This is a genomic window from Vibrio sp. LaRot3 (assembly GCF_027587025.1).
Taxonomy (GTDB): domain Bacteria; phylum Pseudomonadota; class Gammaproteobacteria; order Enterobacterales; family Vibrionaceae; genus Vibrio.
The window spans coordinates 1-57671 of the sequence record NZ_JAPPTI010000013.1 but is presented as its reverse complement, the minus strand read 5'-3'; the positions used below and the strand labels follow the sequence as shown (position 1 = coordinate 57671).

62 protein-coding genes are annotated in these 57671 nt (G+C 43.9%); 35 read left to right on the top strand and 27 right to left on the bottom strand.

The window, feature by feature from the left end; genetic code table 11:
• The first annotated feature begins 51 nt into the window (after positions 1-51).
• A complete protein-coding gene (locus tag OH461_RS17770) occupies positions 52-1893 on the top strand; it encodes a putative bifunctional diguanylate cyclase/phosphodiesterase (protein ID WP_270021894.1) in 1842 nt (613 codons plus the stop codon).
• A 15-nt stretch (positions 1894-1908) separates the two neighbouring features.
• On the opposite strand, the gene OH461_RS17765 is transcribed toward OH461_RS17770, so the two are convergent.
• Both OH461_RS17765 and OH461_RS17760 read right to left on the bottom strand, forming a co-directional pair.
• Positions 1909-2397 (bottom strand): hypothetical protein, encoded by a 489-nt coding sequence (locus OH461_RS17765; protein ID WP_270021893.1) that lies wholly within the window; start codon positions 2395-2397, stop codon positions 1909-1911.
• Positions 2398-2724: 327 nt separating this feature from the next.
• A complete protein-coding gene (locus tag OH461_RS17760; RefSeq protein ID WP_270021892.1) occupies positions 2725-3240 on the bottom strand; it encodes a nicotinate-nicotinamide nucleotide adenylyltransferase in 516 nt (171 codons plus the stop codon).
• Between the two features lie 115 nt (positions 3241-3355).
• Between OH461_RS17760 and nadE the strand changes: the two genes are divergently transcribed.
• Entirely contained in the window at positions 3356-4183 is an 828-nt protein-coding gene (nadE, locus tag OH461_RS17755; protein WP_270021891.1) for an ammonia-dependent NAD(+) synthetase, read from the top strand.
• Positions 4184-4251: 68 nt separating this feature from the next.
• Here nadE and OH461_RS17750 read toward each other — a convergent pair whose 3' ends face one another.
• Positions 4252-5601 (bottom strand): DEAD/DEAH box helicase, encoded by a 1350-nt coding sequence (locus tag OH461_RS17750; RefSeq protein WP_270021890.1) that lies wholly within the window; start codon positions 5599-5601, stop codon positions 4252-4254.
• A gap of 284 nt (positions 5602-5885) precedes the next feature.
• On the opposite strand from OH461_RS17750, the gene OH461_RS17745 reads away from it, so the two are divergent.
• From OH461_RS17745 to OH461_RS17730, 4 genes are all read left to right on the top strand, one after another.
• On the top strand, positions 5886-6134 hold the full coding sequence (locus tag OH461_RS17745; RefSeq protein WP_270021889.1) for an Lpp/OprI family alanine-zipper lipoprotein: 249 nt from the start codon (positions 5886-5888) through the stop codon (positions 6132-6134).
• Positions 6135-6362: 228 nt separating this feature from the next.
• Positions 6363-7313 carry an HlyD family secretion protein gene (locus OH461_RS17740; RefSeq protein ID WP_270021888.1) on the top strand — a complete coding sequence of 317 codons (951 nt, stop codon included), beginning with the start codon at positions 6363-6365 and terminating at the stop codon, positions 7311-7313.
• Positions 7314-7315: 2 nt separating this feature from the next.
• Positions 7316-8242 (top strand): ABC transporter ATP-binding protein, encoded by a 927-nt coding sequence (locus tag OH461_RS17735; RefSeq protein WP_270021887.1) that lies wholly within the window; start codon positions 7316-7318, stop codon positions 8240-8242.
• A complete protein-coding gene (locus OH461_RS17730; protein WP_270021886.1) occupies positions 8239-9339 on the top strand; it encodes an ABC transporter permease in 1101 nt (366 codons plus the stop codon). Before OH461_RS17735 ends, OH461_RS17730 begins: the two co-directional genes overlap by 4 nt.
• Here OH461_RS17730 and OH461_RS17725 read toward each other — a convergent pair.
• Positions 9336-10121 (bottom strand): endonuclease/exonuclease/phosphatase family protein, encoded by a 786-nt coding sequence (locus OH461_RS17725; RefSeq protein WP_333482229.1) that lies wholly within the window; start codon positions 10119-10121, stop codon positions 9336-9338. The genes OH461_RS17730 and OH461_RS17725 overlap by 4 nt on opposite strands.
• 979 nt (positions 10122-11100) lie before the next feature.
• Here OH461_RS17725 and gltS point away from each other — a divergent pair.
• The 6 genes from gltS (at position 11101) to OH461_RS17695 (ending at position 16460) form a co-directional block, all read left to right on the top strand.
• Entirely contained in the window at positions 11101-12336 is a 1236-nt protein-coding gene (gltS, locus tag OH461_RS17720; RefSeq protein WP_270021884.1) for a sodium/glutamate symporter, read from the top strand.
• Positions 12337-12584: 248 nt separating this feature from the next.
• The gene (locus tag OH461_RS17715; protein WP_270021883.1) at positions 12585-13463 is read left to right on the top strand and encodes a LysR family transcriptional regulator; all 879 of its coding nucleotides are present in this window, start codon (positions 12585-12587) and stop codon (positions 13461-13463) included.
• 251 nt (positions 13464-13714) lie between these two features.
• Positions 13715-13924, top strand: a complete 210-nt coding sequence (locus tag OH461_RS17710) for a hypothetical protein (RefSeq protein ID WP_270021882.1) — start codon at positions 13715-13717, stop codon at positions 13922-13924.
• A 57-nt stretch (positions 13925-13981) separates the two neighbouring features.
• On the top strand, positions 13982-14200 hold the full coding sequence (locus OH461_RS17705) for a hypothetical protein (RefSeq protein ID WP_270021881.1): 219 nt from the start codon (positions 13982-13984) through the stop codon (positions 14198-14200).
• 292 nt (positions 14201-14492) lie between these two features.
• Positions 14493-16088: a BCCT family transporter gene (locus tag OH461_RS17700; RefSeq protein ID WP_270021880.1), complete on the top strand. Its 1596-nt coding sequence runs from the start codon at positions 14493-14495 to the stop codon at positions 16086-16088.
• Positions 16089-16241: 153 nt separating this feature from the next.
• Positions 16242-16460 carry a hypothetical protein gene (locus tag OH461_RS17695; protein ID WP_270021879.1) on the top strand — a complete coding sequence of 73 codons (219 nt, stop codon included), beginning with the start codon at positions 16242-16244 and terminating at the stop codon, positions 16458-16460.
• A 24-nt stretch (positions 16461-16484) separates the two neighbouring features.
• Here OH461_RS17695 and OH461_RS17690 read toward each other — a convergent pair whose 3' ends face one another.
• A complete protein-coding gene (locus tag OH461_RS17690) occupies positions 16485-17279 on the bottom strand; it encodes a UTRA domain-containing protein (protein ID WP_270021927.1) in 795 nt (264 codons plus the stop codon).
• A 202-nt stretch (positions 17280-17481) separates the two neighbouring features.
• Here OH461_RS17690 and OH461_RS17685 point away from each other — a divergent pair, with 202 nt between their 5' ends.
• From OH461_RS17685 to OH461_RS17660, 6 genes are read left to right on the top strand one after another with little or no spacing between them, the layout of a single operon-like run.
• Positions 17482-18522, top strand: a complete 1041-nt coding sequence (locus OH461_RS17685; protein WP_270021926.1) for an ABC transporter substrate-binding protein — start codon at positions 17482-17484, stop codon at positions 18520-18522.
• Between the two features lie 21 nt (positions 18523-18543).
• On the top strand, positions 18544-19350 hold the full coding sequence (locus OH461_RS17680) for an alkaline phosphatase family protein (RefSeq protein WP_270021878.1): 807 nt from the start codon (positions 18544-18546) through the stop codon (positions 19348-19350).
• An 11-nt stretch (positions 19351-19361) separates the two neighbouring features.
• The gene (locus tag OH461_RS17675) at positions 19362-20258 is read left to right on the top strand and encodes an ABC transporter permease (RefSeq protein WP_443088477.1); all 897 of its coding nucleotides are present in this window, start codon (positions 19362-19364) and stop codon (positions 20256-20258) included.
• A complete protein-coding gene (locus tag OH461_RS17670) occupies positions 20245-21057 on the top strand; it encodes an ABC transporter permease (protein WP_443088475.1) in 813 nt (270 codons plus the stop codon). Before OH461_RS17675 ends, OH461_RS17670 begins: the two co-directional genes overlap by 14 nt.
• Positions 21058-21075: 18 nt before the next feature.
• Positions 21076-22095, top strand: a complete 1020-nt coding sequence (locus tag OH461_RS17665; RefSeq protein ID WP_270021876.1) for an ABC transporter ATP-binding protein — start codon at positions 21076-21078, stop codon at positions 22093-22095.
• A gap of 1 nt (position 22096) precedes the next feature.
• Positions 22097-22771, top strand: coding sequence for an HAD family hydrolase (locus tag OH461_RS17660; RefSeq protein ID WP_270021875.1), 675 nt, complete (start codon positions 22097-22099; stop codon positions 22769-22771).
• 249 nt (positions 22772-23020) lie between these two features.
• Here OH461_RS17660 and OH461_RS17655 read toward each other — a convergent pair whose 3' ends face one another.
• On the bottom strand, positions 23021-23416 hold the full coding sequence (locus OH461_RS17655) for a DUF4019 domain-containing protein (RefSeq protein WP_270021874.1): 396 nt from the start codon (positions 23414-23416) through the stop codon (positions 23021-23023).
• A 112-nt stretch (positions 23417-23528) separates the two neighbouring features.
• Positions 23529-24041, bottom strand: a complete 513-nt coding sequence (locus OH461_RS17650) for a hypothetical protein (RefSeq protein WP_270021873.1) — start codon at positions 24039-24041, stop codon at positions 23529-23531.
• A 363-nt stretch (positions 24042-24404) separates the two neighbouring features.
• On the opposite strand from OH461_RS17650, the gene OH461_RS17645 reads away from it, so the two are divergent.
• From OH461_RS17645 to lepB, 5 genes are all read left to right on the top strand, one after another.
• Positions 24405-24887, top strand: coding sequence for an SPFH domain-containing protein (locus tag OH461_RS17645; RefSeq protein WP_333482228.1), 483 nt, complete (start codon positions 24405-24407; stop codon positions 24885-24887).
• Positions 24888-25035: 148 nt separating this feature from the next.
• On the top strand, positions 25036-25692 hold the full coding sequence (locus OH461_RS17640; RefSeq protein WP_270021871.1) for a hypothetical protein: 657 nt from the start codon (positions 25036-25038) through the stop codon (positions 25690-25692).
• A gap of 10 nt (positions 25693-25702) precedes the next feature.
• Positions 25703-26020, top strand: coding sequence for a MazG nucleotide pyrophosphohydrolase domain-containing protein (locus tag OH461_RS17635; RefSeq protein WP_270021870.1), 318 nt, complete (start codon positions 25703-25705; stop codon positions 26018-26020).
• Positions 26021-26068: 48 nt separating this feature from the next.
• Complete coding sequence (locus tag OH461_RS17630) at positions 26069-26287, top strand: hypothetical protein (RefSeq protein WP_270021869.1); 219 nt, start codon at positions 26069-26071, stop codon at positions 26285-26287.
• Between the two features lie 89 nt (positions 26288-26376).
• Positions 26377-27213, top strand: a complete 837-nt coding sequence (gene lepB / locus OH461_RS17625; protein ID WP_270021868.1) for a signal peptidase I — start codon at positions 26377-26379, stop codon at positions 27211-27213.
• Here the strand turns inward: lepB and OH461_RS17620 are convergent, their stop codons facing one another.
• On the bottom strand, positions 27214-27924 hold the full coding sequence (locus OH461_RS17620; protein ID WP_270021867.1) for a lipoate--protein ligase family protein: 711 nt from the start codon (positions 27922-27924) through the stop codon (positions 27214-27216).
• 269 nt (positions 27925-28193) lie between these two features.
• Between OH461_RS17620 and OH461_RS17615 the strand changes: the two genes are divergently transcribed.
• Complete coding sequence (locus OH461_RS17615) at positions 28194-29129, top strand: dihydroorotate oxidase (protein WP_270021866.1); 936 nt, start codon at positions 28194-28196, stop codon at positions 29127-29129.
• 64 nt (positions 29130-29193) lie between these two features.
• Here the strand turns inward: OH461_RS17615 and OH461_RS17610 are convergent, their stop codons facing one another.
• Positions 29194-30822: a methyl-accepting chemotaxis protein gene (locus OH461_RS17610; RefSeq protein ID WP_270021865.1), complete on the bottom strand. Its 1629-nt coding sequence runs from the start codon at positions 30820-30822 to the stop codon at positions 29194-29196.
• 297 nt (positions 30823-31119) lie between these two features.
• On the opposite strand from OH461_RS17610, the gene OH461_RS17605 reads away from it, so the two are divergent.
• Together OH461_RS17605 and OH461_RS17600 are read left to right on the top strand one after the other, a co-directional pair.
• Positions 31120-31617 (top strand): fasciclin domain-containing protein, encoded by a 498-nt coding sequence (locus tag OH461_RS17605; protein WP_270021864.1) that lies wholly within the window; start codon positions 31120-31122, stop codon positions 31615-31617.
• Positions 31618-31688: 71 nt separating this feature from the next.
• On the top strand, positions 31689-32399 hold the full coding sequence (locus tag OH461_RS17600) for an SDR family NAD(P)-dependent oxidoreductase (protein ID WP_270021863.1): 711 nt from the start codon (positions 31689-31691) through the stop codon (positions 32397-32399).
• 59 nt (positions 32400-32458) lie between these two features.
• Here OH461_RS17600 and OH461_RS17595 read toward each other — a convergent pair whose 3' ends face one another.
• The 7 genes from OH461_RS17595 to OH461_RS17565 form a co-directional block, all read right to left on the bottom strand.
• Entirely contained in the window at positions 32459-32992 is a 534-nt protein-coding gene (locus OH461_RS17595) for a lipocalin family protein (RefSeq protein WP_270021862.1), read from the bottom strand.
• Positions 32993-33047: 55 nt separating this feature from the next.
• A complete protein-coding gene (locus tag OH461_RS17590) occupies positions 33048-33377 on the bottom strand; it encodes a hypothetical protein (protein ID WP_270021861.1) in 330 nt (109 codons plus the stop codon).
• Positions 33374-33919, bottom strand: coding sequence for an AAA family ATPase (locus OH461_RS17585; RefSeq protein ID WP_270021860.1), 546 nt, complete (start codon positions 33917-33919; stop codon positions 33374-33376). Before OH461_RS17585 ends, OH461_RS17590 begins: the two co-directional genes overlap by 4 nt.
• A gap of 110 nt (positions 33920-34029) precedes the next feature.
• Entirely contained in the window at positions 34030-34488 is a 459-nt protein-coding gene (locus tag OH461_RS17580) for a hypothetical protein (RefSeq protein ID WP_270021859.1), read from the bottom strand.
• Between the two features lie 110 nt (positions 34489-34598).
• A complete protein-coding gene (locus tag OH461_RS17575) occupies positions 34599-34952 on the bottom strand; it encodes a hypothetical protein (RefSeq protein ID WP_270021858.1) in 354 nt (117 codons plus the stop codon).
• A gap of 153 nt (positions 34953-35105) precedes the next feature.
• A complete protein-coding gene (locus OH461_RS17570; protein WP_270021857.1) occupies positions 35106-35585 on the bottom strand; it encodes a GNAT family N-acetyltransferase in 480 nt (159 codons plus the stop codon).
• 177 nt (positions 35586-35762) lie between these two features.
• Positions 35763-36746 (bottom strand): arginine deiminase-related protein, encoded by a 984-nt coding sequence (locus OH461_RS17565; RefSeq protein WP_270021856.1) that lies wholly within the window; start codon positions 36744-36746, stop codon positions 35763-35765.
• Positions 36747-37102: 356 nt separating this feature from the next.
• On the opposite strand from OH461_RS17565, the gene OH461_RS17560 reads away from it, so the two are divergent.
• Positions 37103-38962 (top strand): ABC transporter ATP-binding protein, encoded by a 1860-nt coding sequence (locus tag OH461_RS17560; RefSeq protein ID WP_270021855.1) that lies wholly within the window; start codon positions 37103-37105, stop codon positions 38960-38962.
• A gap of 180 nt (positions 38963-39142) precedes the next feature.
• On the opposite strand, the gene OH461_RS17555 is transcribed toward OH461_RS17560, so the two are convergent.
• On the bottom strand, positions 39143-39337 hold the full coding sequence (locus OH461_RS17555; RefSeq protein WP_270021854.1) for a hypothetical protein: 195 nt from the start codon (positions 39335-39337) through the stop codon (positions 39143-39145).
• A gap of 283 nt (positions 39338-39620) precedes the next feature.
• Between OH461_RS17555 and OH461_RS17550 the strand changes: the two genes are divergently transcribed.
• The gene (locus OH461_RS17550; RefSeq protein WP_270021853.1) at positions 39621-40163 is read left to right on the top strand and encodes a phosphatase PAP2 family protein; all 543 of its coding nucleotides are present in this window, start codon (positions 39621-39623) and stop codon (positions 40161-40163) included.
• A 60-nt stretch (positions 40164-40223) separates the two neighbouring features.
• On the opposite strand, the gene OH461_RS17545 is transcribed toward OH461_RS17550, so the two are convergent.
• Together OH461_RS17545 and OH461_RS17540 are read right to left on the bottom strand one after the other, a co-directional pair.
• Positions 40224-41078 (bottom strand): MalM family protein, encoded by an 855-nt coding sequence (locus OH461_RS17545; protein WP_270021852.1) that lies wholly within the window; start codon positions 41076-41078, stop codon positions 40224-40226.
• 113 nt (positions 41079-41191) lie between these two features.
• Positions 41192-42469 (bottom strand): carbohydrate porin, encoded by a 1278-nt coding sequence (locus OH461_RS17540; protein WP_270021851.1) that lies wholly within the window; start codon positions 42467-42469, stop codon positions 41192-41194.
• A gap of 468 nt (positions 42470-42937) precedes the next feature.
• Between OH461_RS17540 and glgX the strand changes: the two genes are divergently transcribed.
• The 3 genes from glgX (at position 42938) to OH461_RS17525 (ending at position 47869) form a co-directional block, all read left to right on the top strand.
• A complete protein-coding gene (gene glgX / locus OH461_RS17535; protein ID WP_270021850.1) occupies positions 42938-44896 on the top strand; it encodes a glycogen debranching protein GlgX in 1959 nt (652 codons plus the stop codon).
• Positions 44897-45167: 271 nt separating this feature from the next.
• Positions 45168-46871: a sensor domain-containing diguanylate cyclase gene (locus tag OH461_RS17530; RefSeq protein ID WP_270021924.1), complete on the top strand. Its 1704-nt coding sequence runs from the start codon at positions 45168-45170 to the stop codon at positions 46869-46871.
• A gap of 128 nt (positions 46872-46999) precedes the next feature.
• Positions 47000-47869, top strand: coding sequence for a glycerol kinase (locus OH461_RS17525; RefSeq protein WP_270021849.1), 870 nt, complete (start codon positions 47000-47002; stop codon positions 47867-47869).
• Here OH461_RS17525 and OH461_RS17520 read toward each other — a convergent pair whose 3' ends face one another.
• The 5 genes from OH461_RS17520 to OH461_RS17500 all read right to left on the bottom strand — a co-directional run bounded on the left by OH461_RS17520 (position 47870) and on the right by OH461_RS17500 (position 51736).
• Positions 47870-48700, bottom strand: a complete 831-nt coding sequence (locus tag OH461_RS17520) for a GGDEF domain-containing protein (protein WP_270021848.1) — start codon at positions 48698-48700, stop codon at positions 47870-47872.
• A gap of 312 nt (positions 48701-49012) precedes the next feature.
• Complete coding sequence (locus OH461_RS17515) at positions 49013-49444, bottom strand: YccF domain-containing protein (protein ID WP_270021847.1); 432 nt, start codon at positions 49442-49444, stop codon at positions 49013-49015.
• An 83-nt stretch (positions 49445-49527) separates the two neighbouring features.
• A complete protein-coding gene (locus OH461_RS17510; RefSeq protein ID WP_270021846.1) occupies positions 49528-50262 on the bottom strand; it encodes a sulfite exporter TauE/SafE family protein in 735 nt (244 codons plus the stop codon).
• A gap of 73 nt (positions 50263-50335) precedes the next feature.
• Positions 50336-51544, bottom strand: coding sequence for an MFS transporter (locus OH461_RS17505; protein ID WP_270021845.1), 1209 nt, complete (start codon positions 51542-51544; stop codon positions 50336-50338).
• 12 nt (positions 51545-51556) lie between these two features.
• Complete coding sequence (locus OH461_RS17500) at positions 51557-51736, bottom strand: hypothetical protein (protein ID WP_270021844.1); 180 nt, start codon at positions 51734-51736, stop codon at positions 51557-51559.
• Positions 51737-51979: 243 nt separating this feature from the next.
• Here OH461_RS17500 and OH461_RS17495 point away from each other — a divergent pair, with 243 nt between their 5' ends.
• Positions 51980-52915 carry a helix-turn-helix domain-containing protein gene (locus OH461_RS17495; protein WP_270021843.1) on the top strand — a complete coding sequence of 312 codons (936 nt, stop codon included), beginning with the start codon at positions 51980-51982 and terminating at the stop codon, positions 52913-52915.
• A 68-nt stretch (positions 52916-52983) separates the two neighbouring features.
• Positions 52984-53148 carry a hypothetical protein gene (locus OH461_RS17490; protein ID WP_270021842.1) on the top strand — a complete coding sequence of 55 codons (165 nt, stop codon included), beginning with the start codon at positions 52984-52986 and terminating at the stop codon, positions 53146-53148.
• 1 nt (position 53149) lies between these two features.
• Here the strand turns inward: OH461_RS17490 and OH461_RS17485 are convergent, their stop codons facing one another.
• Positions 53150-53356, bottom strand: a complete 207-nt coding sequence (locus OH461_RS17485) for a hypothetical protein (RefSeq protein ID WP_270021841.1) — start codon at positions 53354-53356, stop codon at positions 53150-53152.
• A gap of 205 nt (positions 53357-53561) precedes the next feature.
• Between OH461_RS17485 and OH461_RS17480 the strand changes: the two genes are divergently transcribed.
• Positions 53562-54194 carry a sugar O-acetyltransferase gene (locus tag OH461_RS17480; RefSeq protein WP_270021840.1) on the top strand — a complete coding sequence of 211 codons (633 nt, stop codon included), beginning with the start codon at positions 53562-53564 and terminating at the stop codon, positions 54192-54194.
• Positions 54195-54246: 52 nt separating this feature from the next.
• Here OH461_RS17480 and OH461_RS17475 read toward each other — a convergent pair whose 3' ends face one another.
• Together OH461_RS17475 and OH461_RS17470 are read right to left on the bottom strand one after the other, a co-directional pair.
• Positions 54247-55044, bottom strand: a complete 798-nt coding sequence (locus tag OH461_RS17475; RefSeq protein ID WP_270021839.1) for a Cof-type HAD-IIB family hydrolase — start codon at positions 55042-55044, stop codon at positions 54247-54249.
• Positions 55045-55189: 145 nt separating this feature from the next.
• Positions 55190-55531 carry a hypothetical protein gene (locus OH461_RS17470; RefSeq protein WP_270021838.1) on the bottom strand — a complete coding sequence of 114 codons (342 nt, stop codon included), beginning with the start codon at positions 55529-55531 and terminating at the stop codon, positions 55190-55192.
• A gap of 192 nt (positions 55532-55723) precedes the next feature.
• On the opposite strand from OH461_RS17470, the gene OH461_RS17465 reads away from it, so the two are divergent.
• Entirely contained in the window at positions 55724-57571 is a 1848-nt protein-coding gene (locus OH461_RS17465; protein WP_270021837.1) for a M3 family metallopeptidase, read from the top strand.
• Positions 57572-57671 lie beyond the last annotated feature (100 nt).

Genomic DNA, 57671 nt, shown 5'->3' with positions numbered 1-57671 from the left:
CGAATTCTAAATTTTAAGTGACAAAGATCACTATCAATAGGGAGAACTCGTATGGCTAGGCTCAACGCTCCGGTACAGATGATGGAATTCGATATTATCAACGATATCATCTCCCTTGATGGACCGGAATTACTGCACAAATTAACTCTGACGCTGCATGAAAAGTTTTCAACGCAGTGCTCATGTATTGTCGAAATCGATACGATCAACAACACTGCCCAAACCCTTTCATTTGCCTGTGGTAAAGAAATACGCCAACAATTTAGTTACTCATTGGCAGACACACCTTGTGATATGGTGAGGAAATCTAACCAAGCGTATTGTATTTACACTCACGATATCACTGGGCAGTTTCCGCGAGATGTTTATCTACAGAACAATGATGTAGAAGCCTATATCGGCGTTCCGTTGAAAAGCCGCAATGGCGATATTCTTGGTATTCTGCTCTCTACCTTTACTCATCCTATTGAAGAGAGTAAAGAACTGATCGATTACCATAAAATGTTTGCCAATCTGGCAATGCATTCACTGCGTTCCAAATGGTTGTCTGCGCGATCTAAAAGCTTAGTCAATCAACTCAGCCACGAAGTATCACACGACAATTTAACCGGTTTACACAATCGCGGTTATCTATCGAATCAACTTGAAAGGCTGTCTGACACGCAATCTAGCCCCTTCACGCTGGCCTATATCGACATTGATGATTTCAAATCAATCAATGATTTATATGGTAATTACATTGGCGACCAAGTCATTAAATTTGTCGGGAAAACCGTTCAAGACGCGTTACCCGACCATCATCATGCTTACCGCATCGCCGGAGACGAATTTGCCTTTATCACCTTCTCAAGTGACCCGTTAACCATTTGCCAAAAGATCATCGCCAAGCTTAACGAAGGTTATCAAGATTCTTCTCATTCCATCAAAATCAATGTCAGTATTGGCCTTGCGCGTAAAGCCGATCATCGGTTGAGTGCCGACCAAATCATTCTCCATTCCTCATTGGCGCTGAAAGATTGTAAGCAAAGCTCTAACGAGAAAATCAAAAATTACGATACCCATTTAAGTAAACAATATCACCGTGAAACCATGGTTATCGATGCTCTGCGTAATGAGCTAGACCGAGCAGCAATCGGTGGTGAAATCTACGTCTTACTGCAACCCATCGTCGATAGAGATAGTTACCGATGGGATCATTTTGAAATTCTCGCCCGTTGGAAAAGTGAATCTTTAGGGGCAATCTACCCCGGAGAGTTTATCGAGGCCGCTGAACAGTCAGGCTTGATTGTCGAATTAGGCGAAAGAATCGTAGAACTTGCCTGCCAAGCAAAGAAAGAGCTAGAGAAAGGCTTGGGCTACAAAGTGCATTTAAGCATTAACTGCTCCGCCCATGAGCTTGCGGACTCCGCCCGCTATACCAAGCATTTAACTTCGACCATTGCCCGTTACCACTATACTCCGGATGAATTTACCATTGAGTTAACCGAGACAGTCTTACTCTCGCAAACCAACGAGGCTCGCTATCTACTGGATAAGCTGCGTAATCAGGGGTTTACTATTGCTCTAGACGATTTTGGTACGGGTTACTCAAGCTTGAAATACATACATAACTATCCGATTGATTGCATCAAAATAGATGCCTCATTTATCGATAAGCTGTTGTATAACGAAACATCTGAGTTACTCGTGTCATTGATCATTCAGCTGGCCAATCAGCTGGGAGTGAAGTTAGTTGCCGAAGGAGTGGAAAGCGAAGAAGTGCTACAAAAACTCTATCAGATGGGTTGCACCCTGATACAGGGCTACTACTTCTCTCGTCCGGAAACCCCACTGGCCATTATTAGCCATCACTCGAATATTCAATCGACACTACGTAATGTCGGTAATGCTTAAATTTAAATGGTGCCGTTAAAACGGCACCTCAATTTGCATTGACCAGCTATCACTGGTTTCGCTGTGCCATAGGTAATCTAAACGCATACGGGGCTCTCCCGGCTTTTTGTCGCCAATACCCACGCTAAATTGCACGCCATGACTCATCAAATATTCTTCGGTCGAAAGATGGTTGCGTTCACGCTCGATCTCATCTGGCATCCACACACCGATACCAAAATAACTGTCTGATACTTGCTGAGTCAGCAACGGGCTATTTTCCGATTTAAATACCCAGTCAGACCAATACTTGGCTTTATCTGATTGATACTCAGGGGCTAGGTATGCTTCACCATTAATGATTTCATCCATGTGCGAATCACTAGCAAAATACAGATAACACTCTGAACTCACAGACTCAAACTGGTTTGATTGAAAGTGAAATTCCGAGTTGTTCGATAAACAAGTCGCTTGGGCAGCAGCCGAAAACAGACCAAAAACCAGCCAAATGCTATTTTTAGCCATAATCACCTCAGTAATCAGAGGCAGTGGTCAATCACCATACTGCACACTTGATGATAGTTCAGGGTGTGTTGATCTTTCGCGGTTAAATTTTGTTCGAGATAAAAGCGTTTTAATCGCGGAGAGAGGCTTGTAGCCTAGCATTATAAGCAAAATCCACTCGGCAAAGAGTAAAACGCTTTTAGTCGAACCCTTTGGGCAGCATTTGTAGGCCCTTTCTGCGGCGTTACAGGCTTATCAGGTAGAGTAACTACATTTCAAAGCCTATGCCTTGCATAAATAACCTACAAATTGCTGCAAAAATCAGCTCGAAAGGTCAACACACCCTAGTTAATAATATTTATTGTCGGCCAGAAGAGAGCAAACTTTAGGGGTGGTAAGATGATTTATTGGTAGATTTTTCTGCAAAGCGTGGCGAATATCAGTGCTTCGTATGGCCACTGTTTCAGGGCATGCCATCACTGACCAACGACGTACAATCTCATCTGATTTATAAAACTTACTAAAATTGAATAGGTTATCTGGCCCCATCACAAAAGTAAGCTCAGCGTCAGGCGATTGCTGCTGCAGCGCTTCTAATACTGCGAACGTCGTCACCGCTTGGCCCGTTTGTTCAAACAAATCTTCTTCCACTTGGCTACGCGATACGTTGTGTAAGGCAAGGTCATCAATAAATGCATCGACAAGCTTAGTGCGCTGCGAATAATCCAACATTTGTTTTCCCCATGCGTGGGAAATGCTTGGCAGCAGTAACACGCGATCAAAATGCTGTAGTGATTCAATAACGCTCTTATGGCCTAAGCTAGGTGGGTTGAATGCACTACCGAAAACAGCAATTTTAGACATGGGAAAACCTATTAAGAATGTAGCTATGCTTGAGATTAACGCCCCAAACTGTATTGATTGAGGTATGATACTACGAATATCACTACAATTAATAACGCTTGCAGGAATAAAACTAATGGAACAGTTGATTCGCGATGAGATGCGCGTCCTACCGTCGATTGACCCTCACTTAGAAATCACTCGCCGAGTTGAATTTATCAAACGTAAACTAACCGATTCAGGCTGCAAATCACTGGTACTTGGCATCAGTGGCGGTGTGGATTCCACGACTTGTGGTCGATTAGCGCAGTTAGCCGTAAACGAGCTCAACGAACAACACGGCAGCGGTTACCAATTTATCGCAGTTCGCTTACCTTACGGCGAGCAAAAAGATGAAGATGAAGCACAAACGGCGTTACAGTTCATCCAACCAAGCCATTCTGTATCGGTAAACATCAAACAAGGCGTTGATGGTTTACACGCGGCCTCTCACGTAGCATTAGAAGGCACAGACCTTTTGCCTGCTGACAGCGCAAAAGTGGATTTCGTAAAAGGTAACGTAAAAGCACGCGCACGTATGGTCGCTCAATATGAAATCGCTGGGTATGTGGGTGGATTAGTGCTTGGCACCGACCATTCTGCGGAAAATATTACCGGTTTCTACACCAAGTTTGGCGATGGCGCATGTGACCTCGCACCGCTGTTTGGCCTTAACAAGCGCCAAGTTCGTGAGGTAGCAGCAACACTCGGTGCACCAGAGCACTTAGTGAAAAAAGTACCCACAGCCGATCTTGAAGAGCTCGCGCCACAGAAAGCAGATGAAGATGCGCTTGGTCTTACCTACGATCAAATTGATGACTTTTTAGAAGGTAAACCGGTCTCTCAACAGGCAAGCGATCGCTTAGTGCATATTTACACGATCACTCAGCATAAGCGTCAACCTATCCCAACGATTTACGATTAACTTTCGTAATAACAAAAAAGCTGCCATTGGCAGCTTTTTTTGTTCTCTATTGTCTACAAAGCGGAGGCTTACTCGTCGTCGACTTTCGGTGCCACTTTCTTTTTAGGAATAAAGACAGAGTCACCCACTGCAACATTTTGATAGAAGCCTTTATCACGCTTCGCCGGCTTCTTAGCCGTTTTCTTCGCTTGTGGCTTAGCCTTCTTGTTGCGGTAATCGTTGTTCTTGTTACGCATATCAGGTTTGCGTGGTTTGATACCTTTAAACTTACCTTTCAAGCCTTCTAGCTCAGAGAAAGCCAGATCTTGTTGTAGGTAGGTCTCAACACGCTTAAAGCTCGCCCAGTCTTTCGGGCCAACTAGAGAAACAGCATCACCCTTGTTACCTGCACGGCCAGTACGACCAACACGGTGTACATACTCTTCTGTGTGCTTAGGCATATCAAAGTTGATTACGTGAGTGACGTTCGCAATGTCTAGACCACGTGACGCAACGTCTGTAGTGACCAGAATCTTGAACACAGCACGCTCAAACTGGCTCATGATGGTGTTACGTTGAGCCTGATTTAAGTTACCACTTAGTGCTACCGCTTTTAGCTTCAGTTCATTCAGCTTAGTCGTCAGACGCTCGGTATCGTCACGTGTTGCAGTAAAGATAATGACCTGACGGTACTCAGCTTCTTCCAATACACGTAGAAGAATCGCTTCTTTATGATCTAAGTGATCACATAGGTAGAATTTCTGAGTAATGTCTTTGTGCTCTTGGTTCGACACGCCTACCGCAATGCGCTTAGGCTCGTTTTGCATCTCAGAAGCAATGTCATTCACTTCTGCGTGATCCAGCGTTGCTGAAAACATAAGCGTTTGACGACGACGGTGCTTCGCTGCGTTATGAATACGACGTAGCTCAGGCGCAAAACCTAAATCCAGCATTCGGTCAGCTTCATCTAGAACCAATGTTTCCAAACCATCAAGGTAAAGAGAACGGTGCTCTAAGTGGTCTGCTAAACGCCCTGGCGTAGCAACAATAAACTTAGGGTAACGACGCAGCGCTTTTACTTGATCGTTAAAGTTTTCACCACCAACGATTAGAGTTGCATCGTAACTTAAGCCACCCAACATAGTGCGGAGCTCACCATATACTTGTTTAGCAAGCTCACGCGTTGGCGCAAGAATCAAACCACGAGGATCTTTAGCAGAGAACGCTTTGGATTTTAGCGATTTATGCAACATAGGTAGAACAAATGCCAAAGTCTTACCTGAACCCGTTTTTGATGATGCCAGCAGATCTTTTCCAGCGATAGCCACAGGAATGGCTTGTTGCTGAATGGTCGTCGGCTTCTTAAAATCAAAATGGTTCAAAGTCTTTAACAAGCGATTGTCTAAGCCTAAATCTTTAAATTGCAAAGTGTTCTCCAAAATGCTGAATGTCGCTTCTAGCGACGATGAAAATTAAACGCGTAATGATACCTCGAAACAGACCGATCTGGATAGAGATCACATAAAATAATCAACTAAAACGGCTTCCATTTCATCTTTCTCGCCAACCAAAATTCCACTTTGACTCAATACGCTGGCTAAATTCTTGGATTATTTTGACTTTTCGCTACTACTCTAAACAAAAATTTAGAACTACAATTGATCTGCTATACCTCGTAAGGTGTAAAACAAAACTAATACTTACCAATGCAAGGAGTTCAATCATGAACAAAATGTTTATCGCAGCTGCAGTGTCTTCAGTACTTATCCTAGCGGGTTGTGCTTCAGGCAATAACGAGGCAACGACTGCCAAGCTTGATGAACTAAGCAACCAAGTAAGCCAGCTTAGCCAAGAAGTACAATCACTGAAATCAGAAGTAGGTAAATCTGGCGATGCAGCTATGTCAGCTCAAGAGGAAGCAGCACGCGCGAACGAACGTATCGACAACATTGCACAATCGTACACTAAGTAATTTAAGTGTGATGTAATTTAGGGCCTTCGGGCCCTTTTTTGTGCCTGTAGCCCAACCACTTCGTTTAATTCATCACTTGATGAATATTTGGTTAATTATCTTTCTTTTCCTCAGCTTATAAATCAGTCTACCCTAAGTAGGTAGCTTAATTATTCTTCGAACTTTCACTGTCATGTTTATCTTTCTAAGTGATAGTAACAGCAACGGAAACAGCCTGAGGTTTTCACTATGAAACGCATCTTTCTCGCCCTCACTTTCATCTCCATTTTAAGTGGCTGTAACTCAAATGAAACGGCCAAAGCTCTCGGGACGTTAGAGAGAGATAGGGTAACCTTTACCGCCACCAGCAATGAGATAATCCGCGAACTCCCCGTAGTGGAAGGGTCAGCAGTGACTCAAGGGCAAGTGTTAGTTAGGCTGGATAACAAAAACCAACAAGCCATGTTAGCGCAGGCTATCGCCTCTCAAGCAAAAGCTAGCGCTTACCTTCTTAAACTAACCAATGGTGAACGCCCCGAAGATATTGCAGCAGCAGCCGCACGCGTAAAACTGGCAGAAGCTCAATTAACCGAAGCACAAAAAAATTATCAACGAAAAGCGGAGTTGGTGAACAAAAAACTGATTAGCCAATCCGAAAAAGACGCGGCTTTGGCTGGTCGTGACTCAGCTAGGGCGGAATTAGAATCGGCTAACGAAGAGTTCAGTAAACTCACCGCGGGGGCTCGCCCTGAAGATATTGAGCAAGCCAAGGCAGAACTAGCCGCAGCCAAAGCAGAAGTCTCCCTTCAACAGCAAAAATTGGACGAATTAACAATTGTCGCCACCCGCGATGGCATTTTAGATAACCTGCCATACAACTTAGGTGAACGCGTACCAATGAACGCGATTGTTGCAGTCATTCAAGCGAGCCGAGTGCCCTACGCACGCGTATACGTACCCGCTACCTACCGAGTCAATTTTGTACCGGGTAACGCCGTTAATGTTCATGTTGATGGTATCGAACAACCTTATCAGGGAACCGTTCGTTGGGTCGCTACGGAACCTTCATTCACACCTTATTACGCCCTAACGGAAGAAGAACGTTCGCGCCTGATGTATTTAGCCGAAATTGACTTAGAAGAAAGTGCACTCAAACTGCCATCTGGAATCCCTGCCCAAGTCGATTTAGCGGGAGAGTAACCATGAGCGAATACGCAATTACCGCGCAAAACGTGGTGAGAAAATTTGGCGAATTTACGGCTATTGAAGGTATTAACTTAAATGTCCCTAAAGGCAGCATCTATGGTTTTTTAGGGCCGAATGGCTGCGGTAAATCGACGACTATTCGTGTGCTTACGGGGTTACTTAGCCCAACCTCAGGCGATGTGGATGTGCTAGGCCTAGAGATCCCCAAACAATCAGAACTACTCAGACTAAAGATTGGCTACATGACACAGAAGTTCTCTTTATACGATGATTTAACCGTAGAAGAGAACCTACAGTTCATTGGTCAGATTTTCGGTATGCCGAGTAATCATCTTAAACAACGTATCAATGAACAACTTGCAACCTACGGCCTCGACCAACGCCGTAAACAGCGTGTAGGTGGGATGAGCGGTGGTCAGAAACAGCGCCTTTCGTTAGCAGCAGCGACGATGCATAAACCTGAGTTACTGTTTTTAGATGAGCCGACCTCTGCGGTCGATCCTGAAAACCGCCGCGAGTTTTGGGAACAGCTGTTTGATTTAAGCGACCAAGGCACCACCATTTTGGTCACAACTCACTATATGGATGAAGCCGAGCGCTGCCATCGGCTCGCGATTATGGAGTCTGGCCTGATTCGTGCCGATGGCGAGCCAGAGCAGCTGATGGCTGATATGGGCGTCAACATTGTTGAAGTAAAGGCACCGCAGCTTAGAGCCCTAAAAGAGAAGCTGTTAGCCAAACAAGAAATTCGCTCAGCCGCGCAGCTTGGCATTCGGTTACGGGTTCTCATTCGTGATCACGTTGAACAGCCAATCCAATGGTTAGCAGAGCAGTTTCCAGAGCTAGCTAACGCTGAAATGAATTTAGCACGACCAAGTCTTGAAGATGTCTTCGTCACGGTAACTGGGGAGGGCAGGCAATGATACGTTCAATCGCCCGAATGAAAGCGGTCATGATCAAAGAGATCCGCCAACTCTCTCGAGACCGCATCACCTTTGGCATGGTGGTGATGATCCCGCTCATCCAACTGTTGCTATTTGGCTTTGCCATCAATACTGATGTGCGCGACATTCCAGTTGCTGTGGTTGACCAAAGCCAAAGTGCCGCTGGGCGAGTGATTACCGAGTCAGTTCGAGTGACGCAAGTAGTCGCAATTACTCATCGCTTCGCAACAGCAAAACAAGCCGAACAAGCCATACAACAAGGTGATGTACGCGCCGCTTTGGTCTTGCCGAAAGATCTCACTCAACGGATGGCGCAAGGTGAAGTACTTGGTCAATGGATTGTAGATGGCTCAGATACCATGATCAGCAGTGCCATCATGTCACTACAAAACATGCCATTAACCGATTTCGATTTTGAAATTAAGCCCAGTACACACAAAACCTTTGAAGTGGCTTTATTCTACAACCCTAGCCAGCGTTCGGCGGTCAATATTGTGCCCGGTCTACTCGGGGTGATACTGACTATGACCATGATTCTGTTTACCAGCGCCGCCATTGTAAGAGAAAGGGAAAGAGGCAATTTAGAGCTGTTGATCACCACACCGATTCACTCATTTGAGTTGATGGTGGCGAAAATCATTCCCTATATTTTCGTTGGTTTGATCCAAGTCGCCATCATTTTAGGGCTCGGACACTTCATTTTCGGCGTGCCGATAAACGGCGCATTGAGCCAAATTCTGTTAGGGACGCTACTCTTTATCGCCGCAAGTTTAACTCTTGGTCTTGTGATTTCGACTATCGCTAGCACGCAGTTGCAAGCCATGCAGATGACAGTATTCATCTTGCTGCCCTCGATTCTTCTCTCGGGTTTTATGTTCCCGTATGAAGGCATGCCCGTCGCCGCGCAATGGATAGCAGAAGCACTGCCTGCCACTCACTTTATGCGATTGATTCGGGGCATTGTATTACGCGGAGCGGATTTGATGGACTTATGGCGAGACACCGCTTGGTTAGCCACATTTACTGTTCTAGGGTTACTCATCGCCTCTAAGCGCTTTAAGAAATCTCTCGATTAGTACCCTATTTTGGTTACCACCATGCGATGATCAGACCCTCTCGGCACGGCTTGACTGTGCCGAGTGCATATTTTCCGCGTTCCTTGCGTCGACCTCAACCACAGATGATCAATCGCCACCATCGACCATGACGGCGTTTCCATCTTTTGTGCCCATATTGGCCAACTTGCGACAGGCGCGGTTTGAAAGCCCGAGAACAAACGCATAAATCGTAGGCTTCGAGCGGAAAGATTAAAGTCCCCCACGACCAATACTTCTCGGCTCTCATACTGATCCAACAACGACTCAATCGTAGCAAGTATTGCGTTTCTTCGATGCCATAACTCTTCACTCCTAGGCGATACGGGGTGAGCACTCACAAGCAGCAACGGACTTTGCTTACCTGCTTGCCATGTAGAGAAAATGACATGCTGTTGATCTGGTGTGGTATAAACCGAAGCTTGCTCTAATGGAAAGCGACTTAAGATCATCTGACTTGAGGGATAGCCGACACCCGGTTGACCGCCATAATAGTAGGGATAGATATCCGTTAAGGTTTGTAGCCTCTCCCCAACTGACGGAGAAACCTCCTGTAACACCACCAAATCAGCAGGATTTTGAATCAGATAAGTTATCAGCTGATTCAGATTGGGATTGGAGTAAAACAGGTTGTACTGAATGATGCTCAAAGGATTATCGCATCGAGCAAACAGATCTCGACTTTGGCTAGGAGAAAGCAGCAGAAAACAGCCGACCAATAAGGCGCATATACCTGCTTTTAGCCAATGTTTAATCATCAGCATGATCAGGCACCAAAGGCTATAACCCACCGCAAATAACGCAGGATAGCCAATTATATTTTCTATCCACCATATACCATCATTAAGAGTAAAATAGCCCCATAACATGGCGGGTAACAATAACAGCGCCCAGTGAATGCCCTGCATAATCTTCTTGCCGATGACGTATCCCCTCCGTAAATCGCCCACTTTAAGTATGGTTCAGTGTCACCAAAAGGTAGGGAAAATTGCGTCACTATGTGTCGTTGCTCGCTCTCTATTCCAAATGAGTAAAAATACCTGCTGTTAAAGCTCATATATACCGTTGAAACGTCCTGACGAGTCACACCGCATTCGACGATTATTTCTTCTAAATCAAAAACATTTAGCAGCAAATGACATCTACATTGACCATAAAATCAGCACGTAGCACTAAAACAAACAAAAATATCAGTGATATGCTATAATCCCGCCTAGTTATAGCGACAACACTTGTTGCAGCTTGATATTTCCCCAAGTTTCGGCTCGTACTAATGACGACATGAGCCAGAGTTTTTATAACTACGGTGGGAACAAGCAAACTCAGATGTAAAAGCGCCTTTTGGCGCTTTGTTCGTTATAGCAAGAAGGAACTTTGTTCGATAGTAATGTGTACTTTCTGTTTAAGTAAAGGAGCCAACTTTGGTTCAGAAAGTATCGTTCCACATTGCTGACAATAATAGAAACAATACTCGATCTATTCGCATCTCAGCGCATATTCTGCGTGGCTTGCGAGAGAATCAGAAGGAGCTTAATTGGCTCCTTCTTACATTTTAGGGCTTTGCAAACAGCACAGAAATCATACTACGCTTGACTCGCATCCTTAAAACTAGCCTAAGGCGCATTTGAAACCACCTTTTAGAGTATGTATCAGCAACTATTGTGAGAAAAATGACTACCGAACAAAGGATTAACTAACACTCAATCATTAAGGAGGATGAGGAGAACAATAATAAGAGGCGATATGAATCATTTAATATCTGTAGGTGCGCTGGAATCATTTTTAGTTGCCATCAGTGTACTGTTCTTGGGGCATTTCATTAATGCTAAGCTACCGATCTTAAAGAAGTTCAACATACCTGAGCCCATTGTTGGAGGCCTAATCGTTGCCTGCATCATCACCGCTCTTCATTTTAACGGTATCGATCTAGAGTTCGATTTGCCGTTGCAAAACACATTCATGCTGATGTTTTTCGCAACAGTCGGTTTAGCGGCTAACTACACTCAGCTAATCAAAGGTGGCGCGAAAGTTTTCATTTTCTTAGCCGTTGCCTCGTTCTACATCATCATCCAAAACGGGGTGGGCGTATCACTCGCGACGGCTCTAGGCTTAGACCCATTAATGGGCCTTATTGCTGGTTCGATTACTCTTTCGGGTGGTCATGGCACAGGCGCAGCATGGTCTCAGACATTCCAAGATGTGTATGGGCTCGATAACGTACTGGAAATCGCCATGGCATCAGCCACGTTTGGTCTTATCATTGGCGGTATCATTGGTAGCCCAGTGGCACAACGTCTGGTCGAGAAAAACGGTATTGAATCTGAATACGGTTGTGGTGGACGTAACGCCAAGACCCACGAAAGATTCCCTGAACTAGTGACTTATAACGAATACGAAGAAGACAAAGTAACGGCTAAAAAAGTAGTCGAGAAATTGTTCTTTCTACTCATCTGTGTGACGGGAGCAAAATACGTAGAACAGTGGGTAAGCACTTACGATATTCAGTGGTTAATGATCCCAGACTTCGTCTATGCCTTATTTATTGGTGTCATCATCACTAACTTCTTGGAAGTCACCAAGATTCGTAAACTCGATGCCGAAACCATTGATATGCTCGGCACTGTATCGCTATCACTATTCTTGGCTATGGCTCTTATGAGCTTAAAGCTTTGGAACATCTTCGATCTAGCGATCCCATTCTTGGCGATTTTAGGCGTACAGTCAGTGATCTTGGCTATCTTTACTTACTACGTAACGTTCAAAGTGATGGGGAATAACTACGACGCAGCAGTCATTGCGGGCGGTCACTGTGGCTTTGGTCTAGGAGCAACACCAACAGCGGTAATGAACATGGGTTCGATTGTGAATCGCTTTGGTCCTTCACCACAAGCGTTTATGGTGGTACCGATTGTAGGCGCGTTCTTCATCGACATCGTCAATCTGATCATTTTGCAAGGTTACATTTCGTTCCTTGGTTAAGAGAATCAAAGATAAAAGTGGCCGCACTCACAATGCGGCCGTTTTCTTTGGTGGCACCTAAATTTGTCATCGCAAGCAACCTCATACGCCTCGCAGTACGATGTACCAAACATTGACTCACCCTCGTTACATTGCATTGATGTTAATATGCGGCACACTTCACGCTCAAAGCAGCATGTTAGCATTGAGTTGACGTTCGTCTCCGCCCTATATTCAATACAAGATGTAACGAATTAAGAGCGTTCGATATGGGAAACAACCTAGACATTCAAAGTATTTATGTTCTAGTAAAAATGTATGAGTTAAGAAACGTCAAGCTCGTGGCTGACTCACTAGGCAAAACTTCCAGTGCGGTAAGTAAAATTCTAGCTAAGCTCAAACTCCATTTTGAAGACCCATTGTTTGTTCAAGCGCGCAACGGTTTTGAACCCACTACCTTTACCGACAACAATATCAACCACTTTGAACAAATATTAGCGACCTTCCACTCCATCCAACACAGCGACTTTAATCCCCAAACGCTAAAACAAGAAGTCATTATCTACGGCCCCGCCTTAATGTGGGATAACTTCGGTGATGCCCTTTACCTAGCATTAAGAAAAGAAGCGCCTCTGGCTAAGATATCTATACGTCAATGGAGCTTGGAAGCGCGCTCACGGTTGGTTGAAGGTGAAAACTCTGTTGCATTCAATGTTTACGACGAAACGCTGCCACAAGTCATCATACAAAAACCGATTCTCGAGGTTTACCCCGCCTTTTACGTACGTGAAGACCACCCTGCACAAACGTTTGAAGATTTGCTCGACTATCCCTTTATCGTTACCCGCAACCCCGGTTGGAATGAAGTTCGTTACCCACTGCTAGAAAGGCTCAACAGCTTAGGCCATAAAATTGCGCCGAACGTTGAGATTGAAAATACGATCGCAATAGAAAACATCGTGCGCGACTCGGATCATTTTTCTTTCACTATGGCGCAGTTAACGCCTAAAGGCTGCAGAGTGATTGAACTACCACGATTATCAGACATCAATTCTAACTGTGTGATGAGCTTTCATCGCGCCAAGCAAAATGACCCTCAAAAAGATTGGTTGTATAAAACTGTCTATAAAGTATTGAGCGCAAGTTAATCGATTTATCTTTCTGATGTCATTGCGCTAACACTCCGCTAAAACTGGTTTTGTATCTTAACGGCTCTCGGTCAAATCATCCGAGAGCCGTTTTTTATTGCATTTACCCCAGCTATTTTGCGATCAACATCCAATAGATTTCCAAAATGGAAAGTATGCATTTCCTAGCAGTGTGACAAAAGTCGCACTATTATTAATCATGTAGGGCGGGATGACCCGCTAACCAAAACAAAAAACCAGAGGCAACCATTATGAAAAACGTACTAATCATCGCTCTATCACTATTCTCTTTTTCAGCTTTCGCCAACAATTCAACTGCTTCGAATAATGGCCTAAATGGCGACCTAATTCAGCACGCTACCGCTGCAGGTATGAGTACTGAGCAAGCTGTAAAAGCCGTCGCAACAGGCCACGTTAAAAACAGCCCTGTTATCTTGGTTAAAGATCAGAAACAAAACTAAACAAAGCACCTATTTAACTCTCAACTAAAATTCATTCGACCATTAAAGGTATTAAATATGAAAAACGCTCTAATTATTGCTCTATCTGTATTCTCAATGTCTGCGTTCGCTGAAAGCTCTACTCCATCAAACAACGGCCTTAATGGAGACCTAATTCAAAAAGCTACAGCAGCAGGTATGACAACAGACCAAGCTGTAAAAGCTGTTGCAACTGGCCATGTAAAAGGAGCACCAATTATTCGAGGCAAAGAAGATAAACGTACTAGCCACAACTAATCAGGCTACCAATACGATGCACTCCGGCAAATTAATTTTACCGCTCAGGGATGAGCGGCGCCGGGCAAATTAATTATTAACTAATTCCAACTACATACCTCTCTTAACGGATATCTAGCTGTAATCCGATTATCTATTTCTTCCTCTCTGTGATAGTATCTGCGAATTTTTGATCATCCTCACACTTTGTTATGCAAATAATTGAGGGAAATTCACATGCTTATACCTATAGCTAATAACATCAACAACAGGCTAAAAGTGGGTACTGAGCAAAAAAATAGCGAACCATAATATGTCAGATATGACTAACGCTGCTGACCACCCTTCTATGGGCGAGATCGATTATCATGCTGCCCATCCCCCAGAAACAAGCAACGCTTGGTTTCACCAACTTCAATTAACCAACCCTGTTTTTTGGTTAAGTGGCGGCTTCCTAGTCGGATTCGTTCTACTTACAATCACTGATGCATCTTCCCTTACTTCTCTCGTAAACCAAGGTTTTGGCTTCGCCACTCACTGGTTTGGCGCTTTCTGGCAAGTTCTATTGCTACTTAACTTCTTGATTGGCCTTTGGTTAGCTTTCGGCAAAACAGGCGCTGTTCGCCTAGGTGCTATCTCTATGCCTGAAATGGACACCTTCAAATGGCTCTCTATCGTCTTGTGTACCTTACTTGCGGGTGGTGGTGTATTTTGGGCCGCGGCCGAACCAATCGCTCACTTTGTTTCTGCTCCGCCATTTTATGGTGCCAGTGATGCGCGCTCGATGGCAATCAACTCATTATCTCAATCGTTTATGCACTGGGGTTTTCTTGCATGGGCGATTTTAGGTGGTCTGTCATCCATTGTATTGATGCACCTACATTACGATAAAGGTTTACCGCTTCAACCACGTACGTTGCTTTACCCTATTTTTGGCGACAAAGCGATTAATGGCTGGATAGGCAACATTGCAGATGCAGCGAGCATCATTGCGGTTGCAGCAGGTACAATCGGCCCGATCGGTTTCTTAGGTTTACAAATTAGCTACGCATTGAGTGAACTATTTTCGATCCCTGATACTTTTGTTACCCAGTGTGCAGTGGTGCTATTTGCTATCGCGATGTACACCTTATCGGCATTAAGCGGTGTCAGCAAAGGTATTCAAATCATTAGCCGTTACAACATTCTGCTTTCGGTTGGCTTGATCGGCTTTATTCTTATCTTTGGCCCAACGAGTTTCATCATTGATGGCTACCTGCAAGGTGTCGCGCAGATGGTAGACAATTTTGTACCTATGGCTCTCTATCGTGGCGATAAGAACTGGCTAGATTGGTGGACTGTATTCTTCTGGGGTTGGTTCCTTGGCTATGGCCCTATGATGGCGATTTTCATCGCGCGCATCTCTCGAGGACGAACTATTCGTCAGCTTATTTTCGCCATCAGCATTGTTGCTCCACTTGTTACCTGTTTTTGGTTTAGCATTGTTGGCGGCTCTGGCCTTGCGTTTGAACTAGCGGAACCAGGCTCGATTTCTGGAGCATTTGAAGGTTTTAACCTACCGGGCGTGCTATTGGCGATCACCGGGCAACTGCCTTACCCAATGTTAATTTCAATCCTATTTTTGATTTTAACCACCACCTTTATCGTCACAACAGGCGACTCGATGACTTACACCATCAGTGTGGTACTAACAGGCTCGACTCAACCAAACGGTATGATTCGTAGTTTTTGGGGGGTATTAATGGGTGTGGTGGCGATTGCACTTATTTCAATGGGGTCAGGTGGTATCTCTGCACTGCAATCCTTCATTGTCGTAACCGCTGTACCTGTGTCGCTGATCTTGCTGCCGACTTTATGGAAAGCACCAAAAGTTGCCCACGAGATGGCAAAACAACAAGGCGTTATATAGTTTGCTTTATTACTTGGTTTAATGTGATTCACTTCACAGATAGTGCCAAAATGGAAATGTCGTATTTCCTCTACTTGTGATTGGGTTCTCGGTATTCTTAGTTTCGAAAAGGCAGCAATGCGCTGCCATCACTAAACAAAGAAAGGTCCCATTATGAAAAAAGTACTTGTTATCGCTCTATCTGTATTCTCTGTTTCAGCTTTTGCTGGTGCACAAGCAAACAATGGCTCTAACGGCGACTTGATTCAAAAAGCTTCTCAAGCGGGTGTGCCTATCGCACAAGCTTCTCAAATGGTAGCTAAGAACCAAATTCACCAAGGTATGACACCTGACCAAATGCTTAAAGCTTACCAGCACCAAGCTGCACAATAAATTGTACCGCTCATGGACGAGCGTTCAACCGCCCCCTGACTCAATCCGTTTCTTCTCTTCTTGACTGTCTATCCGGATCACCACGGCATCCGGCCGCCAATATTCAAACTCACAATCCATTAAGTCACCATTCTGATTGTAATTAACTCGACAAATCTTCAATACCGCTTGCCCCTGAGCGAGGTTTAGTGCCTTTGCCACATGAGCAGGCGCAGCAGTTGGAATAACCTCAAACCGCGATCGTGAAGTGAAATAACCAAATATCGTTTGGTAAATCCCTGTGAGCGACTGAGTTAAGTCATGCTGCAAAATGCCGCTAAATAACCCCGCTTTTATACAATTCTCAACAAACAAAACGGCGCGGCCATCGATGTAGCGTAGCCTCTCAATAATATGGATCGGCGTGAATCCACCCACTTGCAGCGCTTGTGCTACATCACCACTGGCAATCTCACTACGTACATCCATTAACTGAGTTTGAGCAATCCGGTTTTGTTCGCGAATCATTTGATGAAAGTGACAACGCGACAAAGGGTTATATTCAATTCTTTGCGGCGATACATACCACCCTCGCCGCTCTTCTCTATACAACAAGCCCTCCGTCGCGAGTGAAACAAGGGCATCTTTGATGGTAATTCGGGTTGTGGTGAACAGTTCACTCAACTCCCTTTCTGAAGGCAGCTTGTCTCCCTCATTAATAATTCCGGTTTCAATTTGTTGTTTGAGTGCCGTCTTAATTCGGCTGAGTTGTGTTTGCGCTTGGCTCAAAATATCTGATCTAGTCCATGTGTCATTCACTTCACTGTAGAAAAACCACATCACAGAAATATGACAGATCATGCTTTTACGTTTTTGCCATAAATTCGTCATCCAAATCACGCAAAACTGCCATATAAGTGCCTAAAAACTGTCAAATAAGTTGCGATAAAGCGTCACATTGCCTGCTTAGGATTAAAAAGTGAACTTACTGACCTAGTCCAAAAGGATAGAGACAATGAAAACACAAATCGCGCACAAATTAATGATTGCTACCTCTTTAGTCGCGACATCATTTTCCGCTTCAATCATGGCAAAAGACGCCAACCTAGAAACTCTGATTCAAGCAGCAAAACAAGAAGGCCAAGTCTATAGTGTGGGTATGCCTGATAGCTGGGCAAACTGGAAAGATACTTGGGCAGACCTTAAATCAAATTACGGCCTGAGCCACCAAGATACCGATATGAGCTCAGCGCAAGAAATCGCTAAGTTTGAAGCAGAGAAGGCTAACGCGACCGCAGATATTGGTGATGTTGGTTTTGCTTTTGCGCGCGTCGCAGTGAAAAAAGGTGTGACTCAAGCTTATAAACCGAGCACATGGGATGAGATCCCTACATGGGCAAAAGACCAAGATGGTCATTGGGCACTAGCTTACACTGGTACTATTGCCTTTATTTCAAATAACAACTTAGTTAAGCAACCGCCTAAATCTTGGCAAGATATTTTAAATGGTGACTACAAAGTGACCGTGGGCGATGTGGGTGTCGCGGCGCAAGCAAACAATGCAGTTTTAGCGGCAGCTTTTGCCAATGGCGGTGACGAGTCAAACCTAAAACCTGCTTTAAAGTACTTTGCAAAACTGGCAAAACAAGGACGCTTATCTTTTACCGATCCAAACATCGCTAACCTTGAAAAAGGCGAAGTGGAAGTGGCCATTATGTGGGATTTCAACGCCCTAAACTACCGCGATAAAATTGATCGTGACCGCTTTAGCGTGAGCATTCCACAAGATGGTTCAATCATCTCTGGCTACACTACCATCATCAATAAATACGCGAAAAACCCTAATTCCGCTAAGCTGGCTCGAGAGTACATCTTCAGCGACCAAGGACAAATAAACCTCGCCGAAGGCTACGCTCGCCCTATTCGCTCAAGTATTACCCTGCCTGACTCAGTTCAAGCCAAACTGCTGCCAAACGAGCAATATCAAAACGTTCACCCTGTTAGCGATTTCAAAGCTTGGGAAAAATCAGCACGTAAACTGCCTCGTCAATGGCAAGAAAACGTGCTTATCCACCAGCAATAAATAACGAACAACAGGTGTAACATGAGCAATAAGGTCATCCTCGTCGTACTTGATGGCCTCAACTATCAGGTAGCCCAACATTGCATGGGCTACCTTAATGCATTAGTTGAGGAACAAAGAGCGACGCTATACCCCATTCAAAGCGCATTGCCTTCAATGTCTCGCCCTTTGTACGAGTGCATTCTCACTGGCATAACACCAGCACAAAGCGGCATCGTAAATAACGACGTTGTGCGTCTTTCTATACATGAGTCTGTTTTTAGCCTAGCGGTGCAGCAAAGCAAAACCACCGCAGCCGCAGCTTATCATTGGGTAAGCGAGCTATATAATCGAGCACCGTATTACGCAGTCAGAGATAGATTTACTCATGACGAAAGCTGCAATATTCAACACGGCTGTTTCTATCATTGGGATCACTACCCTGATGAAGCTCTGTTTCTCGATGCAGAACATTTACGCGTAAATCACCGCCCTGATTTCTTGCTGATTCATCCAATGAATATCGACGATATTGGTCATAAACATGGACTAGACTCTGCACAATACCGAAACTGCGCTCGTCACGCCGATATTATTCTTTCGAACTACATCGACACATGGCTAAGCGATGGTTATCAAATCATGGTGACCAGCGATCATGGCATGAACAATGACCGCTCTCACGGCGGAACATTAGAAGAAGAGCGCCAAGTGCCACTATTTGTTATTGGCGACCACTTCTCGCACCAAGCCACATCCGTTAGACAAACAGAGCTGTGTGGCGCGGTATGCCAACTACTCGGCTTAACCCACAACAAGCCTTGGCCAAAAGAGCTGTTATCACTATGAGTCAAACTATCATGACATCCGCATCTATCAATTCTCGCGCGTCAGCCTGTAAGCCAAAGCGCTTAAAACTAAGCGGTTATAAGCCCGCACTTTGGCTGTTGCCCTTTGCCATTGTGTTTTATCTATTCCAGCTCGCACCTATGGTATGGGTGGTCAACAATAGCTTTATTTACGATCATCAGTGGTCAATGGAAAACTACCTCGAAATATTCGATTCAAGTTTTATGTTGCAAGGCTTTCACAACAGCCTATGGCTGGCATTTTGGTCAAGTTTGGCGGGCATTTTCATCGCGACTTTGTTGGTTTCTTCTTTACGCAAAATCGACAGTAAAATCCGTGATGGTGTGATCGCTTTTACCAATATGAGTAGTAACTTTTCTGGTGTGCCATTGGCGTTCGCCTTCATCATCATCCTTGGCGTAAATGGCGCTTTTACCTTGCTGCTGAAACAATATGGTCTGATTGAAGACTTCAACCTCTACGGCAAGTGGGGGCTGTTAACCCTCTACATTTATTTCCAAATTCCTTTGGCTGTGCTGCTGCTCTACCCAGCCTTTGATGCGCTGAATGATGATTGGCAAGCGGCAGCGGCACTACTTGGTGCGAAAACATGGCAATACTGGGCCAAAGTTGCGCTTCCGGTACTTTCACCGGCGCTCCTTGGTACTTTCATCATCTTAATTGCCAATGCTATTGGTGCTTATGCCAGTGTCTATGCGCTTACCTCCGGTAACTACAACGTAGTCACCGTGCGTATAGCAAGCTTAGTATCCGGAGACCTCTTTCTAAAACCAAATTTAGCGGCGGCGATTTCAGTAATCTTAATGGCGATCTTGGCGTTCATTACCATGGTCAACCAATGGCTAATTAGTAAAAGCTATGCAGGAAGCAAAAATGTCAAACAGTAACCTCTCGGCACTTTCGTCCAAAAATCGCAATGCCCTGTTCGACAAGGCCGTTGTGTATTCGATTGTCGGGCTGATGCTTATCCCTATCCTTGCTACTTTGGTTTACTCCCTCTCTTCAAGTTGGGGGGCAACCATATTACCCGATGGCTTTACCTTAGACTGGTATCAGCAGTTGCTCACTGATCCTCGATTCTTAGCCGCATTTGGTCGTTCGATGTTCATCTGTATCTCGGCTCTCACACTCAGCGTTGTTGTGGTTATTCCAGCCATCTTTGTGGTGTTTTATTACTTTCCTAAACTCAACAAACTGATGAACTTACTCATCTTGTTGCCTTTTGCAGTGCCACCTGTCGTCTCGTCAGTCGGCTTGCTCCAGCTTTACGCCGACAGCCAATGGCAGTTAGTTGGCACTCCTTGGATTTTGATCGGTACGTACTTCACGATTGCCTTACCATTTATGTACCGAGCGATAGCCAACAGTTTCGAAGCGATCAATTTGCACGATTTAATGGACGCCGCCCACCTGCTAGGCGCAAGCACGGCCAAAGCATTTTGGCTGATCATTTTACCAAACCTGCGTAAGGGGCTGATGGCCTCGCTTTTTTTGTCGTTTTCGTTCCTACTCGGAGAATTTGTATTCGCCAACATCTTGGTCGGAACTCGCTATGAAACGCTGCAAATTTACCTCTACAACATGCGTCAAACTAGCGGGCACTTTACCTCAGCGCTAGTGATGACTTACTTCCTATTTATCTTCCTGTGTACATGGCTCGCAAGCCGATACACACGAACCAAATAACCATACAAGTGAATAACTATGAGTTACGTATCTGTAAATCAGCTCACTAAGCGGTTTGGCGACAATACCGTTTTTGAAAACATCGAATTTTCAATCGAAAAAGGCGAGTTCATTACTCTCCTTGGCCCAAGCGGTTGTGGCAAATCAACACTGCTTCGTAGCCTTGCGGGGCTTAATCCAGTCGATAATGGGCAAATCTGGGTCAATGGTGAAGAGATCACTCATCAAGTGCCACAGCAACGTGGTATTGGTATGGTGTTTCAATCTTATGCGTTGTTTCCAAACCTGAGTGTGTTTGACAATATCGCTTTTGGTCTAAAGATGAAAAGCATGGGCAAAGCGGAGATAGAACGCCAAGTTAATCGAGTGATTGAATTAGTCGAACTAAAAGGCAAAGAGCAACAATACCCCCATCAACTCTCCGGCGGCCAAAGACAACGTGTCGCACTAGCAAGAGCGCTAGTTGTAAAACCGCGCATTCTATTACTGGATGAACCTCTTTCTGCCTTAGACGCTAAAATCCGCAAGCACTTACGCCAGCAGATTCGCGATATTCAAAGCGAGATGAATCTGACCACTATTTTTGTCACCCACGATCAAGAAGAAGCGATGATCATGTCTGATCGTATTTTTTTGATGAACAAAGGTGAAATCGTTCAAGCTGGCTCTCCTGAGCAGATCTATACCCAACCCGCGAACGAATTTGTGGCTGGCTTTATGGGGCACTACAACCTTATTGATGCGGCCAGTGCGCATTCATTGTTCAATCTCACCACCCCACATAAAGTGGCGATTCGACCGGAATCCATCTACGTTCAAGAACCTGGTCGCCAATATGGCTCACATATTTCTGCCCCTCAGCGTGGCACAATCAAACGCCATCAGTTACTTGGTAATGTCATTCGCTATCAGGTTCAAGTCGAGCAAAACGAACTGACGGTCGATCTGCTTAACCGTTCATCGGAAAGATTAATGCCAGTCGGAAGTGAGCTTAACTTACTGTTTAACCTTAACGAAATGCAGCCTGTGAGAGCCTGATATGCCAAAGCCTCTATACTTATTTGATCTAGATGAAACTCTGATTGATGGCGATTGCGCCATGATTTGGAATCAATTTTTAGTAGCAAAGGGCTATGTGGATGACCCTGAGTTTCTAGAAAAAGACGCTTGGCTAATGGCGCAATATGCGCAAGGTGAACTGGATATGCAGCAGTACCTTCGCTTCGCAATGCAACCATTAGCAAACTTGAGCAAAAGCGAAGTGGATGACTTAGTCACCGAGTGCGTCGATACTCGTATCTTACCGTTAGTGTTTCCCCAAGCCGCTAAGCTCATTCAGCAACTGAAAAATGACCACATCGATATGATCGTCATTTCAGCGAGTGTCAGCTTGTTGGTACATCAAGTGGCGCAGGCATTAGGCGTTTCTGAGTCGATTGGCATCGATTTGGAAGTAAAGAATGGGTGTTATACCGACTCAATAATCGGTGTACCAAGCTATAGAGAAGGCAAGGTTGCTAGGTTAAATCAATGGTGTAAACAGCAACCGAAACAGTACGGGAATGTGCATTTCTTTACTGATTCAATTAATGATTTACCAATGTGCGAGGCTGCGGACTTTACCTATTTAGTTAACCCTTGCCCACAACTTAAGGCCGTAGGTCAAAGAATAAACTGGGTAACATTGGATTGGGGAAGAACAAGCAACACGTAATGCGCAAGTTGCAAATTTGGAATTTATCTTTGTAAAAATGTTAATTAATAATTGTTAAATATAATGCTAACTTTAAGCCCGTTGGTAACACTGCTATAAAGTCACTCTAAAGATCGCAGATACTTTTTAACGGTTAGATAAGGATATTGCCAACATCTCCAAGTTTAACAATGTCTAATTGTTGCCCTTAGTTCACCCATGAGATCGCTTATCTCATGGGTGTTTTTTTGCTATCACTAAAACGGTCAGCTACTCAACAAAATAACCGACAACACCCCAATGTCCGGCGTTATCTCTCAAGATAAGCGTCTCTTTGGTATCTAACTTAGTTTCAAAGTCGGTACGGTAAGTGATAAACAAATAGTCTCCCGAGGGTGCGCTTGGTAAGTCCGCATGTGTTTGCTTATCGACTAACTTACGTACTACCTTATCACCCAATGGGTTACGGGCCTTTTCAACCGCCGCTAACCAATCTTGTTCACTAATTTGGCTTTGGAAAAAGTCATCACTTTTACGCCAACTGACGGCATATTCACCGCTATCAACAATTGCTAGCCAAGCATCAGCCGCTTGTTCGACTTGTGCGTCATTTGCGGTCACACTGGCAGCCCAAAACGATAACAATAATGTCAGTATTCTTAGCATGTTATTCCCTTTATCCGCACCAAAAAGACGGGCTTTATTCTGCGCCAAGGCTAAGCAAATAACATGGATTGTTTCAGGGATTAAATTGAAAGTCTCGAAACTGAGAAATTATTCATCGAAACCAAAATCTTTCGACTTGGCTCAACTGACGACGTTTAAAGTTGGCCGTAAAAAAGACCATTGCAACCATAGGTAAGTACCATACTAATACATTGACTAATAAGAGGTTTGCTTGCACAGAACGTAGGCTTGGATTGCCAAATGCACCGCTTTCAATAAAGTGAATAACGGCTGGATTCGCGTAGTAAGCAAAGCCTAAAAATGTGCCAAAAATCAGGTACTCCGCATACTGATTAAGGCTGCTGATCAGTGACAGTAACATGCTGACGAGCAGTGAGAATACTATCGCCAAGAACAGAGCTTGTATAAAGTTGATTAGCAAGGCGGCATCAAAAAAGCCCCACTGAAGCAAGAAGGCTTTCACATTAGGGAGTTGACTAAACAAGCTAACGATTGTTTCACTTGAGTGCTTAACAAACCAATCACTAAAATATACTGCGTCGTAGGCCAAAAATAGCGCGACTCCAATAATTAACGTGATGATCTTAGCCAAAAAGCGAACCATGCAATCCCTCTATTAAGTGCGGACTCGTTCAATGTGTATATTGTCACTAAGCCTGATTTTTAACCATTAGCCAAGTTGAATAATATAATTTGAGAGCCTTGCCAATATTTATCGACTTGATTGAGACATAGATTCGATAACCTTAATTTCGTGACCCTCTCTATTACAGTAGCCCATAGACGCGCATCTCCCCACCCAAGCACAAAATCTACTGAGTTTTTATGTTTGCAAACCTACCCCAAATTCCTCAATCATTAATATTAATTAACTGGCATATAAAACCATGCTTATATAACCTTAAAAATCGATAAATAATGACTTCAGGCGTTACTTTGAAATTAACCAACCTAGTAAAGATCTCGATTGGCTGTCTCAGCCTTAGTTTATGGAGACAAAAACGTTTATCAAACTGGCACCCATTTCATCCCAAACGAGTTAATTCTGCTATACAATAAAAGCCCACAAAAAGTGAGCTTAAGGGACAATCCTGTTCACATTAAAAGCATGGAAAAAAAAGCTTTCGCGCTTAACTTAACCGTGGGGTATCAACTTATTGAATCAGAAATTCCGTTTGCCGCTCCAACGTCCGTCATGCCTAAACGAATCTGGTACAAAGCATCAAGCGAAAGCCAAGATATATTCGAGCACTATTCGGTTCCACAAGTATTAGTCGATCAACCGCAGAAAGTCTGCACAGAGTTAAAACAAGCGCTAACAGAGGAATTAAAAGATATCGGCTACCAATTGACAGAGTTCGTACTGGAAGATGTACAACAGGGGTTCGGCGAATACACCTCCTCATTTACGCCTATTGATGACATCATTCTAGTTAAACAAGGGTGCTAGATTGAATTTAGAGTGATGAATTTTAGTGCTTTTTTACCGAAAAAATAACGCTTAAATGGTGGGAATCACTACATAAGTCATATTAACCGCCAACTGGGTTACGTATGATAACGCACTGAATGATTTTATAAAAAAGCCAACCATTACTATGAAAAACCTTGTTACCGCTCTCATTGCCTTTAGTTTTGTGCCTCATGCCATCGCAGAGTCTGAGCCCATCGATCGATTTGCAGAAAAACAACCAAGCCATGTGCTGGAAGAAGTATACGGCGATTTAGATAGAGATGGCATTGATGAAAAAGTGGTCATCTTAGATTCTGGCTTGATGGAGGATTTTGGCACACTCCGTTCAATTCTTATCTACAAAAATACTGACGATGGCTGGCAACTGATGCACTACAGCGACAAAGCCGTTTTACCTAGCCTACATGGCGGGATGATGGGCGACCCTTACAATGGAGTATCCATTGAACGAGGTGCGTTGGTGATTCGTCATTTTGGCGGTTCAATGCAGAAGTGGAACTATCTGCACCGCTTTAGATTTGAAGACAATCAATGGCGCTTGATTGGAGCCACCATCAACTACGGCATCTTGCAATGTGAGTATTTTGAGTTCGATTACAACTTACTCACTGGCAAGGCGATATATAAAGATGTGTTAACGGGTTGCCGAGACGGCGAAAAAGCATCAGAAAAAACAACACAGCTTAAAATAGATAAACCAAGTCAACATGTTATGGATAGCTTCTACCCCGGCGGCAACGAAATCTATCTGCCGAAATTAGATAAAACGATTTATTACTAAAGGATGACCAATGCCAACACTTAAGAGCAACCCAACCCTCGCTGATTTTCAACGTTATGTGAGTGAGTTAGAAGCCGAGCGGGGCTTTGCCGACCAATCAGTAAATGAAAAGTGCCTGTTACTAGGTGAGGAGATTGGCGAGCTATTTAAAGCGGTTCGAAAGGCAGAAGGCATTGCCATCGACCCTAACTCTAAGTTTAGTGATATTAGCGATGAGCTTGCCGATATTTTCATCTATTTAAACTCGATAGCGAATCGCTACGATATTGACCTAGAGAAAGCCTTTCGAGACAAAGAAGAAAAGAATAAAGAAAGAACATGGTGTTAGGGGTTAGTTAGCCCCAGACTCAAATAAACCTAATCTAGGACGAACTCAATGAAGTTATTTTGGTGGAACCTAAACAATAGAGAAAAAGCGAAACGCTCTTTCATATTTGCGCCCTTTTTTCTCCTATTTGCATTCTTACCCAATGAATTCGCACCATTCCAGCCCTACGGCTTAATCATTATCGTTTGTTCCGCGCTATTGATGGTTGGTCAAGGATTCTACTACAAGCGTAAAGCAGATAAAGAAGAGCAAAACAGCGCTAGTTAAAGCAGCTAACACCGTCAGTAACCTGACAAAAGGCCAAAGTGTTTGGCAAAATTAATGACTCATTCTAGAGCTAGCATTCAGGAGGAAGCTTGAGTTCAAATTGGCAGCCTAAGGCATGGATTGCGATACTATTAGGTGTGTTTCTGCACGCGTTCACTTTCCTGTACCTCAACAGAGCGAAACTGTTTTGGGGTTATTTTATTCTCATTAGCCTCATTTCATTGGTTGATTGGAAGTTCCAAACTCCAATCGTGCTGATCTTTTCTCTGATTTGCCCAGTTCATGCCTATTTTGTCGCTAAGAAGTCTCAACCCAATCTACCACGACGCTGGTTCTCCAAATGGTGGGGGATTGTCGCCATTTACGTCGCGTTTATTATCGCTATTGTTACGTTTCGAGCCTTCTTATACGAACCTTATATTGCGCCATCATCGTCAATGGCTCCGACGATTGAACCCAATAACCACATCGTTGTAAGTAAACTGGGCTTTGGCACATACCAAACCTATGGACTGACTCTTTTAGATAAAGAGATTGCTTCATCTGACTTAATGGTCAGAGGAAAGATATACGCCTTTTATCCCCCGAATATTGAAGCCCCTTACGTCAAAAGACTCATCGCTTTACCCGGCGATACTCTTACTGTTCAAGGCCAATCTATCACTCTAAATGGCCAACAGCTTCAAACCGAATTACTGTCGCACAGCGATGCTATGTCGTTATACCAACAAGTGATTGACGATCAATCGTTCGTCATTCAACACCTAAATGCGCGACCACCGAAAAACGTAGCGAGTTTTGTTGTGCCAGAGAATCATTACTTCTTTATGGGTGACAACCGTGATAACTCCGTCGATAGCCGATACTGGGGCGCAGTATCTAGTGACCGCATTATTGGCGAGGTGATTTATATCTTGGGCGATTAGTTACGGCTGAGAGTGTCTATCCAAAAATGCTTGAGTAATGGCCTGATAAAGGCCATCAACGGTCAAGGACAAATCCAAGTGCTCCGCTAGAGAAGTATGGACTTCCGCTCGAATATCATTCGGTTGCTGCGACAAGTGATTACAGAGTTTAACTGGCTCCACTAATTTTTGAGTGTCACCTTTAATGATGATACATGCTTGGGACAACACTATTTTGCCGCCATTTTTCTTGAGTAGCACGCGTTGTGCGGTGCCCACGACTTTACGTCCATTGATGTTTAAGTTGTAGTCGCCATCACAATAAGAACCAACCGTTGCATGGACATCCACCTTCACTCCCAGTCGTTGAAAAAACAAGCTCAGCGGATGACATAAAGCTAAGTAAGCTTGCTTGATATCATAAGGCTGATTTTCCGGCCACTGGTAGATATGAGACAGATTAATAATACCATCTAGTTGCGGTACAGGTGCGCCGCCGGTCTTACGCGCAGTTAACCCCCACCCCTTTTTTGCTAGCTCTTGCTTCAAGTGCGTTGTCGCAGGCCACTTCTTTCCTGAAGGTAAAACTAATGTCGGTGACTTTGCCTGCCATAATAGCAACACTTGATCGAGTTCATCTGCCTGGACTTTCGCGATAAGTTGCTGTTCTTTTTCAAACAAAGATTCTGCTTCAATGCTCTCGTATCGAATCAGTTTGTTTCGTGTCGCCATGGCCTGTCACCAAATTCTCTAGCTTAAACTCTCTAAATTGAGTCTTTAGATTAGCATTTAACGTAAGTCCCGCAATATAAAGCAATTATTTTATGTTGAATCAGCATCCTTCACTCATCAGCTTGTGATGGATCAAAACGTTTGCGTCAGTAGATCTCTACACTTCCTGCGCTAATAAAAACATCACTGGAAATTTGAGCTTGCTATCTAAACCTACACTTTGCCGTCATCTCGTCGATGACGAAATACAATCAACTTAGGAGCAAACAATGATTGAGGTAGACCTATCTACTACTATTGCTGACGTAGCATTTGATGGATATATAATGAATGCGTCAGGGCCAAAATGTACGACTTTCCAAGAGCTTGAAGCTATAGGCAACTCTCAATCTTCTGCTATCGTTACCAAATCTTGCACCAAAGAATTTCGTGAAGGTAACGTCGAACCACGCTATGCCGATCTCCCACACGGTTCGATTCAATCAATGGGTTTACCAAACCTTGGCTATCAAGCCTACATTGACATGATTCCTGATCTTAAGAAGTTTAATAAACCTGTTATCGTCAGTATCTCTGGCTTAAGCCTTGCGGATAACCTTGAAATGGTCAAAGCATTCCAAAGTACCGATGCCGATATGATCGAAGTAAATTTCTCTTGCCCAAACATTCAAGGTAAACCACAGGTCGCTTACGATTTTGAGCAAACTGAAAACGCACTAAAACAGCTACGTGCCATCTGTGATAAGCCAATGGGTATCAAGTTAGCACCTTACTTTGATATGTCTCATACCACAGCGGTTGCCAACATCATCAAACAGTACCCAGTTGAGTTCATCACGACTATCAACTCGCTTGGCAACACGCTTGTTATCGACCCGGTGACTGAAGCGCCTGTAATTAAGCCAAAAGGCGGATTTGGTGGCCTATGTGGTGAGTATGTAAAACCGGTGGGACTAGCTAACGTGCGCGCTTTCCGCGAGTTATTACCTGAAAGCACCAAAGTGATTGGTGTGGGTGGTATCAACACAGGTACTGATGCATTCGAATACCTATTAGCGGGGGCAGATGCCGTCCAAATCGCCACGACGTTTGAACAGCAAGGAACGCCTGCTTTTGCTCGCATTGAAACTGAGCTTAAACAGCTCATGCAGAGCAAAGGTTACACTAAGCTTGACGATGCGAAAGGTAAACTCAAGCAGCTATAACAGTGCCAACTAAAAATACAAAGGGGCGCTCTTTGCGCCCCTTTTACTGGAAAAATCAGAAAAACTACAACTTGAAGTTTTCCATCCGCGCCTTTAGACCATGCGCCAAGCTGCTGATTTCTTGACAAGCAATCGCGGTTTGCGATGCCCCCTCAGACATTTCAACCGATGACGAGTTAATAAGCTCAACGCTGCGATTAAGTTCTTCAGACACAGAGTTTTGCTCGCTACACGCTGTCGCAATTTGGGTACTACGCTGAGCGATATCATCCACCGAATGTTCGATAGCATTGATTTGGTTGCCCGCATCATTAACCTGCTCAACACACTGCGCAATGCCCTGTTGGCAATCGCGGCTCGAAGCCCCCATTTTATTGGTATTCTCTTGCAGCTGATTGACGATCTCGACAATTTGCGACGTCGATTCTTGAGTACGCTGCGCCAGCGAACGAACTTCATCTGCTACCACAGCAAAGCCTCGCCCTTGCTCACCCGCACGCGCCGCTTCAATCGCTGCGTTCAATGCTAGTAAATTGGTTTGCTCTGCAATGCCACGAATCACATCCACTACCACATTAATGTTATTCGAGCTCGACTCCAACTCTTGCGCCAAATCGTCGGAATTTTGAATCGTCATCGACACACGTTCAATCACAGCAATCGTTTGTTGAAGGGTTTCAGTACCTTGCTTAGCCACCTCTGTCGCCGAGTAGGCAGACGTTGCTCCAACTTCGGTATTTTGCGCGACTTCCGCAACCGCTGCCTGCATTTCGGTCATAGCCGACGCCACAGAACTGAGTTCAGATTGCTGGTTCTGCATCCCCGATGCCGTTTGAGATGAAATGGCACTCACCTCTTCCACCGCGGCAGTAAGCTGAATAGTCGAATCACTAATTTCAGACACTAGAGAGTGTAAGTTCGTCTGCATGCCCACCAGCTCACGCAATAAAGTCCCTAGCTCGTCTTTGGTTAGCTCTTTCTCATCAATTGAATTGTTAAGATGACCTTTCGCAATCATCGAAGCAAACTCTAACGCTCGATTGATTGGACGACAAATCACGCGAGACAAAAGAATCGATGACAATACGATAACGACAATAATGATCAGTGAACCAACACCCGCGCTGTACTGTGTCGCTGAGGCTTCACCCTGCACTTCTTGACCGATTTGTTTTACCAACTCATCATTCAGCGCCAAAGTATCGTCTAAGCTCGCTAACGCTTTGCTGTAGGTACCAAAGCTTGCTAGAACTATATCATTCGCTCGCTCAGCATCCCCACTTGCCAACAGTTGATTATAATTGCCTGTCTCGCGAATATACTGATTCCAAGTATCTTTAAACACTTTGAATGATGCTTGTTCTTGAGCATTTAAATCTAAGCCCTCAAATGCAGCAATACCCGCTTGAACATCCGCTCGCCATTTATCGAGGTCTTTCAGCCACTCGCCTATTTTAGGGTTGTTAGCATTCGGCAATAAAGAGAACTCATCTTTACGAACTTTGGTAATGTCCACTTGAATACCTTTCAAGATGGATACTGACGGCAGGCTTTTATCCGTCAGAGTAGCGATGCTGCCATTCAATGCAGACAAGCTTGTAACTAGCAATACAGAAATGCCCGCAAACACAATAAACACGACCAGATAGCTGAGCGCTATCTTCTTCACGACACTTAAGTCTTTAATATTCATATCATTCCCCAATTTATTGTTCTGTCTCTCTATGGAGCCAATCAACAACAAAAATGTTACGCAGCAAAAATAAAAAGGGCGGCACGGAAAAATCTAAAACCGCACTCGGAACTGTAACCAACCATTCACAGTTTAGTTATTAATTCATGCCAAAACTGTTAACTCAATCAAAGCCTAATTTCATTTCGTGCGGTGAGTGAAAATTAGAATCAATACCTAACCGTCATTAACATTGATCGAGTTTATTTTTGTTCACGTAAGCATGGGAGCAGTTCGCGAAATAAATAAGGATCTACCATGTTAAAATCAATCACCACTACCCTAACCATAATGTTCGCCACTCTGATCATCTCAGCCTGTACGCATGCCAATCACCACGGTATGAAAAAAGACATTGTCGATGTTGCAGCAGAAAACGGCTCTTTTAATACTTTAGTCGCTGCCGTGAAAGCTGCAGGTTTAGTGGAGACATTGAAAGGAGAAGGACCATTCACTGTATTTGCGCCAACCGATGAAGCCTTTGCAAAGTTACCCGAGGGCACGGTTGAAATGCTGTTAAAACCAGAAAACAAAGACAAACTTGTCGCCGTGCTTTCGTACCATGTGGTACCCGGAAAAGTGATGGCGGCCGATGTGGTCAGCATTGATAAAGCATCCACTGTTTTGGGGCAAGATGTAATGGTGGAGCTCATGGATGATAAGGTAATGATCAATGACGCGGCCGTCATTGCCGCCGATGTTGAAGCTAGCAATGGCGTCATTCATGTGATTGATACAGTGCTACTACCAAAATAGCTCGGCTTGAAAAGCTAATTGATAGGGCAGTAAATACTGCCCTTTTTTAGAGAAAGTTGTGGAGAGAGTGAATGAAAACCTTACTTGTTATTGGTGGCAGTGGTGGAATTGGCGCAGCGATCGTCGCTCAATATGCGAAGCAACAACCTCGTTGGCAAATTGTGGCAACCTTTCATCAGCACCATCCCAATACAAACTACTCAAATGTGAAATGGCGACAGCTTGATGCCTGTAACGAGCAGCACATCATTGAACTAGCTAAAGAATTTACTCACCTAGACATACTAATCAATGCCATTGGTTTTCTACACAACAACACGCACCTTCCAGAGAAATCTATTACTGAGTTTGACCCTGACTTCATGCTACGCAATGTAAAACTGAATACCTTGCCGAGCCTACTATTGGCTAAACACTTTATGCTCGTATTGAAAGCCAAAACCCCAACACATTTTGTGACGCTTTCGGCCAAAATTGGCAGCATTGAAGACAATCAATTGGGTGGATGGGTAAGTTATAGAAGCTCAAAAGCGGCACTTAACATGGCGTTAAAGACCATTAGTATTGAATGGAGGTACAAACTACCAAACTGCTGCGTATTCGCCTTTCATCCGGGTACGACTGATACCCCGCTTTCCAAACCGTTTCAATCGAATGTGCCACCCTCGAAACTCTTTACCCCTCATTACGTGGCGCAATGCTTGATGAATGTAGTCGACAACACAACATCAAACAACTCAGGCACGTTTTATAGCTATGATGGCACTGAAATACCTTGGTAATCGCATCGATAAGTTTGCAAAGAACCAAGTAATGACGCTGCGCAATTCACGGCAACAACTCACTCACTTTGCTCGACTAAAATCAGCTGAGTGAGATCAAATCCACGCTCGAGCGACATGGCTTTAAACTTATCAATGACTTTTTGGTCAACCTGAGGAGTACGAGCTAATAACCATAAGTAATCGTTATTCGGCCCTGATATAAATGCATATTGATAGTTTGGCTGGTCAAGTTCAAATACCACATAAGAGCCATAAAACGGGCCAAAGAAAGAGACTTTTAAGTAACCTTTATCAGTCTCTTCAACAAAATAAGCTTTGCCCTCTGCTTGCTTCCAATTGTCCGTTTCCGCATTGTACCCTCGGTTTATAACTCGGACGCCACCGTCCTCCCTGAGTTGGTATTCCGCAGTCACCTTACTCAAACCTTTTTCAAAGGAATGATCTAACCGAGCGATCTCGTACCAAGTGCCCAGATAGTTCTTGAGCTCAAAGTCTGAAACTGGCTTAACCCCATCAGGCATCCCTAAACAACCAGAAAGCAAAAAAGCCAACGACGCAATCAATGTTCTCTTAATGAGCTTTGTTTTCATAATAGTGCCCTCATGTCTTAATCATCTGATAATTCAATACATAGCAGTTTACGAGTTACCAAACAAAAAGTTTAAAACAAGCCAGTATTAGCGCGACAGAGATTACTCCCACCCAGCCAACAAAACGGGTGACAACTTCAGGAGATTGAGGATTACAGTGAGGAAATAAAATTGCACCAAAAGAAAGCATCGGCACTAAGCCAAATAAGCCGCCAAAATGGCTAGTAGTCACTGACGGAAAAGGCGGAACCCAAGCTAAAACAAGTAAGTAAACAGAGATGAAACCAGCGGCAATATAAACCTGTTTAACGGGTGTTGAGCTGCCTCCACCAACAAAGTAAAACAGTATCAAAACAACCAATATTGCTAGGCTTAACCAAATCACTGACAACGTTCCTTATTCCTTTGCCAACTGCCCTTTAGTGATCGCTTTTCTAGCTTATCCAGAAGTTCACAAAAACTCGCCTCAATTGTTTGTCCCGCGGTATCAATTCGAATAACCTCTCCACTCCATGGATGATACTCACGATCAAGCACTTGCTGCCAAGTTGGCAACTGCAAATTTGCCACTTCATTTACTCGATTTTCCACTCGATGCTGATGCTCCAGCATATCAGAGCAACTCACCTCAATATTGATGAAATCAGCATTCGCATCGATAGCCACTTGTTGCCACTCTTCTCGAGTGAGTGGGATTGGGTTACAGGAGTCGGCAATTGCACTGTTTCCAAGTAGCAAGTTATCTCGAATCAAACGATAGCTAAGGCGGTAACCTTCTCCTTCAACACTGTAGTTGCATAAATCTCGCAATCCCTGCTCAACACTATCAATACGTATATACATGGCAGAATAGTGCTTTGCTAATCGTTTAGCTAACGTAGACTTACCACTCGCAGGCAACCCAGAAAAAATATAAAGCTTGGTCACAATTTTCCCACCTTATTAGTCATATACACGAATGGCATTAACACATTTCAGACAATAAAAAGGTTCAGATTAACGCCTGAACCTTTTCCAAAAATACGGATGTTACATGCCTACCCTACCAACACTACTTTTTCGTAATCTTGAGGAGAATAACGGCGATTTTGCTTTAAGATTAACTCAAGCATTGGCTTAACCTTACTGCTCTGAATTGCTTCGCGCAAAGCATCGTGAGTAAAACGTACACGCTCCAACATTTCCCAACCATCTACACCAAAAATGTCACCCATGCTTTGCAAAAGCTCACTCAACTGCGCTGCGGCTGGCTCATCTTCAATATAGTTCGACAAAATGATGAACTCATCTGGATCCATCTCACCAGAGTGTTCAAACTCTTCTTCATCGTTCTCAAAAATATTCCAGAACAACTCGCCATCCCAGTACTCTACGGATAACATCATCTCAGAAAAAGTCTCTTGTTTTACGTAATGAGCAATTTGATCTGAATGACGCTCAATCAACATCTGTAAAACAGGTTCAAAACTAGCGATCAGTTGTTGCTTTTCTATCATTATATATTCCCAACACAGCCTAACATTCGCGAATAATATCCAATATAAACAGTATCATAGATAACATAACTCACTAAAACCCAAGCGTCTACATTGGCTAATTGTCACAATTATTCAGGCAACCCGAACATAATTAAGCCAGCTAATGCCATCATTAAAAACACAAAAATAAGAAACGTTTTATCCCACAGAATAAAAAGCGGATAGATCAATGTGAGAAAGCGCTTTAGTAAACCTTGCTCCAACTGTGTAAAAGCGCGGTCTTCCATAAACGAAGACATACCAAACCAAACACCGCGCAAAGGGCTCCATTTAAGTACGGAGGCATAACGAGGAAAATAAACAGGGTTAGCAGTCAGCTTAAATACGATCCAAACTAAGAAAAACAGCGTGAAAAATAGCAACGTCGGGATCACTACCCATGCCATACAAATCAAAAACAAAACAACTAAAGTATCTGCCACTATTCAACCTATTCGCGCGTTACTACAAGCGCTGAATGTTACTTGTTTACTACGCTGATTTATAACTAAAAATAGCTAAGCGTTAATCTTCGCCTAGCCATTTGATTCCCATTTATGGGCATTTGATTAAGTAACTGAATTGAGTCGCGACATTTAGCTGAGAACGTAGATATGATCCGCCAACAAACGCCCACCTATTTCATAGGCTTCTGGTACTACTTGACCCAACCGAAAACCGCATTTTTCTAACACACGTTCCGACGCGATGTTGCCTTCTGTTACCACGGCTTTGAACTGCTTTACTCCACACTGCGCCTTCAAAAGTTCGAGCAAAGCGGCCAGTGATTCTGTCCCATATTGACGCCCAAAGAACTCAGGTAGAAGCAAATATCCTAATTCAGCGATGCCATTTTCCATCACACAGCCCGTCACCCCTATTGGCTGTTGAGACTGTTTATCGACCATCACCAAACAAAGCCAATGTTCAGACTCTACTGACCATGTTGGCAAACGCGATTCAAACCTCGCCCTCGCGTCAGACTCAGAAGGCGCATCAAAACAATGCCTTATTACTTGAGGCTCAGAGAGCAAACGTCGAAATAGTGGCCAGTCTTTCTCTGTGATTGGGGTCATTATCAGTCTTTCGCTCACTATTTCCATATTATGGCTCACCTATATTTTCTAAAGAAGACCAAGCAGCGTAACGTATTTTTATCTCCATAAAAACAACAATTTAGTGACTATAAATTAAAAAGCGACATGTAATGACACGTCGCTTAGGGCTCTTATGTTTTAATATAAATAGCAGCGCTACAAAGTATGGCTTCGGCTAGGAAGAAACACCTCAGCCAACATGCAACGCACACTGCCACCACCAATTGACTCAATAGTATCCACATTAAAAGACAATAGCTTACCGTGGCTCGACAGCTGATTACGCTGCGCGGGCGTAAAAGCGTCAAAAGCACTTTGCGACATGGCTATTACCTTTTGACCATTGATCGTTTCCAGTTGAAGTACATTACCGCACATCGCATTCATTTGCTCCAAGCTAATAGAAATGAGTTGCTTATCTTTCGCCAAAGATTTAAGCACAAAAGTGCGTTCAAACTGCGGAATAAGTTCATCACAAATAACACAAAACCGCTCACCAATCGCCATCATGACATTGGTATGGTAGATCGGGTTGCCTGAAGGTAAAGCGGTTTGAAATGACACCACGCGTGGATAATCTATAAGCTCAGCATACTCTTCCAATACAGCACGATCACAACGCTGAGACAGCGCCGCATACAGCGTTTTATTGACATGGTCAGCCACCACGACGCCTGTACTTTCAAGATAGGCCTGCTGCTTAATATTAGGCTGTAAATCTTGTATCTGTTCGACCTGCCGGCCCGATGCTTCTAACGCACAAACTAACTCATCAGTACGAACTTCTTGTTGACGATTTTCACACGCCATTGGGAAGGTAAATAATTGGCCGTCAGAGGTGGTACTAAACCAGTTGTTCGGGAATACCGCATCAGGTGTTGCCGTTGCCGAGGGCAAATAATCCAGTTCAATCACCTGCACACCTTCGGCGCGCAGGCCCGAAACCATCAATTGGTACTCAGACATAGCACGTTGCCTGATTTGCTGCGCAGAGAGGTCTACAACATGCTGAAATTCATTGTCTTGAGCCGTTTGTGAGTTATAACCAAACTCTTTTGGCGGTACCATAACCACACAATTAGCATTTTGTTTATTGGATAATGTAGGCGGTGACTTAAGTCGGGTTTGCATATCGTACATCAGTACAAACTCCTTTATTGTTCTATCTGTAGAAGATTGTAAACATAATGTTAATCGACATTTTACTGAGTTAATTGTTAATTAACTCAGTGAGCCATAAATATTCCTGACGAAATCCAATCTCACAGTAAAGTTTATTGTCACTCATACCTTTAATAATAATTGTCTGCATAATATTCATAACAATGAATAATGAAATGTTGTTCGGTGGTTACAATTCACACAACAAAGAGATACCATAAGCATCTCGCCACTCATCTAGGACGATTCCTCACAACAAATCGTCATTGATACTTTTTGCAAAAGATACTTAATAACATGAGTTAAACACTCTGTTGTACGTTTTAGGATGATGTATGTTTAAAAAGTTTGAGGGATTCACCAAACCCTTCCCTGAAAAAGAACCCGAACAGCCGCCAGAAGGTATTATTGCCTTTTGCCGCTATTACACCCGAGGGTTTGAAAAGCCACTGATTATCATGTCTATCATGGCCACTATTGTTGCGATTGTAGAAGTTTCGCTCTTTGGTGCCATGGGTAGCTTGGTTGATTGGCTTTCTACTAGTAACCCTGACACGTTTTGGCAAGACAACAGCCAAGATTTGATTTTTTATGGTGTGCTACTGCTGCTCGTTATGCCAGTGTTAGTCATCACTTACTCCTTGCTTACCCATCAGACATTATTGGGCAATTACCCGATGTCGATACGTTGGTTAGCCCACCGCTACCTGCTAAAGCAGAGCATCAACTTCTATCAAGATGATTTTGCAGGCCGCGTTGCGACCAAAGTTATGCAAACCTCACTGGCGGTGCGTGAAACGGTCATGAAAACCATGGACGTATTCGTTTATGTGTCTGTTTACTTTACGGCGATGATATTCCTCCTCGCTCAAGCGGATTGGCGATTAATGATTCCCATGCTTGCTTGGCTCGTCGCCTATATCTGCATACAACTTTATTTTGTACCAAAACTCAAACAAGTGGCCACAGAGCAAGCTGACGCTCGTTCTCTCATGACTGGCCGAATTGTCGATAGCTACAACAATATTGCGACAGTAAAACTGTTCTCACACAGTAAGCGTGAAACCGAATACGCCGAAGAAGGGATGCAAGGCTTCCTGAAAACGGTATATCGCCAAATGCGCTTGGTGACAGGCTTTGATGTCGCGGTAGAAATTACCAATTACATTTTGGTCTTCTCTATTGCTGCACTCTCTATCTACTTGTGGATGGACAGCGCGATCAGTGTTGGCGCAATCGCGATAGCGGTCAGTTTAGCCCTGCGTATTAACGGCATGTCGATGTGGATCATGTGGGAAGTGGGGGCACTGTTTGAAAACATGGGTACGGTGGTTGATGGCATGAAAACGCTTTCAAAACCTATCGATATTCAAGATAAAGAAGACGCAAAACCACTGGAAGTCACCAAAGGTTCTATCCGCTTTGAAGATGTTAGTTTCCATTACGGTGAGAAAGAGAAAGGCGTGTTGAGTAACCTCAACCTCGAGATCAAACCGGGTGAGAAAGTAGGTTTAGTTGGCCGCTCCGGTGCAGGTAAATCAACGCTAGTGAACTTACTGCTGCGCTTCCACGATGTTGAACAAGGTAAGATTACTATCGATGGGCAAGTCATCTCGGATGTTACTCAAGAGTCACTGCGCAGCAACATTGGTATGGTGACGCAAGACACTTCACTCTTGCACCGTTCGATTCGTGAAAACATCTTATATGGTCGACCAGATGCAAGCGAAGACGATCTTATGCGCGCAACGAAACAAGCGCACGCACATGAGTTTATTGATACGCTCACCGACCCATTTGGCAACGTAGGCTACGATGCTCAAGTAGGCGAACGCGGCGTGAAGCTGTCAGGCGGACAACGTCAGCGCATCGCCATCTCTCGCGTACTACTTAAAGATGCCCCATTACTGGTATTAGATGAAGCCACTTCGGCACTCGATTCTGAAGTAGAAGCGGCGATTCAAGAAAGCTTGTACGAGCTGATGGAAGGCAAAACGGTAATTGCGATTGCCCACCGTTTATCGACAATTGCAGCCATGGATCGTCTCATCGTACTAGACCAAGGCCAAGTAGTTGAACAAGGCAGCCACCAAGAGCTACTGCAAAACGATGGTATCTATGCTCAGCTTTGGGCACACCAGACGGGCGGTTTCTTAGGAGAGCAGCAAGATAACGACCAAGCGGAAAGCGCTTAAGTTACTTGCAATATTCCAAATAGAGGCTGCGCTTGATGTCTAGCAACAGCAGTCTCGACCAGCTATCATGAGGCAGCTATATTTCAGCTTCAACATCAAAAAGCCACTGCAATTTGCAGTGGCTTTATTATTTACTGAGCAATCCTAATCAAAACAGCCAAAGGCGCTCACTGGGTAGATTTATTTCTCGAGCGACATGCCCATTTGATCTAGATGCTGCTTGAACGAGTCGATGCTGTCTGCTTGATAAGTAGGTGAGCCATTAAAGTAGCGAGGTTTTTCCGGCAACATTGCTTCCTTCAATGCTTTCTCTTGCTCAATATCATCATGGTAAACCGTCACTCGATTTGGAATATCCTGCTTAAAAGTCGCCATAGTGTCTCCTTTCATCTGACGTGGTAATAAATCGCATACATTTAAGCGTAGAAAAAGCTTATCGAGAGTCAAAGCCAAGCCACAAACAAATCAGGCTAAAAAACAACTCATCTACAGCAAGCCCATGTTATTAAACGCTTTATTATTTATCGCTAAACGACATCAATCTTGATTTTTGTGAGCTATATTGCAGCATAAACCAAGGCAATAGTTACATTTATTTCACGCCCTATCGTCGATAATTTCGCTCATTTACCTCGGCCTTCAAACAAGGGTGACCAGCATGAAAAAACTGATTGTCACGTCAACACTCGCATTCAGTTGCTTATTCTCCAACCTTACTTGGAGTAGCAGTATCGACACTTGGGACAAAATTTCTGACATCTCGACTTATGGCTTAGTGGCAACGGCTGCTCTTATTCCCGCCTATCATCAAGATTGGCAAGGACTACAGCAAGCGGGTTTTAGCATTGGCGTCGCTTCTGGAGTAGGGTTAATTGGTAAGTCTCTGGTAGACAAAGAACGGCCTGACGGCAGTGATAATGACAGTTTTCCATCCAACCATACCGCGAATGCATTTGCCTCAGCCACGACATTGCAGCAACGTTACGGATGGGATGTTGGCATTCCAGCTTATGGCGTAGCTATTTTGGCGGGCATCGCTAGAGTTGAAGCGGAAGAACACTACTACACCGATGTTTTAGCTGGCGCAGCAATCGGCATAGCCAGCGGGTATTTTCTGACAGATCAATATCAGGGTGATTTCCAGTTGTCACCTTGGGCGACCAGCCACTCGTTTGGATTGTCGATGCATTACAGTTGGTAGAACTGTCCAAACGATAAAAGCCCTCCAATGAGGGCTTCATATTATTAATTTAGCTTGCTTTTACTTAGCATTCACCGCTTTGATAAAGACTTCTTGCGCACCTTCAATATTGAGAGCTTTCGCTTCATCAAGCAGGCTTAAAGCCTTATCTAAATTGTTCGATTCAACCGCCGACTTAATCGCATTGTGGTAGTAAGTTTGCGTTTCTGGCACCACGGTTTTGATCTCTACCTGAGCGACCGTTTCTTTCGGTAAGTTAGCCACTGGGCTAGTTTGCGCAGTATTTGAATCACTGCCAAAGCGGAAGAAACTTGCACGACCCAGCTCTACTTCCACTTTACCGGTCAGTGCATTTGGGATCATGACAGGATCCATAGGGAAATGGTTACCACGAGCCTCAGCATCTAATTGTGCTGGGTGAATAATGCCTGTATAGCCGCCGAGTTCAGATTGGTCAGTGTACACAATCAGATACATAGATTCATTGCCTGCTGGCGGGAAGAAGTCTGTATCCAAAACAAGTCGGTGACCATCAGCAAGACGAGGTTTAGTGTACTTGAAATCTTCCTGACCATACTTCGCCACGAGCTTACCCGCTTTATCAATGATCACCGCTCTAGGAACAAAAGCGGTTTCTTCGATAAGGCTCGTCACTGTGAGGTTATACTCGCCACGGTTAGCGGGAATTTCAAACACCGCCACAGGGCTATCTATACCAGCATAACTCAGGTACTGGCTGTTCTCATTGATATCAACAATAGCAGAGCCCGGCAGAGTCACCGCCAAATGCTGCAATTGATCATAAGCGCTCGCTTTGTTGGTTTGAATGACTTGCGTGTGTTGTTCGGCAGGTTGAGTAAGTTGGCAACCGCTTAACAGCACGCAACCACTTAAAATCATAGTTCGGAGGGTCATAGTTATTCCTTATTATTATTTTTTGAATATTTCCCATTAAACAATACGAGGAAATATTTAAAAAATAGCCGACGCAAGGTCGGCTATCAGGATATACAGTTTCAAGCCTTAACTTAGAACCAAGCTTCTAGAGATGCACCTAAGATAAAGTCTGAATCGCCTTTATCGCCAAATGTTGTGCCTTCTTCATCTGTAATATAAGTACCAAAGATACGGATCTCTGGACGAGCCCACCAGCTGTTACCCATTGCCCATGCTTGAGCTAGTGTTACCTTGTTACCTTCAGATTTATCTGCGCCTTTCTCTTCAGTGAAGTAACCTACTTCTAGTACTGAGCGCATGTTTTCGTTCCATTTGTACATTGGGCGAACAACGACAGACATTAGGTCGTGCTCAACTTTAGCTGAACCTACATCATAAGATTTTGCAAAAAGAACGTTGTGACCGATTTCAATGTTATCGGTTAAGCCAGCTACACCCCAGTTAAAGATACGGAAACCGTTAGCATCATTGTTGTCACCAGAACGGTCAAAGTATGAGCCCGCACCGAGACCCGCCATTTGAGCACCGTAAGAGCTTGTACCGTATTGAAATACAGTTTGGTTGAAGCCTGAGTCTAGACCTTGTTGCACGATTGCTGTTGCTAGCACACCGTCATCTGCTTTTACAGTTTGGTCGCTACCTTCGCTGGCAAAGTTATAAACCGCTGCTAGCTCTAAAGATGCGTTTTCCCAAAGGCCGATGTTTGCTAAACGTAGGTCAATTTTATGTGCGTTAACGTCTTCGTCTGATGCTACTGATTTGTAACAAGTGTCATCAGCTGGAGTGCCTGAACCCGTACATTGCTCTTTATCGAAAACAAATTCTGTTTTTGTATCAGATTTTTGAGAGCCTTTATCTTCGATTACCGCAAAAGATAGCTTCATGTCTTCGCCAACCGTGACACCTTCAATACCGATACCAGTACCTGATGTATCTAGGAAGTAGAAGTCACTGATGTGAACATCTTTACGTTGGTAGTAAGTTTTACCAGCCCATAGTGTCGCTTCGCGGTCAAACTCAAATAGGCCTTTCGCTTTTACTGCGAACTGAGCAACGTTTACGTCACCGCCAACCCAACCATTTGAACTGTCGCTGCCTTGAGCAATCATAGATTCAACGCGCCAAGTCTGCTCACCGGTTTGTAGCTCTTCGTTAAAGCCAAACTCGTAGTAGTTGTCACCTTGGTTACCTAGACGGCCTAGCTTCGCTTTTTCCCATGTAACGTCAGCACCAGTCTCACCACTCACACCAGTACTTGCACGTACGAAACCATTAAAATCTACTGCAAAAGCTGAACTAGCAGCTAGAGAAGCAGCCACTGCGGCAGCAATTAAACTTACTTTTTTCATTATTAACTCCATTTACCGTTGTAGGGTATTTTTGTTTTTTAATTTTGTTCTTATCAGTTCCTCTTTAATTCAAGGCATAGGCAGTAACACCATGATTAAAAGAGAGAAAGAATCGGAACGAGGCCGTAAAACCCCTTGATGTTTCAACGAGCAAAGATTAACCAACAACGAGAAAGTCGACTTCCTCCAACGGAAATTTATTTAGGGGGGATGAGAAAGGATGAAAGAACGAGCAAAACAGCGATTATTCGAGTCAGGTCACGATTAGAAGGTGGAGTTCTTTAGGATTAGACAAATTTTTGTAATACAAAATGCCATATAGTTCACTATTTAGAGAGTTAAGATAAATTAGTCTGAAATAAACTTTCATCTCTGCTCTATTATTTATTGGTCGAGGGGCGCTTGACCTCTTGAACTCAAACAATTTTACTTATGTATTCGCCTCAACAAGTACGATTATCGACATCAATGACTGTACCAAGCTCTAGCCCATACCCATTAGGGGCCACTTTAGATACTAAAGGGTGTAATTTCTCAATCTATTCTCCTGATAGCTCGGACATTCGTTTAGCGCTATTTGATGAGGATGGAGATTTCAGCACGCACGAATTAAGTGAACCATACGCTGGTATTCGTCATACCTATATCGAAGGGGTTCAAGCAAATCAAAGATACGGATACTTAATAACAAAAGACGGTAAAGATCATTACCTCTCAGATCCGTATGCAAAAGCCATTGATAAAGCGCTGCACTACGCTGTCCCTTTTGATTCAAATAAAAGCTTTCATCTTGCCAAATGCCTAGTTATTGATGACGATTTCGATTGGCAAGGCGTTCGTTCACCTAATCGTCCTCGTGATGAAATGGTGCTATTTGAAACGCATGTTAAAGGGGTGAGTAAACAAAATCTTGAAGTGCCCATAGAGCAACAAGGGCGTTATTTAGGTTTAGCCAGTGAAGCCATGCTTCAGTTCTACCGCGACCAAAATATAAATACCCTACAACTACTCCCTGTCGCAGCATGTATGCATGAACCCCACTTGCTCAAACAGAACATGGTGAACTACTGGGGCTATAACCCCTATCTATTCATGGTTCCTGATCCTCGCTATGCCGACAAAGATGCCGTCACCGAGCTAAAAACTGCGATCAGAGAGTTACACCGTAACGAAATTGAGGTCATCCTCGATGTCGTCTATAACCACACCGCGGAAGGTGGTGGCGATGGTCCGGTGTTTAACCTTAAAGCATTAGACTCAAACTACTATCTCAAACACGGTGCGCACTTTGCCAACTACACTGGCTGCGGTAACACTGTCGACCTCTCTTATCAACCAGCACTGAACCTAGTGATGGATACATTGCGTTATTGGGTAAGCGAATTTCATGTCGATGGCTTCCGCTTTGATTTGGCGGCAACGCTTGGTCGAGAGGGCGATCACTTCAACCCCGGAGCAGGGTTCTTTAAAGCAGTTGCGCAAGATCCGGTACTTAAACAAACCAAACTGATTGCCGAGCCATGGGACATTGGGCCAAATGGCTATCAAGTGGGCAGTTTCCCGTTTGGCTGGAATGAATGTAACGACCGCTTGCGCGATATTACGCGTAGCTTCTGGCGGGGTGATAACGGCTACCTAACTGAATTTGCAACGCGGATCATGGGCTCACGTGATCTATACAGCGCAGCAAACTGGCCATATCGACTCACCGTAAACTACATCACCTACCATGACGGTTTTTGTCTGCAAGATTTGGTCTCATACAAATCCAAGCACAATGAAGAAAATGGCGAACAGAATCGCGATGGTCACGGCGATAACCGCTCAGCCAATTATGGTGAAGAAGGGGAAACCACAAGACCATCGATCATCGCTATGCGTGAAAAGCAAAAACGTAACTTTATGGCTAGCCTACTGTTTGCATTTGGCATACCCCACATCTTAACCGCTGATGTTCTATCCCATACCCAAAAGGGCAACAATAACGCCTATTGCCAAGATGGCCCTATCAGCTGGATAAACTGGCAAATGGACGAAAACAAGCAAAGCTTTAAAGCTTGGTTGGCAGAAATGGTCGCAGCAAGACAAGAATATATGCTGCCATTTATCCGCGCGTTCAGTGGTGAACGCCGTAACCATAATCGGATATTCTGGCGCCGTATCGACGGCAAATTTATGGAGCATGATGATTGGAACAATCTCACTTCCGTCGCACTACATTTAGGTATTGATGAAGAAGGCGACGAGCTGTTTTACTGCATCAACCAAACCAATGCACCTGCGCGATTCACACTACCGAGTAAAAATGATCAGCAATGGAACATGATCTGTAACACCAGTAACAATCAGCTTCATCAAAGCATTGATAACAAACAGATCCTAATTGAACCTGTCTCTATGGCTATATTTCACTTCAAACGCAGTTAGCTTACCCGGCGGCCCATAAACTAAGGCGCTGTATTAGCGCCTTAGTTTATGCCTGTTAAACAGCCAACATTAATCACATTGTGCATTGATATGCGTAGAAAATGCGTTTAGTATACGCGACACAAATCACAATAATCAGCCAAGACTGAATAGAAATGCTATTTAGATCACAGGCTATGCATAACTACGTTGGCAAATAATATTAATCATGGCTTTACCTAAGTTTATTCTACGTACGCTCAGGCCGTACATAATACTGTTATCTCTCGGGATGATTTATCTCGCGTATCAACAACTCAATGCTTCCGAGCTCAACGCTAACCGCCAATCCTTGGCAAATCTCAACACTTCTTCGCATCTCGTTTCCGCCCAAGTCGAAGCCGCTATCAGTAAGCTCTACTTACTAAATGATGCACAATCTATTTCCGAGTTTGACCTAACCGCACAGCGCATTCTCAAGCACTCTCCCTCTTACGCTGACATCATCTCTGTCAACCATGAAACCAAACAATTTCGCTCTGCCAATTTGGACAGCATTAAAGCTGAGCAAGACGCTGACATTCAATGGACTACGCTGCAAAGGCTATCAAGTGATATCGCTCTCTCATCGCTGTATGAGAAAAAGCCGAACTATTGGGTTTTCGCGGTGAAATACACACCGAACAAGTTGAAAGAAATTTGGCTAGAGTTCGATTTGATGCACACCACTCAAAGTCTGCGTGGCTTACGGACGCTTTCAGAAGGCTATGTTTTTGTCATCGACCAACACACTGGCAGATTGATATTCCATCCTGACCCTGCACGCATCGGCACAAAGTCGATTAGCTTTCACAGCGGCATTAGTGAACTGATTCAAAACAACACCAAATTTGGCGAGCTCGAATACTATTATCGAGATCAATTCAAAGTCACCGTCTTTGATGCCAACAACCCTTATGGCTGGGTATTTATTTCTGGTACCGACCGAGCTGACATACTAGCCACTTCATATCAGTTTTCCCTCACCGCTATCGTCATTGCTTCCCTATTACTACTCGCTATCGCGATTAACTATTTCTCTTTTCAGCTCAATCAATCATTAGCTGAACTCAATACCAAGCGAGAACTGGCTGATTTCAAATACCATCTTCGCCATATTTTTGATCGATTCTTGCCCCATCAAGGTGTGCAGTTTTGCTTATATGATGCGGACTACGGCCATTTCAGTACCATTGATTTCCACGGCAACAGTAAAATCATCCTTACGGATCCACGCCTTGCGCAAAGTTTTTCAGTCAATAACTTTAGCTACTTCGGGAAAAAGTACGCCGATCCTCTTGCTAAAATGCTCAAGATCGAATCACGCCATTATTCGATCCCGCTTTTCAGTAAAGGGGAGCTTATCGCGGTTATCTATGTACAATCATTGCTGCCGACATACCGTAGCGTACTGCGCATGATTCGTGACTTTTCTGAGGTCGCTCTATCCAACCTCATCCTGCACAAGCAGCTTCGTAGTAAAGACGTCATGACACATCTCGACAATAAGATGACTGTGCGCGAAGAGATCGAACGCAACATCGATGATGAAAGTGTCTACTTTGCCCTGTGCGATCTCGATCACTTTAAGAAAGTTAACGACCAATACGGTCACTTATGTGGTGATAAAGTCATCTTAGCTACCGCTGAATTGATGGAGAAATGCTTCCCTAAGCCGGGCGCAATTAGCTTAGCGCGTTACGGTGGCGAAGAGTTTTGTGTGCTGTTTCATGCCAACGATCAAAATGACGCCTATGAACAATGTGAGTTATTCCGTCAACTAATGGAGAAAACCGCTATCGATTTTAACGGCCAGCAAGTCAGAGCCACGATCAGTATCGGTATCACTCAAGTAGATGCAACCCAACACATCACCATAGGCCGGGCAGACAAAGCGCTCTATCAAGCGAAAGGGCTAGGCCGCAACCAAGTGGTACTAAATACCTTTAAATCTTAATTAAGGAGGCTTCGGCCTCCTTTTTCATCCCTTTCATTTAATGCACTCCGCATTATCCTCCGTTGCAGTAGCGTAGAATATAAAGATAAGTAAAATAAAATCTATCGGTGACACAGGGACAGTCGATTTTGACCAAACAAAAAATATCCACATCACAGCTTGCCAAGTTAAGAGGCGTTGAAGCGAAAACACTGTTTAGCGATCTCAAACTCGCCGGTTACATTAACCGTAGCGAAGAGAGCTGGGTGCTAACAGAGTTAGGCTGTAAATTTGGTGGTGAATACATTAACCACAGTAAATTTGGTCAGTTCATCGTTTGGCCTGAAAACCTATTAATTGATACCGATGCTACCAGCGGAAAGCGATTAAGCGCCACCCAAATAGGGGAAAGGCTGAAACTTCCTGCCAAAAAGGTCAATCAATTATTAAGTGAGCTCGGCTGGATAGTTAAAGTGGATAACGGCTGGCAAGTGAGCCCATCAGGTTTAGCTCATGGTGGTCAACAGCAAATAGACACCCATAATGAGCAACAATACGTGTTATGGCATGATTCTATCGCACGCAATAAGCGCCTAAAGCAGTCTGTGGTCGAGTTTCTCGGTCAGGATGCTCAGGCTCACGCTACAGACAAATCCATCTCAAGCTTTCGTCAGAAGTTTGAAGCCAAACACCGAACTTTAGACGGCCACTACGTGCGATCACAAGGCGAGCTTCGCATCGATAACTGGTTGTACCTAAACGGCATAGTTCACGCCTATAACCGTCAACTTCCTATCGAACAAGACGTATTGAGCGACTTTTATCTACCGAGTGGCAAGGTGTACCTTCAATACTGGGGGGATGACCACGGTGAAACGGATGAAAAAGAAAGGGTAGAAATTCGTGCTATTTATCAACAGCACGAATTTGCGTTAATTGAGATCTTTACTGACGAAATAGACCAACTAGATAAAGTTTTACCCAGTAAATTACGCGCTTACGGCATTAAGGCTTACTGATTAGCTTAAGCCAAAGACATGCTCATAATCTGACTTACGGTACTTTTTCATTTGATAGAGATTTTCGTCCGCCTCAATAATGGCCGCTTTATAGTCATTATGCGTGCAGGCAGCCGTTCCATAGCTAAATTTAATTTTGTCACCATCACTTGCGTGCTCAACAGCATCAATAAAAGACTGGGCATTATTCGTATCAATTAGTGCGATAAACTCATCACCACCAAATCGCAATATGTAGCCAGAGTCACCACACGCTTTAATCATATGCTCAGAAAAAGTCTTAAGCACGTGATCGCCATAATTGTGCCCTTGAGTATCATTAATCTGTTTAAAATCATCCAAATCAAAATAGAATAGCTGGTACTGCCCCACCGGAATCAAATCAAGTGCGGATCTTGTATAAGCGCTGGTTAAGTTGTCTGTAAGAGATAGCGTGTTCACTTTCTTAAAGTGATGATACAAGCCGTAGATAACACACCCATAAGCAGCTATAAGCAAAGCCTCGTCAAGTAATGCGTCCGCAAATGGGAAAGGCTCGCTAATCGCATTATCTACTGCGATTATTTCAGTAATGGCATCATAAGCGCCATTGAACACCGCGAAAACCAGACCGATTTTAATGACTCTGGATTTAACCAACTTCCCAACTAAAGAAGCAATCAAAATAACGCAATACAAACGTGTCACTTCAAGTAAGTAGTCGTACACCGATTCGATTGGAATAGAAAAAGCAAAGACAGGAATAAAATAAGCCAAAGGTACAATCGAATACACGATGGCTTTTTTCGCTATTTGGTTAAAAAGCTCATGACTATTGAAAAGAGTTCTCATGACATACTGCGTCCACAAACGAAAAAACAGGGTAATTCTATCAGTTAACCGTAGATTTTAATGCAATCAATCCCATATTTAGGTAAAACTTGTCTCACGCATTCACCTTGCATAAAGAAAAATGAAACTATTAGCATAATTGAGAATTAACAAACGGCCATTTTATAAAACAATTCATTAAAAACAATACCCTAGAGCACAAAGCAAAATCTATAAGCCTCAAATATGGCGGTAATAAGCAGTTCTTACCACTTTTTGAAGGCACAAAAAAACGAGGTGCTATGACCTCGCTTATAAGAAACTAGAAAACAATTAACGACGTAGAGCGTAACGAGCCGCTGCCGCTTCTTCTTTTGACACCACTGTTTTACCAATTGGAGCCAATGAGATCACTGCCAGTTTCAAATGCTGCAGCGCAAATGGAATACCAATAATCGTCACAAAACACGCCACTGCCGATAAGATATGACCTATCGCGAGCCATAAACCAGCAAAGATAAACCAGACCACATTACCAATCACGCCTAACGGGCTTGTGCCAACATCCATCTCATTAGTTAAGTCACTACGAGAAATAGCTTCTTGTCCGAATGGGAAAAACGAAAAATTACCCATTACAAAGCAAGCACGTCCCCATGGAATACCGACGATACTAATAAAGGCTAATAAGCCAAATAGCCACCACAGCAGCCCCATAAATACACCACCACATATAAACCAGATGATGTTTCCTAATGTTCTCATAACCTTCTACCCTCTTGTAAAAACGGAAAATAAAAATGAGAGAGTGCTGCTAGTATCTCACGCCAACATGAACAGAGAATGAACTAAGTAGCGACAATTCCCTGCCACACCGCGGTTGCTCCACTTATAAAACATAGCAATAAAGCGCCAACACGTATTTTCTCTTTCGGTAAAGATTGGGTTGTGGCCCTTGCTAATCGATAGCCTATCCATGCCGCAGGAAGCAATGGGAGAGTAATCCAAACATGATGTAACGTTAAAAACCCTGCGGGCATTTGCACACAAAGGGAAATAATGGAGCTAAACACAAAGAACGCCGATAAGTTGCCACGCAATTGGTTTGCTTCTTGGTGTTGCAGAAGCAAAGCCATTGGTGGGCCTCCGATAGAAGAGCTCGTACCAAAAAATCCTGAGAAGAAGCCTGCTACCCCCATACGCATTGGCGTTGGTTCGATTCTAAAAGGCAGTAAACTAACCACAACAGCAAATAACACTAACCCACCAAGCCAAAGCGCCAACAACTCCGTCGAAACCATGACCAGTAATACCCCGCCCGCTATCGAGCCGGGTACGCGGCCTATCAAGGCCATTTTTAAGCCACCAATTTCGATGTTACTTCGATGTTTTAAAGCATTTAACACTGAGATAAACAGCGCGACTAAACAAATAGGAGCTGGAACATAGTCAGGCGAGACTAAAAAGAGTAATGGTGCAGCAACGATAGCAAGACCGAAGCCTATTGCAGTTTGAACAAACGAACCTAAGAAGATAAGGCCTGCTGCTAGCATTGCCTCTGCTGTAAACCAGTCCGCGTACATGAGCATCTCACAAACAAAAAGAAAGCTGATTATAACTCAGCTTTCTTTGATAAGTTTATAGATTGTTTGAATTTTATGCGGCTGCCAAACGAACCACAGGCTTATCGTTAATCGGGATATGCAACAGTGCAGCAATGAAAGCAAGTACCACTGTCGACCACCAAATTGAATCATATGAGCCATAGTAATCGTAAATTCGACCGCCAGCCCATGCGCCTAAGAAGCTGCCAACCTGATGGGTAAAGAATACTAAACCATATAAAGTCGAAAGATAGCGAGCTCCAAAAATTTGTCTCACTAAACCTGAGGTAAGTGGCACCGTTCCTAGCCAGCAAAAACCAATCGCAGCACCGAAAATAGCAGCGGTACTCTCTGTAACTGGCAAAGTAACAAATGCAGCAATCACTGAGGTACGCATTAGGTACAAAGCAGACATCACGTAACGCTTGTTAAAGCGATCGCCCATGACACCCCAGAAGTAAGAGCCAAAAATATTGAAAATACCCACGTAAGCTAACGCCATCGCTGCACTTGAGGCTGGAAGATGCTTATCAGCCAAATAGCTAGGTAAGTGAGTGGCGATAAACATTACGTGAAAACCGCACACAAAAAATCCTGCGTGAATCAGCCAATATCCACGATGAGAAAAGGCTTCTTTTAACGCTTGAGTCAGCGTTTGGTTGTCTTGTTCAACTTGAGCTTGTTGAGCACTACTCTTCTGACTGGTTTTCATAAACAAGCTCAACGCTACCATAACGGTGCAAAGCATAGCGAAAACCTGCATTGCCTGTTGCCAGCCAAAGTCCGTCAGTAACCACTGCGCGCCTGGAATCATAGCGAACATACCAAACGAGCCTGCCGCAGTCGTTAAACCAAAGGCTTTGGCTGCATGCTGAGCGGGTACTACTTTCGCAACAGCACCGAGAACAATTACATAACTTGTCGCACTTAAACCTAAACCAATCAACACACCCAACGAGATATATAACATACTCGATTCAGCGGCGATTGAAGTTAAATACAAACCCAAAGCATAAAAAATGGAGCCAAAAAATATGATGCGCTTTGAGCCAAACTTGTCAGCCGCCATACCAACAAATGGCTGGAACATACCAAACAGCAAGTTTTGCAGCGCAATAGCAAAGCTGAAAAACTCTCGCCCAGTTTGAAAATGCTCAGAAATTGGCATCATGAAAATACCAAACGACTGGCGAATGCCTAAACTGGTGATCAAAATTCCTATGCCCAGCCAAACCAGCAAAGGAAAACGGAAAATACTCATAATCAATAACTCTTAATGATGGTGCAAATGATGCTCATGCCCTTCAGTACCGCTTTGTTGATGGCACCCCATATCAACGGCATGTTGAGCTAAAAGGTTTAGTACTGGCTCCCAGTTATGCACCACATACAAGGTGATACCGAGAGCAAGTAACATTCGTATTAATTGCGCAGTAAGTGATTGCGAAAACATAAAATACCCCTGCAAATTTGAGAGCGCGGAGTGTAGAGATTATTGCGACATCCAGCCAATGACATTTTGTCAGCATAAATATGCATCAAATGCATAGATATCAAATGTCGCCCTCTTACCCATACCAATAACCGTTGCTTTAATCATTGTCGGCTCACTCTTTGCTCACCACCATTGGCCTAATAGACATTATTCGCTAATATCAAGCCAACTTACTCAACAAGACTCAGTAAAGGATGACTGATGTTAAAAGTTGCGATCTTATCTCACCCCGACGTGTCCTTATTCGAACTAAGCTGCGCTGTCGAGCTGTTTGCTTTGCCTAGGCCAGAGTTTGAAGATTGGTATCAAACAAAAATCATCAATTTAGATAATCAAACCATTAACTCTACGGGCAACGTGTTACTGCAAACAGAACATGTAGACTCCCTAGAGCAGTTTGATCTCCTTGTAGTACCCAACTGGCCAAACCAACCTAAAACCATTGACCAAAAAATCATTGATGAAGTGAGCCTGTTTGCGAGCCAAAATAAACGCATTCTCTCTTTTTGTTCTGGCGCTTTTTTACTGGCTGAACTTGGATTACTGGATGGGAGAAAGGCAACAACTCATTGGCAATTTGCTAAAACTTTTCAGCAACGATTTCCTCAGGTCCGGTACGTCGAGAATGTCTTGTATGTCTTTGATGGGCGGTTGGGATGCTCAGCGGGAAGCGCGGCAGCGTTAGATCTAGGCTTAGCCGTGATTCGGCAAGATTTCGGTTATCACGTAGCAAATCAGGTGGCTAAACGCTTGGTTGTTTCTGCGCACCGAACGGGTGGCCAATCTCAGTTTGTTCAAAGCCCTGTATTACAAATTCCAAACCAGTTTTCAGAATCCTTGCAATGGGCGAGAGCAAACCTAAAACGTTCAATTAATGTCGACATGCTCGCCAACAAAGCCAACATGTCACGCCGTACCTTTGATCGTAAGTTTCGCGCCAGTTTAGACCTAACTCCCCAAGAATGGTTAATCATTCAACGGACGGAACTAGCCAAAGGGTTGTTGGAGAGTGAAGACCTCAGCATTGAGCAATTGGCCATTGAAGCGGGCTTTAATAATGCAGTAAGCATGCGCCACCACTTTAGGCGCATCGTAGGCGTTTCGCCCAGCCAGTATCGTGACCAGTTTAAGCGCTAATGCTTACGCGTGCTTACATTAATCGTTTTTTATCTCGGTATGCTGATAAAAAACTATCGAGGTTAAATATGAATAGACTACTACTGCCACTTCTACTTTTGTTGTTAGCCGGTTGCGCCGAAACAAGAAACGAACCCAAGCCCGCTGAGGATCATCCCATCGCAGAAGATGATGTTGGCGGCGTCATTGGCTGCGCCATATTAATCTCACTAGGGGATGAATGCCCCGAGTAATTTAGTAAATACTTATGCCTTCACAAGCGACACCGTTGCGGTGTGGAGGCTTAAGTGTCGTATCCAGCTTCACAATTGAAGTCGGGACATCCAATACTGGCTCTGATTTATTCAACTTCTTCAAATAAACCAGATCATCAAAATAATAACTGAATAATACCACGGCGATTAGCGCCAATGATAAATGCATAAACTGTAGATTTCCCATAACAGCCCCCATCTTTAAGCTGCCGAAAATCCTAACACCACAAACTACGTAGTGGAGTAAGCGAATGTAATGCCCTTTTTTAATAAAGAGCACTCATAACGCACCTAATGTGCGCTTTGGCTCGCAATCACTCTTTCCTACAGATGATGATAAACAATCAAAAGCTGACAATCTCTATTAGATACTTCCATCTAGGTAACTCAATATGAGCAATAAGCTGTCTGATTTTTCAGTGCACATCGCCATTGATAAAGCGCTGTGTAAAACCCAAGATAGAACTAAAGATCTACTTTACGATTATAATCATGCTCGACCATCTGATCGCGCCAAAAAACATCAAATATTGGAGCAGCTGTTAGGCACATACAACGGCGAAACCATCACCCCGCCGTTTTATTGCGATCTTGGTGAAAACATTCATTTTAAAGGTGGCGGTTTTTTTAATACTAATGTCACTATCTTAGATTTAGCGCCTGTGTATCTTGGTGAATATGTTCAACTTGGCCCTAATGTGGTCATCAGCACCGCTGGCCATCCTATCGACATGGCAGAACGTGTGTTGCCAATTGCATTAGGTAACCCGATTACCATTGGAGATAATGTCTGGATAGGCGCAGGAGCTGTCATTCTCGATGGCGTCACGATAGGTGACCGCAGTGTGATTGGCGCAGGCAGTATCGTCACTAAAGATATTCCTGCGGATTGTGTTGCGCTAGGCAACCCTTGCAAAGTGGTTAAACACATTCAACATGGCCAAATCCCTAGTGATGAAGAGCTAGAAGAAATGTGGCGACCTATCTTTGAAATGGAAAATGCCGAAAGAGAAACCAGCGACTAGATAGACAAACAAAAAAGCCCAGCAAATCGCTGGGCTCTCGTTAACTCAAAACTTATAGCACCGTTTCTTTAATCACTTTCAACACACCAGAGTCATTATTGCTTGGCGCACTGAACTTAGCGTATTGCTTAACTTCTGGGTGCGCATTTTCGACCGCATAAGAATGGTAGCTCGCCTTTAGCATCTCGACATCATTAAAGTAATCGCCAAAACTCATTGTCTGCTCATGGCTAAAACCTAGCGTTTTTTGTAAGTGCTCTATTGCAGCACCTTTTGATGCTTCCGCATTCATGATGTCCAGCCAAATTTTAGCGCTTACGACCACTTGGTGTGAGTGACCAAATTTCTCATTCATGGTTGGGTAAACATGCTTTTCAGTGCTGTCAAAATGGCAGATTGCCACTTTAATGAACTCATCTTCTACCGTAAGTAAATCGTCAACGTATTGGCATTCATGGTAATACTTACTTAGCTCTGCTATCGCGGTAGGATCTTGCGTTTCAATATACGCGGACTTTTTGCCACAAAGCACCGTGTAAGCACCGTCAATATTGCGCACCGACTTTATAACCTCAACGATGGTTGGATAATCAAGCGGGCAACTATACAGCTCTTGTCCTTTGTGCATCACAAGTGTGCCGTTTTCGGCCACGAACATCATCTCATCTTTAATCGGAGCAAACGTGGTTTGTAAACTCGCATATTGACGACCAGAGGCGGCCGCGAAAATGATCCCTTTATCTGTTAACTGACGATAAATGTCATAGAACTCAGGATCAAGTTGAGAGGATTCATTTAACAGGGTGCCATCCATATCAGAGGCAATAAATTTGATGTTCGATGCAGGCATTCAATAAAGCTCACGTAAATATTGGAACGTGCAGATTGCTCGATCTCCGTTTTATTGTAAACCCCTAAACACGGCACAATTAGATGATCAAATTATCCTATTTTCCCTTTAATACAGGGCGAAGCGCTTAAGCCCTGCCGAAAACTTAGCAATTACGAACGGCTATCACTTCATAATTATCGACACTTTCGATCCCATAACGGAACGTCACGTGCTTACAGACTTTTTGCTCTTGATGCTGATAATCCACTTTGCCATGCACATAGACCCAACCTAGCGTATCCGTCGCAGAGGAAATCTCAGCCAAATATACCGCTCCCTCATTAACAATCGCTGAAGGGTCCATCCACTCTTTATGATGTGCGATATCAAACAAATAACTATTCGCCACCTTTTCCAAATCTTTTGGTACGAGATACCAATGGTAATAGCCAAACGCGGCAACCCCAGATAACAATACCGCGCACACCTTAACAATAGGGCTCACTACTTTTCCTTAACGCCAAAAACCAACTCTATTACTGATATATGTCATTTTACATAGCAAACGATTGCTTATGTTCATAGTTGACTATTTTTGTGACATAATCTTCATTGTTAAGTTATTGATAACCATTATTTAAATGGATAGAACCATTAGCCCATACACTCTTGTTGGGCTGTAGTCACAAGGATTCACATGAACGCTACTCAATATCTCAACGAGCTCAATGCTCGTTATCTCGCGATCCATCGAAACAAAGAAGATTTTTTCTGGGAAACCTACATGGGCATCAGCGATGACCATCAAGGATCAGCCGAAGCGCAAACCAAGTGGACGCAGTTCCTCAGCGATGCGGAAAACATTGTTGAGACTAAAAAACAATTAGAGACGGCTATCTCTATTACGAATGAACAAGAAAAAGAAGCGACGATCCATGGCCTTAAAGGTTGGCTAGCCGTGTTCGAATCGCACGCGATTGAAGATACAGACACGCAGAAGAAACAAGCAGAGCTGATCAAATTTGAATCCGAGCTGTTTAAGAAAAAGCAATCACATCCGCTGATGTATCAAAACGAATCCGGCGAACAAGTTGAAGGCTCACTCCCTGTTATCTCTTCTGCGATTCGTACCAGCGATAATACCGAGGTTCGCCAATCAGCTCATCAAGCGCTTCTAAATTTAGAGCAATGGCTGCTAAAAAATGGCTTTTTAGAGTTAGTTAAACGTCGTAACCAGTTTGCTCGCTCACTGGGCTACAAAAACTACTTTGACTATTCCGTACTTAAAACTGAGCACATGAGTAGTGATGAGCTATTCACCATTCTTGATGATTTTGAAACACGCACTCGCGATGTTCACCTTACAAGTTTAGATAACTTAGCCACGAGCAAGGGCGCTCAAGCGCTAGAAGGACATAACTTCGTTTACTCCTACTCTGGCGATGCAATGCGCGATCTTGACCCATATGTGCCATTCTCGAAATCACTGCGCCGCTGGGTTGAATCTTTTGGTCGCTTAAACATCGAATTTTCTGATGCAGAACTAACGCTTGATCTACTTGATCGCAAAGGCAAATATCAAAATGGCTTCTGTCATGGCCCGGTTCCTTGTTTCTATGACCAAGGCGAATGGGTAGCCGCGAAAGTGAACTTCACCAGCAATGCAAAACCTGACCAAGTCGGCAGCGGTTACAGCGGAATGAATACTCTGTTCCACGAAGGCGGCCATGCAGCACACTTCGCCAACATGAAGCAAAACGCGCCATGTTACTCAATCGAGTTTGCCCCAACCTCAATGGCTTATGCAGAAACGCAATCGATGTTCTGTGACAGCTTGTTGAAAGATGCCGACTGGTTAAAACTGTATGCATTAAATGCTGATGGCCAACCCGTACCAGATAACATTATTCAAAATATCACCATGAGCGGACAGCCGTTTAAAGCCTATGAAGAACGCTCAATTCTCGTTGTACCCTACTTCGAACGTGCGCTATACCAATTGGATGATGACCAGCTACAGCCTGAATTAGTCACCAAACTGGCCCGTGACTGTGAAAAACGCATCCTTGGCCTTGAATGCAGCCCTCGACCACTGATGGCAATCCCGCACCTGCTGTCTGACGAAGCCTCATGTGCTTACCAAGGCTATCTGCTTGCGCACATGGCGGTATACCAGACTCGTGCCTACTTTACCGAGAAATTCGGCTACCTAACCGATAACCCAGAAATCGGCCCTCTACTCGCCGAGCACTACTGGAAACCGGGTAACAGCCAAACCCATAACGAAACGATCGTGGCATTAACGGGCGAAGGTTTTAACGCTAAATATCTCGCTGATATTTGTAACCTAACTCCAGAAGAAGCGTGGCAAGCTCAGCAAGAGAAGATGAATAAACTAGCCAAGCGCACTCAAACTAAACCTAACCAACTTAAGGCATCGATCAAAATTGTTGACGGCGCGACTGAACTAGCAAGTAACCAAAACTCAGACGCTGAAATGTTCGATCAGTTTGAAAGCTACATTGCTAAGCAATACGGCTGCTAATCGACTATCGTTAGTGATTAGCGATTAACTGCCCATTCTTTACCTAATAAGCAACAATTTGCCCAAACCAAAGCAAGTTGTTGCTTTATTCAATATAAAC

Coding starts and splice junctions, on each gene's coding strand:
- OH461_RS17730 (WP_270021886.1), top strand. CDS start 8,239: ATGATACGTTCAATCGCCCGAATGAAAGCGGTCATGATCAAAGAGATC.
- OH461_RS17735 (WP_270021887.1), top strand. CDS start 7,316: ATGAGCGAATACGCAATTACCGCGCAAAACGTGGTGAGAAAATTTGGC.
- OH461_RS17760 (WP_270021892.1), bottom strand. CDS start 3,240: ATGTCTAAAATTGCTGTTTTCGGTAGTGCATTCAACCCACCTAGCTTA.
- OH461_RS17560 (WP_270021855.1), top strand. CDS start 37,103: ATGTTTAAAAAGTTTGAGGGATTCACCAAACCCTTCCCTGAAAAAGAA.
- OH461_RS17690 (WP_270021927.1), bottom strand. CDS start 17,279: ATGTGGTTTTTCTACAGTGAAGTGAATGACACATGGACTAGATCAGAT.
- OH461_RS17475 (WP_270021839.1), bottom strand. CDS start 55,044: ATGCCTGCATCGAACATCAAATTTATTGCCTCTGATATGGATGGCACC.
- OH461_RS17500 (WP_270021844.1), bottom strand. CDS start 51,736: ATGTTTTCGCAATCACTTACTGCGCAATTAATACGAATGTTACTTGCT.
- OH461_RS17770 (WP_270021894.1), top strand. CDS start 52: ATGGCTAGGCTCAACGCTCCGGTACAGATGATGGAATTCGATATTATC.
- OH461_RS17670 (WP_443088475.1), top strand. CDS start 20,245: ATGTCAAACAGTAACCTCTCGGCACTTTCGTCCAAAAATCGCAATGCC.
- OH461_RS17570 (WP_270021857.1), bottom strand. CDS start 35,585: ATGACCCCAATCACAGAGAAAGACTGGCCACTATTTCGACGTTTGCTC.
- OH461_RS17555 (WP_270021854.1), bottom strand. CDS start 39,337: ATGGCGACTTTTAAGCAGGATATTCCAAATCGAGTGACGGTTTACCAT.
- OH461_RS17515 (WP_270021847.1), bottom strand. CDS start 49,444: ATGAGAACATTAGGAAACATCATCTGGTTTATATGTGGTGGTGTATTT.
- OH461_RS17545 (WP_270021852.1), bottom strand. CDS start 41,078: ATGACCCTCCGAACTATGATTTTAAGTGGTTGCGTGCTGTTAAGCGGT.
- OH461_RS17640 (WP_270021871.1), top strand. CDS start 25,036: ATGAAAAACCTTGTTACCGCTCTCATTGCCTTTAGTTTTGTGCCTCAT.
- OH461_RS17485 (WP_270021841.1), bottom strand. CDS start 53,356: ATGGGAAATCTACAGTTTATGCATTTATCATTGGCGCTAATCGCCGTG.
- OH461_RS17725 (WP_333482229.1), bottom strand. CDS start 10,121: ATGCTGATGATTAAACATTGGCTAAAAGCAGGTATATGCGCCTTATTG.
- OH461_RS17510 (WP_270021846.1), bottom strand. CDS start 50,262: ATGTACGCGGACTGGTTTACAGCAGAGGCAATGCTAGCAGCAGGCCTT.
- OH461_RS17655 (WP_270021874.1), bottom strand. CDS start 23,416: ATGCTAAGAATACTGACATTATTGTTATCGTTTTGGGCTGCCAGTGTG.
- OH461_RS17650 (WP_270021873.1), bottom strand. CDS start 24,041: ATGGTTCGCTTTTTGGCTAAGATCATCACGTTAATTATTGGAGTCGCG.
- OH461_RS17490 (WP_270021842.1), top strand. CDS start 52,984: ATGAATAGACTACTACTGCCACTTCTACTTTTGTTGTTAGCCGGTTGC.
- OH461_RS17665 (WP_270021876.1), top strand. CDS start 21,076: ATGAGTTACGTATCTGTAAATCAGCTCACTAAGCGGTTTGGCGACAAT.
- OH461_RS17565 (WP_270021856.1), bottom strand. CDS start 36,746: ATGTACGATATGCAAACCCGACTTAAGTCACCGCCTACATTATCCAAT.
- OH461_RS17595 (WP_270021862.1), bottom strand. CDS start 32,992: ATGAAAACAAAGCTCATTAAGAGAACATTGATTGCGTCGTTGGCTTTT.
- OH461_RS17635 (WP_270021870.1), top strand. CDS start 25,703: ATGCCAACACTTAAGAGCAACCCAACCCTCGCTGATTTTCAACGTTAT.
- OH461_RS17660 (WP_270021875.1), top strand. CDS start 22,097: ATGCCAAAGCCTCTATACTTATTTGATCTAGATGAAACTCTGATTGAT.
- gltS (WP_270021884.1), top strand. CDS start 11,101: ATGAATCATTTAATATCTGTAGGTGCGCTGGAATCATTTTTAGTTGCC.
- OH461_RS17610 (WP_270021865.1), bottom strand. CDS start 30,822: ATGAATATTAAAGACTTAAGTGTCGTGAAGAAGATAGCGCTCAGCTAT.
- nadE (WP_270021891.1), top strand. CDS start 3,356: ATGGAACAGTTGATTCGCGATGAGATGCGCGTCCTACCGTCGATTGAC.
- OH461_RS17685 (WP_270021926.1), top strand. CDS start 17,482: ATGATTGCTACCTCTTTAGTCGCGACATCATTTTCCGCTTCAATCATG.
- OH461_RS17695 (WP_270021879.1), top strand. CDS start 16,242: ATGAAAAAAGTACTTGTTATCGCTCTATCTGTATTCTCTGTTTCAGCT.
- OH461_RS17505 (WP_270021845.1), bottom strand. CDS start 51,544: ATGAGTATTTTCCGTTTTCCTTTGCTGGTTTGGCTGGGCATAGGAATT.
- OH461_RS17675 (WP_443088477.1), top strand. CDS start 19,362: ATGACATCCGCATCTATCAATTCTCGCGCGTCAGCCTGTAAGCCAAAG.
- OH461_RS17550 (WP_270021853.1), top strand. CDS start 39,621: ATGAAAAAACTGATTGTCACGTCAACACTCGCATTCAGTTGCTTATTC.
- OH461_RS17765 (WP_270021893.1), bottom strand. CDS start 2,397: ATGGCTAAAAATAGCATTTGGCTGGTTTTTGGTCTGTTTTCGGCTGCT.
- OH461_RS17710 (WP_270021882.1), top strand. CDS start 13,715: ATGAAAAACGTACTAATCATCGCTCTATCACTATTCTCTTTTTCAGCT.
- OH461_RS17715 (WP_270021883.1), top strand. CDS start 12,585: ATGGGAAACAACCTAGACATTCAAAGTATTTATGTTCTAGTAAAAATG.
- OH461_RS17705 (WP_270021881.1), top strand. CDS start 13,982: ATGAAAAACGCTCTAATTATTGCTCTATCTGTATTCTCAATGTCTGCG.
- OH461_RS17580 (WP_270021859.1), bottom strand. CDS start 34,488: ATGATAGAAAAGCAACAACTGATCGCTAGTTTTGAACCTGTTTTACAG.
- OH461_RS17530 (WP_270021924.1), top strand. CDS start 45,168: ATGATTTATCTCGCGTATCAACAACTCAATGCTTCCGAGCTCAACGCT.
- OH461_RS17615 (WP_270021866.1), top strand. CDS start 28,194: ATGATTGAGGTAGACCTATCTACTACTATTGCTGACGTAGCATTTGAT.
- OH461_RS17520 (WP_270021848.1), bottom strand. CDS start 48,700: ATGAGAACTCTTTTCAATAGTCATGAGCTTTTTAACCAAATAGCGAAA.
- OH461_RS17540 (WP_270021851.1), bottom strand. CDS start 42,469: ATGAAAAAAGTAAGTTTAATTGCTGCCGCAGTGGCTGCTTCTCTAGCT.
- OH461_RS17620 (WP_270021867.1), bottom strand. CDS start 27,924: ATGGCGACACGAAACAAACTGATTCGATACGAGAGCATTGAAGCAGAA.
- OH461_RS17740 (WP_270021888.1), top strand. CDS start 6,363: ATGAAACGCATCTTTCTCGCCCTCACTTTCATCTCCATTTTAAGTGGC.
- OH461_RS17480 (WP_270021840.1), top strand. CDS start 53,562: ATGAGCAATAAGCTGTCTGATTTTTCAGTGCACATCGCCATTGATAAA.
- OH461_RS17600 (WP_270021863.1), top strand. CDS start 31,689: ATGAAAACCTTACTTGTTATTGGTGGCAGTGGTGGAATTGGCGCAGCG.
- OH461_RS17495 (WP_270021843.1), top strand. CDS start 51,980: ATGTTAAAAGTTGCGATCTTATCTCACCCCGACGTGTCCTTATTCGAA.
- OH461_RS17745 (WP_270021889.1), top strand. CDS start 5,886: ATGAACAAAATGTTTATCGCAGCTGCAGTGTCTTCAGTACTTATCCTA.
- OH461_RS17630 (WP_270021869.1), top strand. CDS start 26,069: ATGAAGTTATTTTGGTGGAACCTAAACAATAGAGAAAAAGCGAAACGC.
- OH461_RS17680 (WP_270021878.1), top strand. CDS start 18,544: ATGAGCAATAAGGTCATCCTCGTCGTACTTGATGGCCTCAACTATCAG.
- OH461_RS17605 (WP_270021864.1), top strand. CDS start 31,120: ATGTTAAAATCAATCACCACTACCCTAACCATAATGTTCGCCACTCTG.
- glgX (WP_270021850.1), top strand. CDS start 42,938: ATGACTGTACCAAGCTCTAGCCCATACCCATTAGGGGCCACTTTAGAT.
- OH461_RS17700 (WP_270021880.1), top strand. CDS start 14,493: ATGTCAGATATGACTAACGCTGCTGACCACCCTTCTATGGGCGAGATC.
- OH461_RS17465 (WP_270021837.1), top strand. CDS start 55,724: ATGAACGCTACTCAATATCTCAACGAGCTCAATGCTCGTTATCTCGCG.